General features: G+C 60.9%; 56 protein-coding genes and 1 pseudogene (1 of these 57 only partly in view). 32 read left to right on the top strand and 25 right to left on the bottom strand.

The features are described from left to right. The first annotated feature begins 22 nt into the window (after positions 1-22). The gene (locus tag ACP7E0_RS14985; RefSeq protein ID WP_426125867.1) at positions 23-571 is read left to right on the top strand and encodes a flavin reductase family protein; all 549 of its coding nucleotides are present in this window, start codon (positions 23-25) and stop codon (positions 569-571) included. A 75-nt stretch (positions 572-646) separates the two neighbouring features. Here ACP7E0_RS14985 and ACP7E0_RS14980 read toward each other — a convergent pair whose 3' ends face one another. The 5 genes from ACP7E0_RS14980 to ACP7E0_RS14960 form a co-directional block, all read right to left on the bottom strand. Continuing rightward, positions 647-1,150, bottom strand: coding sequence for a pyridoxamine 5'-phosphate oxidase family protein (locus ACP7E0_RS14980; protein ID WP_426125866.1), 504 nt, complete (start codon positions 1,148-1,150; stop codon positions 647-649). Between the two features lie 33 nt (positions 1,151-1,183). Then, entirely contained in the window at positions 1,184-1,744 is a 561-nt protein-coding gene (locus ACP7E0_RS14975) for a DJ-1/PfpI/YhbO family deglycase/protease (protein ID WP_426125820.1), read from the bottom strand. A gap of 76 nt (positions 1,745-1,820) precedes the next feature. After that, positions 1,821-2,969 carry an NAD(P)/FAD-dependent oxidoreductase gene (locus ACP7E0_RS14970; RefSeq protein ID WP_426125819.1) on the bottom strand — a complete coding sequence of 383 codons (1,149 nt, stop codon included), beginning with the start codon at positions 2,967-2,969 and terminating at the stop codon, positions 1,821-1,823. 63 nt (positions 2,970-3,032) lie between these two features. After that, entirely contained in the window at positions 3,033-4,022 is a 990-nt protein-coding gene (locus ACP7E0_RS14965) for a LysR family transcriptional regulator (RefSeq protein ID WP_426125818.1), read from the bottom strand. 12 nt (positions 4,023-4,034) lie between these two features. Beyond that, positions 4,035-5,276 carry a M24 family metallopeptidase gene (locus tag ACP7E0_RS14960; protein ID WP_426125817.1) on the bottom strand — a complete coding sequence of 414 codons (1,242 nt, stop codon included), beginning with the start codon at positions 5,274-5,276 and terminating at the stop codon, positions 4,035-4,037. A gap of 139 nt (positions 5,277-5,415) precedes the next feature. Here ACP7E0_RS14960 and ACP7E0_RS14955 point away from each other — a divergent pair, with 139 nt between their 5' ends. The 3 genes from ACP7E0_RS14955 to ACP7E0_RS14945 are packed head-to-tail and all read left to right on the top strand — an operon-like array spanning position 5,416 to position 8,053. After that, entirely contained in the window at positions 5,416-6,603 is a 1,188-nt protein-coding gene (locus ACP7E0_RS14955) for an acyl-CoA dehydrogenase (protein WP_426125816.1), read from the top strand. 8 nt (positions 6,604-6,611) lie between these two features. Beyond that, complete coding sequence (locus tag ACP7E0_RS14950) at positions 6,612-7,799, top strand: CaiB/BaiF CoA transferase family protein (protein WP_426125815.1); 1,188 nt, start codon at positions 6,612-6,614, stop codon at positions 7,797-7,799. Between the two features lie 44 nt (positions 7,800-7,843). Next, positions 7,844-8,053, top strand: a complete 210-nt coding sequence (locus ACP7E0_RS14945; protein ID WP_426125814.1) for a type II toxin-antitoxin system VapB family antitoxin — start codon at positions 7,844-7,846, stop codon at positions 8,051-8,053. Positions 8,054-8,061: 8 nt separating this feature from the next. Here ACP7E0_RS14945 and ACP7E0_RS14940 read toward each other — a convergent pair whose 3' ends face one another. Further along, the gene (locus ACP7E0_RS14940; protein WP_426125813.1) at positions 8,062-9,519 is read right to left on the bottom strand and encodes an NAD-dependent succinate-semialdehyde dehydrogenase; all 1,458 of its coding nucleotides are present in this window, start codon (positions 9,517-9,519) and stop codon (positions 8,062-8,064) included. A 150-nt stretch (positions 9,520-9,669) separates the two neighbouring features. Continuing rightward, positions 9,670-10,938 carry a 4-aminobutyrate--2-oxoglutarate transaminase gene (locus tag ACP7E0_RS14935; RefSeq protein ID WP_426125811.1) on the bottom strand — a complete coding sequence of 423 codons (1,269 nt, stop codon included), beginning with the start codon at positions 10,936-10,938 and terminating at the stop codon, positions 9,670-9,672. A gap of 235 nt (positions 10,939-11,173) precedes the next feature. On the opposite strand from ACP7E0_RS14935, the gene ACP7E0_RS14930 reads away from it, so the two are divergent. Next, on the top strand, positions 11,174-12,001 hold the full coding sequence (locus tag ACP7E0_RS14930) for a MerR family transcriptional regulator (RefSeq protein ID WP_426125809.1): 828 nt from the start codon (positions 11,174-11,176) through the stop codon (positions 11,999-12,001). Positions 12,002-12,146: 145 nt separating this feature from the next. Beyond that, on the top strand, positions 12,147-12,926 hold the full coding sequence (locus ACP7E0_RS14925) for an ABC transporter substrate-binding protein (protein ID WP_426125808.1): 780 nt from the start codon (positions 12,147-12,149) through the stop codon (positions 12,924-12,926). A gap of 75 nt (positions 12,927-13,001) precedes the next feature. On the opposite strand, the gene ACP7E0_RS14920 is transcribed toward ACP7E0_RS14925, so the two are convergent. After that, positions 13,002-13,436, bottom strand: a complete 435-nt coding sequence (locus tag ACP7E0_RS14920) for a DUF1801 domain-containing protein (RefSeq protein ID WP_426125807.1) — start codon at positions 13,434-13,436, stop codon at positions 13,002-13,004. A gap of 44 nt (positions 13,437-13,480) precedes the next feature. Next, a complete protein-coding gene (locus ACP7E0_RS14915; RefSeq protein ID WP_426125806.1) occupies positions 13,481-14,476 on the bottom strand; it encodes an MDR family oxidoreductase in 996 nt (331 codons plus the stop codon). Between the two features lie 377 nt (positions 14,477-14,853). Here ACP7E0_RS14915 and ACP7E0_RS14910 point away from each other — a divergent pair, with 377 nt between their 5' ends. After that, positions 14,854-14,976, top strand: coding sequence for a hypothetical protein (locus ACP7E0_RS14910; protein WP_274534236.1), 123 nt, complete (start codon positions 14,854-14,856; stop codon positions 14,974-14,976). Here ACP7E0_RS14910 and ACP7E0_RS14905 read toward each other — a convergent pair. After that, positions 14,973-16,385 carry a sensor histidine kinase gene (locus ACP7E0_RS14905; protein WP_426125804.1) on the bottom strand — a complete coding sequence of 471 codons (1,413 nt, stop codon included), beginning with the start codon at positions 16,383-16,385 and terminating at the stop codon, positions 14,973-14,975. The genes ACP7E0_RS14910 and ACP7E0_RS14905 overlap by 4 nt on opposite strands. Next, positions 16,382-17,056, bottom strand: coding sequence for a response regulator (locus tag ACP7E0_RS14900; protein WP_113313392.1), 675 nt, complete (start codon positions 17,054-17,056; stop codon positions 16,382-16,384). Before ACP7E0_RS14900 ends, ACP7E0_RS14905 begins: the two co-directional genes overlap by 4 nt. A 78-nt stretch (positions 17,057-17,134) precedes the next feature. On the opposite strand from ACP7E0_RS14900, the gene ACP7E0_RS14895 reads away from it, so the two are divergent. From ACP7E0_RS14895 to ACP7E0_RS14875, 5 genes are all read left to right on the top strand, one after another. Continuing rightward, positions 17,135-18,202: an ABC transporter substrate-binding protein gene (locus ACP7E0_RS14895; RefSeq protein ID WP_426125865.1), complete on the top strand. Its 1,068-nt coding sequence runs from the start codon at positions 17,135-17,137 to the stop codon at positions 18,200-18,202. Positions 18,203-18,464: 262 nt separating this feature from the next. Further along, the gene (locus ACP7E0_RS14890; protein WP_426125803.1) at positions 18,465-19,409 is read left to right on the top strand and encodes a Bug family tripartite tricarboxylate transporter substrate binding protein; all 945 of its coding nucleotides are present in this window, start codon (positions 18,465-18,467) and stop codon (positions 19,407-19,409) included. Next, the gene (locus tag ACP7E0_RS14885; RefSeq protein WP_426125802.1) at positions 19,406-19,897 is read left to right on the top strand and encodes a tripartite tricarboxylate transporter TctB family protein; all 492 of its coding nucleotides are present in this window, start codon (positions 19,406-19,408) and stop codon (positions 19,895-19,897) included. The genes ACP7E0_RS14890 and ACP7E0_RS14885 overlap by 4 nt, the downstream gene beginning before the upstream one ends. 9 nt (positions 19,898-19,906) lie before the next feature. Next, the gene (locus tag ACP7E0_RS14880) at positions 19,907-21,424 is read left to right on the top strand and encodes a tripartite tricarboxylate transporter permease (protein ID WP_426125801.1); all 1,518 of its coding nucleotides are present in this window, start codon (positions 19,907-19,909) and stop codon (positions 21,422-21,424) included. A 171-nt stretch (positions 21,425-21,595) separates the two neighbouring features. Continuing rightward, complete coding sequence (locus ACP7E0_RS14875; protein ID WP_318414815.1) at positions 21,596-21,763, top strand: hypothetical protein; 168 nt, start codon at positions 21,596-21,598, stop codon at positions 21,761-21,763. 223 nt (positions 21,764-21,986) lie between these two features. Here ACP7E0_RS14875 and ACP7E0_RS14870 read toward each other — a convergent pair whose 3' ends face one another. From ACP7E0_RS14870 to ACP7E0_RS14860, 3 genes and pseudogenes are all read right to left on the bottom strand, one after another. Next, positions 21,987-23,051, bottom strand: a complete 1,065-nt coding sequence (locus tag ACP7E0_RS14870; RefSeq protein WP_426125800.1) for a DUF475 domain-containing protein — start codon at positions 23,049-23,051, stop codon at positions 21,987-21,989. A 257-nt stretch (positions 23,052-23,308) separates the two neighbouring features. Continuing rightward, positions 23,309-23,608: a hypothetical protein gene (locus tag ACP7E0_RS14865; protein ID WP_426125799.1), complete on the bottom strand. Its 300-nt coding sequence runs from the start codon at positions 23,606-23,608 to the stop codon at positions 23,309-23,311. Then, positions 23,608-24,432, bottom strand: a pseudogene (locus tag ACP7E0_RS14860) (molybdopterin dinucleotide binding domain-containing protein); the annotation flags it as partial. The gene ACP7E0_RS14865 and the pseudogene ACP7E0_RS14860, both read right to left, overlap by 1 nt. 30 nt (positions 24,433-24,462) lie before the next feature. Here ACP7E0_RS14860 and ACP7E0_RS14855 point away from each other — a divergent pair. Then, a complete protein-coding gene (locus ACP7E0_RS14855; protein WP_426125798.1) occupies positions 24,463-25,377 on the top strand; it encodes a DMT family transporter in 915 nt (304 codons plus the stop codon). A gap of 6 nt (positions 25,378-25,383) precedes the next feature. On the opposite strand, the gene ACP7E0_RS14850 is transcribed toward ACP7E0_RS14855, so the two are convergent. The 5 genes from ACP7E0_RS14850 to ACP7E0_RS14830 all read right to left on the bottom strand — a co-directional run bounded on the left by ACP7E0_RS14850 (position 25,384) and on the right by ACP7E0_RS14830 (position 31,852). After that, positions 25,384-26,295: an SMP-30/gluconolactonase/LRE family protein gene (locus tag ACP7E0_RS14850; protein WP_426125797.1), complete on the bottom strand. Its 912-nt coding sequence runs from the start codon at positions 26,293-26,295 to the stop codon at positions 25,384-25,386. Between the two features lie 254 nt (positions 26,296-26,549). Next, on the bottom strand, positions 26,550-28,151 hold the full coding sequence (locus tag ACP7E0_RS14845; protein WP_426125796.1) for an ABC transporter ATP-binding protein: 1,602 nt from the start codon (positions 28,149-28,151) through the stop codon (positions 26,550-26,552). 1 nt (position 28,152) lies between these two features. Continuing rightward, positions 28,153-29,280 (bottom strand): ABC transporter permease, encoded by a 1,128-nt coding sequence (locus ACP7E0_RS14840; protein WP_426125795.1) that lies wholly within the window; start codon positions 29,278-29,280, stop codon positions 28,153-28,155. Beyond that, entirely contained in the window at positions 29,273-30,196 is a 924-nt protein-coding gene (gene oppB, locus ACP7E0_RS14835) for an oligopeptide ABC transporter permease OppB (protein WP_426125794.1), read from the bottom strand. Before oppB ends, ACP7E0_RS14840 begins: the two co-directional genes overlap by 8 nt. A 57-nt stretch (positions 30,197-30,253) precedes the next feature. Next, on the bottom strand, positions 30,254-31,852 hold the full coding sequence (locus tag ACP7E0_RS14830) for a peptide ABC transporter substrate-binding protein (protein WP_426125793.1): 1,599 nt from the start codon (positions 31,850-31,852) through the stop codon (positions 30,254-30,256). 646 nt (positions 31,853-32,498) lie between these two features. Here ACP7E0_RS14830 and fba point away from each other — a divergent pair. The 4 genes from fba (at position 32,499) to ACP7E0_RS14810 (ending at position 35,818) form a co-directional block, all read left to right on the top strand. After that, a complete protein-coding gene (fba, locus tag ACP7E0_RS14825) occupies positions 32,499-33,545 on the top strand; it encodes a class II fructose-bisphosphate aldolase (RefSeq protein ID WP_113313021.1) in 1,047 nt (348 codons plus the stop codon). Positions 33,546-33,599: 54 nt separating this feature from the next. After that, on the top strand, positions 33,600-34,367 hold the full coding sequence (locus tag ACP7E0_RS14820; protein ID WP_426125792.1) for an SDR family oxidoreductase: 768 nt from the start codon (positions 33,600-33,602) through the stop codon (positions 34,365-34,367). Beyond that, positions 34,342-34,887, top strand: coding sequence for a gluconokinase (locus ACP7E0_RS14815; protein ID WP_426125791.1), 546 nt, complete (start codon positions 34,342-34,344; stop codon positions 34,885-34,887). Before ACP7E0_RS14820 ends, ACP7E0_RS14815 begins: the two co-directional genes overlap by 26 nt. 91 nt (positions 34,888-34,978) lie before the next feature. Continuing rightward, a complete protein-coding gene (locus ACP7E0_RS14810; protein ID WP_426125790.1) occupies positions 34,979-35,818 on the top strand; it encodes a fumarylacetoacetate hydrolase family protein in 840 nt (279 codons plus the stop codon). 56 nt (positions 35,819-35,874) lie between these two features. Here the strand turns inward: ACP7E0_RS14810 and phnF are convergent, their stop codons facing one another. Next, entirely contained in the window at positions 35,875-36,612 is a 738-nt protein-coding gene (gene phnF / locus ACP7E0_RS14805; protein ID WP_426125789.1) for a phosphonate metabolism transcriptional regulator PhnF, read from the bottom strand. A gap of 85 nt (positions 36,613-36,697) precedes the next feature. On the opposite strand from phnF, the gene phnG reads away from it, so the two are divergent. The 15 genes from phnG (at position 36,698) to phnN (ending at position 49,390) form a co-directional block, all read left to right on the top strand. Continuing rightward, on the top strand, positions 36,698-37,165 hold the full coding sequence (phnG, locus tag ACP7E0_RS14800) for a phosphonate C-P lyase system protein PhnG (protein ID WP_426125788.1): 468 nt from the start codon (positions 36,698-36,700) through the stop codon (positions 37,163-37,165). After that, positions 37,165-37,785: a phosphonate C-P lyase system protein PhnH gene (gene phnH / locus ACP7E0_RS14795; RefSeq protein WP_426125787.1), complete on the top strand. Its 621-nt coding sequence runs from the start codon at positions 37,165-37,167 to the stop codon at positions 37,783-37,785. The genes phnG and phnH overlap by 1 nt, the downstream gene beginning before the upstream one ends. A 3-nt stretch (positions 37,786-37,788) precedes the next feature. Further along, on the top strand, positions 37,789-38,901 hold the full coding sequence (locus ACP7E0_RS14790; protein ID WP_426125786.1) for a carbon-phosphorus lyase complex subunit PhnI: 1,113 nt from the start codon (positions 37,789-37,791) through the stop codon (positions 38,899-38,901). Next, on the top strand, positions 38,898-39,317 hold the full coding sequence (gene fosX / locus ACP7E0_RS14785; protein ID WP_426125785.1) for a FosX/FosE/FosI family fosfomycin resistance hydrolase: 420 nt from the start codon (positions 38,898-38,900) through the stop codon (positions 39,315-39,317). The genes ACP7E0_RS14790 and fosX overlap by 4 nt, the downstream gene beginning before the upstream one ends. Then, positions 39,314-40,192, top strand: coding sequence for an alpha-D-ribose 1-methylphosphonate 5-phosphate C-P-lyase PhnJ (locus ACP7E0_RS14780; RefSeq protein ID WP_426125784.1), 879 nt, complete (start codon positions 39,314-39,316; stop codon positions 40,190-40,192). Before fosX ends, ACP7E0_RS14780 begins: the two co-directional genes overlap by 4 nt. Then, on the top strand, positions 40,189-40,965 hold the full coding sequence (phnK, locus tag ACP7E0_RS14775) for a phosphonate C-P lyase system protein PhnK (protein ID WP_426125783.1): 777 nt from the start codon (positions 40,189-40,191) through the stop codon (positions 40,963-40,965). The genes ACP7E0_RS14780 and phnK overlap by 4 nt, the downstream gene beginning before the upstream one ends. Before the next feature lie 2 nt (positions 40,966-40,967). After that, complete coding sequence (gene phnL, locus ACP7E0_RS14770) at positions 40,968-41,675, top strand: phosphonate C-P lyase system protein PhnL (protein WP_426125782.1); 708 nt, start codon at positions 40,968-40,970, stop codon at positions 41,673-41,675. After that, positions 41,672-42,289: a DapH/DapD/GlmU-related protein gene (locus ACP7E0_RS14765; RefSeq protein ID WP_426125781.1), complete on the top strand. Its 618-nt coding sequence runs from the start codon at positions 41,672-41,674 to the stop codon at positions 42,287-42,289. The genes phnL and ACP7E0_RS14765 overlap by 4 nt, the downstream gene beginning before the upstream one ends. Before the next feature lie 141 nt (positions 42,290-42,430). Next, positions 42,431-43,267, top strand: coding sequence for a phosphonate ABC transporter ATP-binding protein (gene phnC / locus ACP7E0_RS14760; RefSeq protein ID WP_426125780.1), 837 nt, complete (start codon positions 42,431-42,433; stop codon positions 43,265-43,267). A gap of 92 nt (positions 43,268-43,359) precedes the next feature. Next, complete coding sequence (gene phnD, locus ACP7E0_RS14755; protein WP_426125779.1) at positions 43,360-44,265, top strand: phosphonate ABC transporter substrate-binding protein; 906 nt, start codon at positions 43,360-43,362, stop codon at positions 44,263-44,265. Positions 44,266-44,371: 106 nt separating this feature from the next. After that, the gene (gene phnE, locus ACP7E0_RS14750) at positions 44,372-45,334 is read left to right on the top strand and encodes a phosphonate ABC transporter, permease protein PhnE (RefSeq protein WP_426125778.1); all 963 of its coding nucleotides are present in this window, start codon (positions 44,372-44,374) and stop codon (positions 45,332-45,334) included. A gap of 10 nt (positions 45,335-45,344) precedes the next feature. After that, positions 45,345-46,853 (top strand): phosphonate ABC transporter, permease protein PhnE, encoded by a 1,509-nt coding sequence (phnE, locus tag ACP7E0_RS14745; RefSeq protein WP_426125777.1) that lies wholly within the window; start codon positions 45,345-45,347, stop codon positions 46,851-46,853. 113 nt (positions 46,854-46,966) lie between these two features. Continuing rightward, positions 46,967-47,674, top strand: a complete 708-nt coding sequence (locus tag ACP7E0_RS14740; protein WP_426125776.1) for a DUF1045 domain-containing protein — start codon at positions 46,967-46,969, stop codon at positions 47,672-47,674. Between the two features lies 1 nt (position 47,675). Next, entirely contained in the window at positions 47,676-48,815 is a 1,140-nt protein-coding gene (locus tag ACP7E0_RS14735) for an alpha-D-ribose 1-methylphosphonate 5-triphosphate diphosphatase (RefSeq protein WP_426125775.1), read from the top strand. After that, positions 48,815-49,390 (top strand): phosphonate metabolism protein/1,5-bisphosphokinase (PRPP-forming) PhnN, encoded by a 576-nt coding sequence (gene phnN / locus ACP7E0_RS14730; RefSeq protein WP_426125774.1) that lies wholly within the window; start codon positions 48,815-48,817, stop codon positions 49,388-49,390. The genes ACP7E0_RS14735 and phnN overlap by 1 nt, the downstream gene beginning before the upstream one ends. 2 nt (positions 49,391-49,392) lie before the next feature. Here phnN and ACP7E0_RS14725 read toward each other — a convergent pair whose 3' ends face one another. The 5 genes from ACP7E0_RS14725 to ACP7E0_RS14705 form a co-directional block, all read right to left on the bottom strand. Continuing rightward, positions 49,393-50,382 (bottom strand): lysophospholipid acyltransferase family protein, encoded by a 990-nt coding sequence (locus ACP7E0_RS14725; RefSeq protein WP_426125773.1) that lies wholly within the window; start codon positions 50,380-50,382, stop codon positions 49,393-49,395. Positions 50,383-50,390: 8 nt separating this feature from the next. Then, on the bottom strand, positions 50,391-51,809 hold the full coding sequence (locus ACP7E0_RS14720; protein ID WP_426125772.1) for a cytochrome P450: 1,419 nt from the start codon (positions 51,807-51,809) through the stop codon (positions 50,391-50,393). A 171-nt stretch (positions 51,810-51,980) separates the two neighbouring features. Next, positions 51,981-53,213 (bottom strand): pyridoxal phosphate-dependent aminotransferase, encoded by a 1,233-nt coding sequence (locus tag ACP7E0_RS14715; RefSeq protein WP_426125771.1) that lies wholly within the window; start codon positions 53,211-53,213, stop codon positions 51,981-51,983. 15 nt (positions 53,214-53,228) lie between these two features. After that, positions 53,229-54,761 carry an aldehyde dehydrogenase family protein gene (locus ACP7E0_RS14710; protein ID WP_426125770.1) on the bottom strand — a complete coding sequence of 511 codons (1,533 nt, stop codon included), beginning with the start codon at positions 54,759-54,761 and terminating at the stop codon, positions 53,229-53,231. 33 nt (positions 54,762-54,794) lie between these two features. Continuing rightward, on the bottom strand, positions 54,795-55,051 hold the 3' end of the coding sequence (locus ACP7E0_RS14705; RefSeq protein WP_426125769.1) for an FAD-binding oxidoreductase. It continues 1,165 nt past the right edge of the window; 257 of the gene's 1,422 nt are visible here — the last part of the coding sequence; the start codon falls outside the window, past its right edge; it ends in the stop codon at positions 54,795-54,797.

Here is a 55,051-nt window from a genome sequence, read left to right as displayed (position 1 = left end):
GACGGCAAAAGAGTGGACCCGCATGAATGTCGCTTTGAGAAATTCGCTCGACCGGATCGCCCCGCGCCAAGAGCAGTCCTTTCCGCATGTGGCGGATGAGGATGCCTTGAAATCGGCCATGCGGCGGATGTCGGGCGGTGTCTCCGTGATCACCGCCGGCGTCGGCGACGAGCGCACCGGCGCGACCGTGACCTCGGCCACCGCGCTGTCCGTCGATCCGCCGACGATGATCGTCAGCATCAACCGCAGGTCTTCCAGCTGGCCGATCATCAGCCGCTACGGGCATTTCTGCGTCAACATCCTGGGTGCCGATCAGCAGGATGTGGCCGACCGGTTTGCCGGCAAGGGCGGACTGAAGGGCATCGAGCGTTATGACGGGGCCGAATGGTTTACGCTGGCGAGCGGCGCTTCGGTGCTACGCGGCGCGCTGGCCGGCATCGATTGCGAAGTCGATGAGGTGATTGAGCGGCACAGCCATGCGATCATTTTGGGCCGCGTCGTATCCATCGTCGCTGGCGACGGGCACTCGCTTGTCTATAGCAACGGCCGCTACGGCCGGGTTTCCCTATAGACGAAAAATGCCCCGCCCAGGGGACCCGGGCGAGGCAGTCAGTCCGCACCATTGAGGGGTCGGTGCGGGTGAAAGTCAATGCGGCAGAGAGATCTGCGTGTGATAGCCCAGCTCCGGCTCCTTGCCGGTCAGGTTGGCCTTGGCAATTTCCCAGCCGAATTTCAGCGTGCTGTTGGTCGAAGCCCAGATTGCCACATCGTCAAGCTTCAACTGCAACATCGTCAGCGACGGATCATCCTTGCCGCCTTCGAACCAGGCGGCCACCGGCGCCGACCAATATTTGTCGATATGGTCGCGGGATTTGACCTCGTCGATCGCACCGGCAAGGCACGCATGGTAATCGTGATCCTTGCTGATGACGCAGAAATGCGCCCGGTCTCCGGTCCGCGCAGCCTGGATCAGATCGCTGTCGGTGCGGGTGAAAAACCAGATCGAATTGCTTTCCTTCTCGACGAACGGCGCCATCGGTTGCATATGCTGACCGGATCCTTCGACGCCCAGCATGCCGGCATGGACATCGTCAAGCACATCCCACAGCTGCTGCAGCGGGTCGGTTTTTGTCTTCGATATATCAGCCATCATTGTTCCTTTTCGATCGATTGGGGCGCGGAATTAGGCAGCGCGGCGCTCGTGGCGGCCTTCTTCGATTTCTTCGACGATCTTTTTCACAAAGGCGTCGAGATCGCCCGGATTGCGGGAGGTGATGATGCCCTTATCAGTGACGACAGGCTCGTCTGACCAGATGGCACCGGCATTCTTCATGTCGGTCTTGATCGAGACATAGGAAGTCATCTTGCGGCCGCGCACGGCATCGGCCTCGATCAACAGCCAAGGCGCATGGCAGATGGCAGCAATGATCTTGCCGGATGCGACGAATTCCTTGACGACGCGCATAGCATCTTGGTCATGGCGCAGAATATCCGGGTTCATCTGACCGCCCGGCAGAACAAGGGCGTCGAAATCGTCGATTTTCACATCCTTGGCCAGAAGATCGACATCCACCGTGTCGCCCCAATTCTTCTTGTCCCAGCTTTTGATCGGGTCCTTGTCGATCGAGGCGACCTTGATGTCGGCGCCGCGCTTTTTCAGCTCGTCTAGCGGCACGCGCAGTTCCGAACGTTCGTAGCCATGGGTGGCAAGAATGAGGATTTTCGATTTGTCGATGAACGGCATCGCGCCATCTCCTTCTGAATCATAGGGGAGGGTTCGTGCGTACAACGGCCGCGATCGCCAATCGTTCCGATGTTTTTCAGGATGTGCGGAGCGCGCGCTCAACCCGGTATCTCAGCGGGCGGAATTTTTGCGAATCGAGTGCCTGCGCGTTGAACCCTTCCGGCTGTGGCACACCGGCCACCTGGCTGGCTGCCAGACTTCCAAGCGCCGGAGAGGTGAGAATACCAAAACCGCCCTGGCCCGCCAGCCAGAAGAAATCCGGGTGATCCGGTGCAAAGCCGATGACGGGTAATTTATCGGGCGAGAAGCTGCGCATGCCCGCCCAGCTCTTGGCAACGCGGCGGACCGGGATGGTCGTTGCCTCCTCGACATAATGCGCTGCCCAGGCAACATCGAGTTCTTCCGGCTGCACGTCGCCGGGTTCGCAGGGCGTGGCATCCGCCGGGCTGGCGAACAAGCGGCCGGCGTCCGGTTTCATGTAGAACTCCTCGTCGATCTCGTTGATCTCCGGCATTTCGGAGAGATCGATACCCTCCGGAAGATCAACCGTGATGGCCGTGCGGCGATGTGGAACGATGCCGAGCGGTTTGACGCCGAACATTTCCGCCGTTGGATCAGCCCAGCCGCCGCCGGCGTTGACGACGGTTTTGGCCCGGACGGAGCCGCTTAATGTTTCGATGGTCCAAGCCTGGCCATCATGGCTGGCAGAAAGAACAGCATGGCGCTCGCGGATCTCAGCGCCGTTGCGGCGTGCACCTTTTACGTACCCCTGCAGCAGGCTTTCGACTTCGATATCCCAGAAGTTGGGATCGTAGAATGCGGCAGCGGCATAGCCCGGCTTCAGGATCGGCACGCGCGCCAGCAGTTCCTCCTCGTCCAGCGGTTCAAGCTCCGGCGTGAAGGCAAGCTCGGTGCGGAAAACCAACTGCAAGCGCGCAGCCTTTTCGGCATTGGCAATCATCACGCCGCCGCGTTGTTTCAGGAGAGGAACATCCGAAAATCCGTCCGGCGGGCTATCGAAGAAATCCTTGGCGATCGCGGCAAGCTGGCATACCTCTGGCGCATTGTAACGCAGGACGAATTCAGCGGCGGAGCGGCCGGTGCTGTGATAGCCGAGCGCCGTTTCCCTTTCGAGCACGACGACAGAACGATAGGGGCTGAGGAAATAGGCAAGCGACAGGCCGGCGATGCCGCCGCCGATGATTGCCACGTCGAATGTCTGCATGTCAGTCCCGCCCTTTGCCGCTGCGATCTTCCACCGCACCGCCGGACCCTAGAGGCAGAGTATTCAATGTTCAAATTTATAGTCTCGAAGCGGACTATCAGGCAGATTGATGCTCTGGCTGTGATCCAGCGATTCCGTATCCGCGACATGGCGCAGGAAGGCGGCCTCGGCGGGATTGAGGATCGCATTGGGATTGGTGATGCGAAAAACATCCGTGGTCGGCAGAAGGTCATAGGGCGGCAATTGCCAGAACTCACCCGCGGTTAGGCCCAGTGCGGCCAGATGATCCGGAACCATGCCGATGCCGATATTGGCTGATATCAGGCGCAGCACCTCCTCGACATTGCACGAGACGGCCCTGACCTGCTGACCAAAGGAGCCCATGGCGCGCACGGCGGTGATGGCATTCATATGCTGGCCGCCGAGAACATCGGCGATGAAGGCGATGTAGGGATCGCCGCGCAGGTCGTTCAAGGCCGCAGTCTTTGCGCCGAACAGCCGATGGCCCCGGCCGCAATAGAGCCCGTATTGCTCGCGGATATGGAACGTCTTGGTCAGCGCTTCGGGAATATTGCCGTCGCAGAGGCCGATAGTGGCGATGTTGCGCTCGACCGCGCTGATGACGCTGACGGTGGTTTCCACCGTGATGCTGAGTGTCGCCTTCGGATAAAGCTGAAAGAAGCTTTGAAGCTTGCGGTCCCAGGCCGGATTATGCGCATGGCTAACAGAGTGGATGCTGACATGGCCAGTCACGTCGTCACCTGCTGTTTCCAGCGCATTCGGCAGGCGCACCACCGCCGCAAAGATATCGCGGCATTGCCGGTGCAACTTTTCGCCTGCTTCCGTTAGGTCGAAGCGGCCCGGGCGGCGGTCGATCAGCTTTTGACCGACAGTCTGTTCCAGCCGTTTCAGTGCCATACTGACGGCGGGTTGCTGCAAAAGCAGCCGGTTGGCCGCAGCTGTGATGCTGCCCTCCTCGACCACGACGACAAAAGTGCGCAGCAGGTTCCAGTCGAGATTATGGGCGAAGCGTTCGAGGCGATTGTCAGGCATGGGAAGCCGCGATCAGAGGGAGACGAGGCCGGAGGGTAGCCGGTTCATGATCTCGTGGCCATCCGCGGTGATCAGCAACTGGTTCTCGATGATCATGCCGCCGGCGCCATCGACATACCAGGGCGTCTCGAATGCCAGCACCATGCCGGGCTCGATGATCACATCGGATTGCCGCGACAGGAACGGCCATTCCTCGCTGCCAAGACCGGCACCCAGCCCATGGCCGAAATGACCGCGTGTATAGCCGGAAAAGCCCGCATTTCCCATCGCTACGGTCGTCGCCCGATGCACCTCGCTCATGGCGATGCCGGGTTTCAGCAGCGGCAGGCCCGCGTCATAGGCCGTTTGCAGGGCATCGAACAGCCGGGCCTGAAGGGCAGACGGCGCACCGCAGACGAAGGTGCGGCCGCTGTCGGATGTATAGCCGGCAATCAAACAGCCGACATCGACCTTGATCAGATCGCCGCGTTCCACCACACCGCCTTTGGTCCACGGGCTCTGCCCAACGGAAACATATTCCCAGAGCCCGGTGAGATTCTCAACGTTGCGCCTGGATGCTTCGGCCCTAACACCTTTTTCCCAGGCGCTTGCCAGTTCATCGCGGCTGATGCCGATATCGATGGTTTCGCGCAACGCGACGATTCCGGCCTCGGCCAGTTCGACGGCTGTACGCAGATAGCCAATCTCGGTTGGCGATTTGATCATCTTCAATCGCCGGACCAGATCGGAAGCGTCGACGAGCTCGGCATGCGGCAACGCCGCAGACAGCAACCGGAAATCGGTAACGGAAAGCCCATCGAACTCGATACCGATACGGCCTGTGCCCGGGCCCTTTTCGGCAATGAGGGTTCCGGCCAGCTGGAAACCAAGATTTGCGTCAAAAGTCTCCGGGCGCTGGAAGCCGGGTGCGCGCCCCTGTTTTGCCCAGGCGGCTTGTATCAATTCTTCCGGCGGCTGTGCTTCCATGCCCCTGATATCGCCGGTCTCGACCCAGATCGGATTGATGCGGATATCGGTGATCGCGCTCGAGGCGCGAAACGCCGCCTCGAACAGGTCGGTGACGACGGCTGCTTGCGGAAGTGCGGGATCTGCAGGGACAATGACCGCCACGGCGCCGGCGCGCCGCCACATTGTCGCGACACCGGCAGGTGCACCCGTTGCATAGGTAAAACTTTCCGGCGAAAGCAGAAGTAGCGCATCGATCCCGGCGGTTTCCATCACCTTTGATGCGCGTGTCCTGTCGAGGTGAGTCATGCCGTTTCCTTGTCCTGTATCTTCGAGGTCTTGCGTGCCGCCATTCCCGCAGCGCATGAGGCAGTGCGGCATTTTCGTTTGTATCGCCCTGCCCGGCTTGCCATAACGGGTACAAGAAGGAAAGTGACGGGAGGACGACATGGCTTCAAGACAGGAATTCCAGTGGGACGACGCATTTCTGCTGGAGGATCAACTTTCTGAAGATGAGCGGATGATCCGCGATACGGCCCGCGCCTATGCGCAGGACAAGCTGCAGCCGCGTGTCATCGACGCCTATCGCAACGAGACGACCGACCCCTCGATTTTCCGTGAAATGGGCGAACTCGGCCTGCTCGGCGTGACGGTGCCGGATACCTATGGCGGCGTCGGTGCATCCTATGTGGCCTATGGCCTGGTTGCCCGTGAGGTCGAGCGTGTCGATAGCGGCTACCGCTCGATGATGAGCGTCCAGTCTTCTCTCGTCATCTACCCGATCCATGCCTATGGCTCGGAAGAGCAGCGCCAGAAATACCTGCCGAAGCTGATCAGCGGCGAATGGATCGGCTGTTTCGGCCTGACCGAGCCGGATGCGGGATCCGATCCCGGCGGCATGAAGACACGGGCGGTGAAGACCGATGGCGGCTACCGGCTGACGGGGTCGAAAATGTGGATTTCCAACGCACCGATCGCCGACGTCTTCGTCGTCTGGGCGAAATCCGAGGCGCATGGCAATGCCATTCGCGGCTTCGTGCTGGAAAAGGGCATGCAAGGCCTGTCGGCTCCGAAGATCGGTGGCAAGCTGTCGCTGCGCGCCTCGATCACTGGCGAGATCGTCATGGACAATGTCGAGGTCGGCGAAGACGCATTGCTGCCGAATGTCGAGGGCCTGAAGGGTCCGTTCGGCTGCCTCAACCGCGCCCGCTATGGCATTTCCTGGGGCGTGCTCGGTTCGGCTGAATTCTGCTGGCATGCGGCCCGCCAATACGGGCTCGACCGCAAGCAGTTCGGCAAGCCCTTAGCCCAGACGCAGCTGTTCCAGAAGAAGCTTGCCGACATGCAGACGGAAATTACGCTTGGGCTGCAGGCGTCGCTGCGCGTCGGCCAGCTGATGGATGCCGGCCGGATGGCGCCGGAGATGATCTCGATCGTCAAGCGCAACAATTGCGGCAAGGCGCTGGATATTGCTCGCGCCGCCCGTGACATGCATGGTGGCAACGGCATTTCCGAGGATTATCAGGTGATGCGCCATATGGTGAATCTGGAAACGGTGAACACCTATGAGGGGACCCACGACGTGCACGCCCTGATCCTCGGCCGCGCCCAGACCGGGCTGCAGGCCTTCTTCTGAGCGCCGGCATGGAAACGCCGCTGAAGGGCCTGAAGGTTCTCGAACTTGCCCGCATCTTGGCGGGACCATGGATCGGCCAAACCCTGGCCGATCTTGGCGCGGATGTGATCAAAGTGGAAAGCCCGGCCGGAGACGACACCCGCACCTGGGGGCCTCCGTTTATCGAAAGCGAGACAGGCGGCCATCTGGATGCCGCCTATTTCCACGCCTGCAACCGGGGAAAGCGTTCCGTCATCCTCGATTTCACCACTGAAGAGGGGCAGGAAGCTGTGCGGCGGCTGGCGGCGCAGTCGGATGTGCTGTTGGAAAACTTCAAAGTTGGCGGGCTAGCGAAATACGGCCTGGACTATGAAAGCCTGAAGAAGGTCAATCCGCGGCTGATCTATTGCTCCGTTACCGGCTTCGGCCAAGACGGGCCTTATGCTCATCGCGCAGGCTATGACTATATCATCCAGGGCATGAGCGGCATCATGGACCTGACGGGCGATCCGGAAGGCGAGCCGCAGAAGATCGGCGTCGCCTTTGCCGATATCTTCACCGGCCTTTATGGTGTCATCGCCATCCAGGCAGCACTTCACATGCGCGAGCGGACCGGCGCCGGCCAGCAGGTCGATATGGCTTTGTTCGACAGCATGACCGGGGTGCTTGCCAATCAGGCGCTGAATTTCCTCGTTTCCGGACAATCGCCGCGTCGTCTCGGCAATGCGCATCCCAATATTGCGCCCTACCAGGTCTTTCCGGTTTCCGACGGCCATCTGATCGTCGCCATTGGCAATGACCGCCAGTTCGTCAAGTTCTGCACGCTGCTGGGGCTCGATAGCCTGGCGACAGATCCTCGTTACCTGACCAATGCGGGCCGGGTTAAACATCGCGACACGCTGACGCCGGAACTGACGGCGCGGACGGTGATTTATAGCCGGGATATGTTGCTTGCCATGCTGGAAGCAGCCGGCGTGCCCGGTGGGCCGATCAACACGGTGGCGGATGTGTTCTCGGACCCGCAGATCATTCACCGCGGCATGCGGGTCGATACGCCGCATGCTGGATCGGCATCGGGTACGGCGCCGGGGGTACGCACGCCCATTCAGTTTTCCGGCGCGGAACTGGCGCTTGAGCGCGGTGCGCCGAGGCTTGGAGAGCACACGCATGAGGTGCTGGCCGAGATTGGGATGAAGCCGGAAGCATTCAAACAGTGATCGTTTAGTGGTAATCTGGATCTTTCTTCAAGGAGATTGGATTAATGCGTGTCACTGTGGTTCTGGATGACGAAATGTTTGCGAGGGCGCAGATCTATAAAGGGCTGACGAAGAAGTCAGCCGTCATCCGGCACGCTTTGCAAGCACTCATACACCGCGAGGCCGGAAGACGGCTCGCGGAGCTTGGCGGGAGCCAGCCGGATTTGGAGGATATTCCCCGACGGCGCCCGTGGGATGATAACGATTCCGAATAGCCGCCGCCTCAGATATTCCCCATGCAGAGATATTTCATCTCCAGATAGTCCTCGGCGCCGTGGCGGGAGCCTTCGCGGCCGATGCCGGATTGTTTGAGGCCGCCGAAGGGGGCGGCTTCGGACGACATGCGGCCGGTATTGATGCCGATCATGCCGTATTCCAAGGCTTCTGCGACACGCCAGACCTTTTTCAGTTCGGTTGCGTAGAAATAGGCAGCAAGGCCATAGATCGTATCGTTCGCCTGCAGGATGACGTCTTCCATCGTTTCGAAACGGATGATCGGGGCAACGGGGCCGAAGGTTTCGTCGCAGGCGACCAGCATGCCCTTGCCGACATTGGAGAGCACGGTTGGTTCGAAGAAGGCGCCGGAGACACGCTTGCCGCCGCAGAGAAGCTTTGCACCCTTGCCGATCGCGTCGTTGACATGGGCTTCGACCTTCTCGATCGCCCGGCTATCGATCAGCGGACCGATGGTGACGCCCTTGGAAAAGCCGTCGCCCACCTTCAATTTGGCGACTTCGGCAGCCAGCTTGGTAGTGAATTCGTCATGGACCCGGCTCTGGACATAAATGCGGTTGGCCGAGGTGCAGGTCTGGCCGGCATTGCGGAATTTCGCCTGGATGGCGCCATCGACGGCGGCGTCGATATCGGCATCGTCAAAGACGATGAACGGTGCGCTGCCGCCGAGTTCGAGGCTGATTTTCTTGATCTGGTCGGAGCATTGCCGCATCAGGATGCGGCCGACTTCGGTGGAGCCGGTGAAGCTGATTTTTCGCACCCTCGAATTGGTGCAGAGTTCGCGACCGATCGCATCGCCTTCAGAAGCTAGTACGAGGTTGAAGACACCCTTGGGAAAGCCCGCCCGGATGGCCAGTGCGTGCATGGCCAAAGCCACCAGCGGCGTCTGTTCGGCAGGCTTGAGGATGATGGTGCAGCCTACCGCCAGCGCCGGTGCGATTTTTCGCGCGACCATCGATGCCGGGAAATTCCAGGGGGTGATGGTGCCGACAACCCCGACCGGCTGCTTGATCACCATCATGCGGCGATCCGTAGAGGGGGCGGGAATGGTCTCGCCGTAGACGCGCTTGGCCTCCTCCGCATACCATTCGATATAGGCGGCGGCATGCTGCACTTCGGAGCGGGCTTCGTTGAGCGGCTTGCCCATCTCGGCAGTCAGGATCGCGGCGAGATCGTCTATATGGGCAATGACCAGATCGTGCCAGCGGCGCAGGATGGTGCTGCGATCGCCGGCGGGGCGCTCGGCCCATGGAAATTGCGCCGCATAGGCATCATCGATCACCGTGCGGGTTTCCAACACTCCCATGTCCGGCAGGGTGGCGAGCAGGGCGCCGTTCGATGGGTTGTGGACGTCGAAGGTCTTGGCCGCAGGCGCCCACGGCGCATTCACCAGGCCGAGCAGATGCGGATCCCTGACATGGGCGATCAAGGTCTCGGTAAAGATCATCGGAGGATCCTTTCTGGCAGTCTGCGCAGCGACGCAGGGCGGCATGTTTCGTCGCGGGAACAATGCCGGTAGCCGATAACAGCAGCCGGGTCTATCGGGCAGCGTGGCGCTGCTGCCCGATAGGATATGTCGCGCCAGCGATGCCTGAAATCAGGCGCGGGCTTCCAGGATTGAGGCTTCCAGAATGTCCATCGCTTCGGCGAAGATATTGTCCTGAATGGTGATCGGCGCGAGGAAGCGGATGACGTTGCCGTGCACGCCGCAGGTGAGCAGGATCAGGCCCTTTTCAAGCGCGATCAGGCGGACGCGGTTGGCGAAATCGGCGCTTGGCAGATTGGTCTTCACGTCGTTGAACTCGACCGCGTTCATGAAGCCGGGGCCGCGGATATCGACGATTTCCGGGACCTGCTCGGCAATGGCAGCGAGGCGCTGCTTGAGGCGGCCGCCCAGCTGTTCGGCCCGCTCGCACAGCTTCTCGTCTTCGATGATGTCGAGAACGGCGTGGGCAGCGGCAACGCCTATCGGGTTACCGGCATAGGTGCCGCCGAGGCCACCGGGGCCCGGAGCGTCCATGACCTCGGCGCGGCCGGTCACGGCTGCGATCGGGAAGCCGCCGCCAAGCCCCTTGGCCATCGTCACGAGGTCGGCCGCAACACCATGGTGCTCCATGGCAAAGAGCTTGCCAGTACGGGCAAAGCCGGTCTGCACTTCGTCGGCGATGAGAAGGATGCCGTGCTGGTCGCAGATCTCGCGGATCGCCTTGATGAAGGAGGTCGGCACCGGATAGAAGCCGCCTTCGCCCTGCACGGGCTCGATGATGATGGCAGCGACGCGGTTCGGATCGACATCAGCTGCAAAAAGGCGCTTCAGGGCCGCCAACGACTGATCGGCGGATACGCCCTGCAGTTCGACAGGGAAGGGCACGTGGAAGACGTCGGCCGGCATGGCGCCGAAGCCGACCTTGTAAGGCACGACCTTGCCGGTCAATGCCATGCCCATGAAGGTGCGGCCGTGAAAGCCGCCGCCGAAGGCGACGACCGCCTGGCGGCCCGTTGCGGCACGGGCGATCTTCACTGCGTTCTCGACTGCTTCCGCACCGGTGGTGACGAAAATCGTCTTCTTGGCGAAGTCACCCGGAAGGATGGCATTCAATCGCTCGGCGAGCTCGACATAGTTTTCGTAAGGTACGACCTGATGGCAGGTGTGGGTGAAACGGTCGAGCTGCTTCTTGACAGCTTCAATGACGCGCGGATGGCGGTGGCCGGTGTTGACGACGGCGATACCGGCGGCAAAATCGATGTAACGATTGCCTTCCTTGTCCCAGATCTCGGAATTCTCGGCACGATCCGCATAGATCTGCGTGGTCATGCCGACACCACGGGAAATGGCTGCGTTCTTGCGATCGGTCAAACTGGTCACGGGTATCATCCTGATGTTGGCGTGGAGCATTTACGGTTGCAGATTTTGTGGAAATCCTATATTTTTTCTGTAGGTTTGCAAATCAAATTTTGTGATTTGAGAAGCAGCGCCGGGAATGGGTTTCCGGCCGGGCAAAGGTGTTATCCGGGCCGATTTTTCGCATCCGCACTGGTGCCTGCTGCGCCAGGGCAGAAACAGTGCGCATGGGCGGCTTGAAGATGTCACGGGACGGCTTATGAGTGATGCCATGAAGATACGCTACAAGGTCGCGGAAGCCGCACGGCTTGCCGGCGTCTCCGCATCGACCTTACGCTTGTGGGAGACGCAAGGGTTGGTCGTGCCGGGCCGGTCCGTCACCGGACACCGGCAATATAGCGAAGGTGACGTCGCCCAGCTGAAGCGGATTTCGTGGTTTCGGGCGGAGCGCGGGCTCAATCCGGCCGCGATCCGCGAAGCGCTGGAGGCGGAGGCCAGCGAACTCGATGACACTGGTCCGGCGTCCACAGGCGATGTCGTCCCGCAATCACAGATCGGGCGCAAGCTCAGAAGTATGCGTCACACGGCCGGCAAGACGCTGGAGCAGGTGGCCGGCGATGTCGGGATCGCGGCTTCGGTTCTTTCGACGCTGGAGCGGACCTCGCAGGGGGTTTCAGTCGCTGTCCTGCATAATCTTGCCGAATATTTTTCGACGACAGTTTCGAGCCTTTCCGGCGAGGACGAGCCGGATGTGCGGGCATTGGTGCGCTTCGGCGAATGGCGGACATGGCCGCGCACGACGCCGGGTGTGACGGTGCAGTTGCTCGCCGAGGGCCGCAACCAGATGGATTGCCATCGTTTCGTGCTGGAGCCGGGCGCCTCCAGCGAGGGGGCCTACAAGCATGAAGGCGAGGAATTCGTCTATGTGCTTTCGGGCCGGGTGGAATTCGTGCTGGATTCCGATCAGTTTCATGATTTGAGCCCCGGCGATTCCCTCTATTTCAACAGTCGCCGCCACCACGCCTGGTCGAACCGCCATGACGGCGAGACAGTGCTTCTGTGGATCAACACGCCACCAACGTTCTAGCGCTTTTCCATCACGGTTTTTCCAATTTAGTGATCAAGCGCGTTTATACCGGCTATTGTCTCTATCTATTTCGTTTATAGGCATTTCAGGCATAGAGTTTCCACCAAGCACCGGCAAACGGTGCGCTACAAGGGGAACTGAACGCATGAAAACACACATGATCGCATTGGCTCTGGCCTGTACCGCTGCCTTTTCCGTGACGCCTGCCAGTGCTGCCGAAAAGCTCAGAATCGGGACTGAAGGCGCCTATCCTCCCTTCAATTTCATCGATACCGCCGGAAAGATTGGTGGATTCGATGTCGAGATCGGCCTGGCACTGTGCGCCAAGATGCAGGTCGAATGCGAGGTCGTTGCGCAAGATTGGGATGGCATCATTCCCGGGTTGGTCGCCAAGAAATACGACATGATCATCGCCTCGATGTTCATCACCGACGAGCGCAGGAAGCAGGTTGCCTTCAGTGATCCCTATTATATGGCGGCCATGACCCATGTCGCGGCAAAGGGTGCCGGTATCACCGAATTCACCAACGAGGCGCTGAAGGGCAAGGTCATCGGGGCGCAGGCCGGCACGACACAGGCGGAATACATCGCCGCCGTCTATCCCGATGCGGAGATCAAGCTTTACCCGACGCAGGATGAGGCCAATCTCGACATGGCCAATGGCCGCCTCGACATGGAAGTCGGCGACATGCTGCCGATGCTCGATTGGGTCAACAAGAACAATGACGGCAAATGCTGCGAACTGATCGGCGAGCCGATCACCGACCGGAAATTCGTCGGCGACGGCGTTGGGATCGCCCTTCGCCAGGACGACAACGATCTTCGCGAAAAGCTGAACAAGGCGCTTGCCGATATTCGTGCAGACGGCACCTACAAGACGATCAACAATAAGTACTTCACCATCGACGTCTACACAATGAAGTAAGGCCCGAATCCGGCATTCCGGGTTACGGGAAAACATCGGCGTGATCGCGTCCTGCCACGCAAGTGGCGGGCGTTATCATGTCGGCTGGATTTTCCGTGTCGCCTTCTGCCGATGATACGTCAGCGCTGCGCCCAGGCAGAGCGCCAGCGGTTCCCGGGGCAAAAGGCCTGTGGCCGGAATGAGCAGCGCGCGCTGACCCTCGAAGGCAAAGTCATCGGCAAAGTGTGCACGAAAAGTTTGGATCAGCGTGGTCTGGCAGCTGACGAACACAGCGCAGTGATCAGGCGCCGACTTGGACACGCCCAGACGGAGGGTCGTGCCGCTTCTGCTAGCTTCGGTCAGATAGGCCGGTTCGCCCCATTTCAGCGTTTCGGTCAGCGGGCCGACGCCTTGGGTCTCTGCCGCCACAACAAGGATGAGATCACGGATCTGCAGCAGCCGTAGTCTGATCGGCTCGGGATACCGCTCGAGCGCTTCGGCGACGGCTTCGGGTACGGGCTGGCTGGTCATGACACGCTTCCTGGCTGCGCTGGACTTATCCCCTGAGCGCTGGCCTATTTCGTGACGTCGATAACGACGCGGCCACGGATTTTTCCAGCAACGATGTCTTCTGCAAGCTGCGGCAGACGCGACAGCGGCTCGACCGTCGTCATCGCCGCAAGGTGCTGGCGGTCGAGGCTTTCTGCCAGAATGGCCCAGGCCATGTCGCGTTCGGTGTGCGGTGCCGTCACCGAGTTGATGCCGAGCAATGCGACCCCGCGCAGGATGTGCGGCATGACTGTTGCAGGCAGATCGGCGCCGCCGGCGAGGCCACAGGCAGCAACCGCGCCGCTCTGGACAGTCTGCGCCAGAACGTTGGCGAGCGTGGTGGATCCGACGGAGTCGATGGTGCCTGCCCAGCGCTCCTTCTGAAGTGCTGCGCCCTTTGCGGCAAGTTCGGCCCGGTCGATGAAACCAGTCGCGCCGAGGGCCGACAGATAATCGTGGGTTTCCGGCCGGCCGGTGGATGCGGTGACCCTATAACCGCGCTTTGCCAGCAGCGTGATAGCGACAGAGCCGACGCCGCCGGCCGCACCAGTGACCAGGATTTCGCGCGCATCCGCTTTGATCTTGCCCCAGGCTTCCAGCGCTTCGATCGCAAGGGCGGCCGTGTAACCTGCGGTGCCGATCGCCATGCTCTCTTCAAGCGTGAACGCATCCGGCAGGCGCGTCAGCCATTCGGGTTTCAGGCGCTGGAACCGGGTGTAGCCACCCCATTCCATTTCCGACATGCCCCAGCCATTGACGACAACCTTGTCGCCGGTCTTCCAGTCCGGATTACGGGATTCGACGACGATGCCGGAAAGATCGACCCCGGCCACCATCGGCAGGCGGCGGGCGATGCGGCCCTTGCCGGAAACGGCAAGGCCATCCTTGTAATTCAGCGTCGAAAACATGACCTCGACCAGCACGTCGTGATCGGGCAGATCCGCAAGCGCCAAGTCCCGAAAGCCGGCCACCGGTTTGCCATCTCGGTCGTCGATCACGAGTGCCCTGAAATGTTCCGCCATGGTTTTCTCCCATCTGTTTGACGCAGCATGGCATGGGAAAAAACCAAAAGCCATTTCGACGAAAGACGCGAAAGCGACGCCGCTATTCCACAGGAGACGCGCGAAACCGGTTCTTTCGAGTCCTCAAAAGGCGCGAAGAAACCTGCCGACGGCGCTGTTTAATGGTTCGCAAGCAAACCATTGATTCATCAGGCAATTATCGGCGAAGGCGCAATTATATATTGAGTGGGTTTACTTGTAATATTATGTATTTCGCACGGACGAATTTCGAATGTATCTGCCATGCTTGCCGCGCAGGGCAGATTTGCTTTTCACCCTCTGGCGAAATACATGGCGGAGTGCTATCTCACCCTCGCAACAAACCAATGGAGCATACCATGTTTTCGCAGCGCAAGCTGTCGAGCCCGTCTGATCGCGGTTTTGTCCAGATGATCTGGAACGCGATCCTTCTCGTTCAGACCCGTGAAACGACCTCTCTCATGACAGGTCGCAACCGCTAGGCAGATGTAGCGGCCGGGCCAGCTATCGCGGCCGGGAATATTACCGAGGCTTTGAGCCCCCTGCCCTCCGGCCCTTCGCCCAGGTTAAGATGTCCGCCGAACAGTCCGGCGATTTCTTCGACGATCGGAAGACCCAAACCCATCCCCGGTGCTTGCCCGCGTCCGCCGCGGGCAAAACGCTGGCGCACGACCTGCCGGTTCTCCGGCGGGATACCGGGGCCGTTGTCTTCGACGTCGAGCCGGACGCCGTCTTTTTCCGTTTCGACCCGGACCGTGACCTCCGCCCCCTTGCCGGCATAGGCAATGGCGTTTTCAATCAGGTTGCGCAGCAGTTCGCCGATCAGCAGCGGTTCCGCCCGGATCAGCGCCTTGCCCTCGCCCTCAAAACCGAGATCGATGCCAGCCTCGCCGGCGCCGGGCACCCGGTCACCGGTGATCTGCTGTGCCAGCGCCATCAGGTCGATGATCTCGAGCGGCTGCGGCTCCTTCGAGCCGGCAGCGTCGATCTTTGCCATCAACAGCAATTGCGCCAGGATGCGTTCGGCATGGGCGACGGCCTCGTCACCCTTGCGGGCGGCGGCCTGCGCCTCCTCCAGCGTTGTGGCACGGGCCGACAGCGCCAGCTGGGTGCGGATGATCGCCAGCGGCGTGCGCAGCTGGTGGCTGGCATTGCCGGAGAAATGACGCAGCGCATCGAGTGCAGATTGCAGCCGCACCATGAAGGAATTGACCGTTTCAACCAGTCCCTCGACTTCGCTCGGCACCGATTGGTCGATCGGGTGCAGATCGTCAGGGCTGCGCTCGGCAATGGCATCGCCGAGGCGATAAAGCGGCCTCAGCGAAATTGTGACCGCGATCCAGACGATGATGGCAGCACCGGCGATCATCATCAGCAACCGGAATGCTGACCGCAAAAGGATCGCCTGCGTCAATTGCCGCCGGGCAATCGTCGTTTCTGCGACGGTGACGACGAAGGGAACGGAATTGATGCCGGTGGATGCCGACCGCTCCAGAGCTGCGACCCGGATCGGCTCGCCGCGAAACTGTGCATCGGTATAGACGGCCGATTGGCCATTGAGATCGGCGACTGATGGCAGGTTCTGGTAGCCAGTGATGAATTGGCCGGGTGGCCCGTCGACCCGGTAGAAGACGCGGTCCTGCGCTGCCGAGGTCAGCATTTCCAATGCCACATAGGGGATATCGACTTCCAGCGAACCGTCTTCGGCGACCACGACCCTTTCGGCAATCGCCAGTGCCGAACCGGCAAGCACCCGGTCGGAGACGATGTTCGCGGTCTTCACTGCCTCGCGATAGGTGTCGATCAGGGCAAGTGCTCCGATGACGACGGTCGAGATCAGCAGCCAGGCCAAAAGCCCCCGGCGCAGCGAATAGGCACGCCGTGCCATCATGCGTCCGCCATCTTGTCGAGATAATAGCCGATACCGCGCGCGGTACGCACCGTCAGCCCATGCGGCGCCAGGCGCTTGCGCAACCGGCTGACATATTGCTCGATGGCATTGGCGCTGAGATCGTCATCGAAAGCCGTCAGCGACTGGATGATCGCCTCCTTGGCGACCACCTTGCCTGCGCGCATGAACAGGATTTCCAAAAGGCCGAGTTCCCTTGCGGGAATATCGACCGTGATGCCATCGGCTGAAAAGGTGCGCGAATTGAGATCGAGCGAGATCTTTCCATAGCTGACAAGCGAAGAGCGCAGGCCGGCCTGCCGGCGCAGCAGAACGCGGACGCGGGCCTCGAACTCGCTGATGTCGAACGGCTTGATCATGTAGTCGTCGGCGCCGAGGTCGAGCCCCTTGATCTTTTCTTCCTGCGTGCCGCGCGCCGTCAGGATCAGCACCGCCGCCTTGTTCTGCCGTGCGCGCATCGAGCGCAAGACGTCGAGGCCATCCATTTCCGGCAGGTTGAGATCGAGGATGACGAGGTCGAAGGTTTCCGTAGCGGTGACCGCATTGGCCGAGGCGCCGTCGTGGACGACATCCACGGCATAGCCGCTGCCGCGCAGGATCGCGACAAGTCCTTCCGAAAGCGCCGTATTGTCCTCGACCAGTAGTATTCTCAAATGTGCTGTCTCCTTGCAGCCACTGTATCGGGCGTGCTGGCGCTTGTGAACGGGCCGATGCTGCGGCAATATCGTTTTATGCGTTTCCTTTCCCTTCTCTGTCTTCTCTGTGGATTTTCAACGACGGCCGCTGCCCAGCTGACGCTGTTTCCGGCGCGTTCGGGCGATGCGGCGGCTCCGACCGTCATTGTCTATTCCTCGCTCGACGAGCCCCTGGCGCGGCCGATGATCATCGGTTTCCAGACCGCCAATCCGGATGTGGCGGTGCGCTACGAGGATATGCTGACCGGCGAGATCTACGACCGGATTGTCAAGGAGACCGATGCCGGCGAAAAGACCGCGGATTTCGCCTTTTCCTCGGCGATGGACCTGCAGGTGAAGCTGAGCAACGACGGCTACGCCCAGCGCAGCGACATGCCGATGAGCGGCCGCTGGCCGGCCTGGGCCAATTGGCGCAACACGGCCTATGCGCTGACCTTCGAGCCGGCGGTGTTCGTCTATCACAAGCCGAGTTTCACCCGGGAAAAGCCGCCATCGACGCGAGCGGAGTTCGTCGATTATCTCAAGCGCCAAGGCAGCGCCGTGTTCGGCAAGATCGGCACCTACGATATCGAGCGATCCGGCGTCGGTTTCCTGTTCATGGCGCGCGATCAGGAGCAGTTCGGCGACATCTGGTCGGTGATCCAGGCCATGGGGGCTGCTGGGGTCAAGCTCTATTCCACCAGTTCGGCCATCCTTGAGCGCGTCTCGGACGGCCGCTTCGTGCTTGGCTATAATATTCTCGGCTCCTATGCCGCCGATTGGGCATCGCGGCATCCGGATGTCGGCATCGTGCTGCCGCGGGACTATACCGTTGTCATGTCCCGCATCGGGCTGGTGCCGCAGGCGGCGGCAACCCCGGATCTCGGCCGCCGCTATCTGGAATTCTTCATGTCGAAGGAGGGGCAGACGATCATGGCGCGCGAATTGCAGATCCCTGCCGTCAGCCCAGATGTGGCTGGGGTCAACACCGCCAACACGATGCGCGAGATGCTCGGCGGTCAATTGAAGCCGGTTCCGGTCAGCCCCGGACTGATGGTCTATCTCGATCAGGTCAAGCGGGCGCGGCTGATTGCCCGCTGGAACGAAGTTTTACGGCTGCAGTAGACGAAAACCAAAAATTAAGGGACATTAACAGCGCAAGGCCCCGCCCGATGTCAGGTAAATGTCAGCTTCATATGGTGCCTTGCAGTTCTTCATTATCCGTGGAGGCGGATGATCGAGGCGTATGGGAGGAGTTTCACCAGACCCGGCGTACCGGCGTGCCTCAAAGGCCGCTGCAGCTGATCGACAGTGAGCCGTCCCCCGTCCGCAAAGATGAACAATGTGCGCGCCAACTGAACGAGCGCGCCTGACGGAGGACTACCCTTTGAAACAGTTTTTTCTGGCATCCATTCTCGCTGGCGCTCTTGCCCTGCCGGCTGTTGCCGCTGACTACACCATCATCGCCCCAGCCAATCCGGGCGGCGGCTGGGACCAGACGGCCCGCTCGATCCAGTCGGTCATGCAAGCCGAAGGCATTTCCGGCAACGTTCAGGTTCAGAACGTACCGGGCGCCGGCGGCACGATCGGCCTCGCCCAGTTCGCCAGCCAGTCGTCTGGCAACGCCAATGCCCTGATCGTCGGCGGCTACGTCATGGTCGGCGCCATTCTCACCAACAAGTCGCCAGTGACGCTCAATGATGTCACCCCGATCGCGCGCCTGACCGGCGAATACGAAGCGATCGTCGTTCCGGCGGATTCGCCGCTAAAGACCATGGGTGATCTCGTCGAAGCGCTGAAGAAAGATCCGGGCGCAGTCTCCTGGGGCGGCGGTTCGGCGGGCGGTACGGACCATATCGCAGTCGGCCTGATTGCCAAGGCAGCCGGCGTTGACCCGACCAAGATCAACTACATCGCGTTTTCCGGCGGCGGCGAAGCCCTTGCGGCCATTCTCGGCAGCCAGGTAACGGCCGGCATTTCTGGCTACGGCGAATTCGAATCGCAGATCAAGGCCGGCACGCTTCGCCTGCTTGCCATGTCGAGCCCAGAGCGCCTGCCCGGCATCGACGCCCCGACCATCAAGGAAGGTGGACTCGATGTCGTGGTTCAGAACTGGCGCATGGTTGCTGCTGCTCCTGGCCTGACCGACGAGCAGAAGGCTGCTGTTTCGGCTGACGTCGAAAAGCTTGCCAAGTCGGCCGGCTGGCAGGAAACCTTGAAGACCAAGGGCTGGACGGATACCTACCTTGCTGGCGACGCCTTCAAGGAACAGTTGGCCAAGGACGTTTCGGCAACCGAAACCATCCTCAAGGACATTGGTCTGGTTAAATGAGCAAGGGCAACACCCCTTCGACGCAGACACGCCGCCCTGATAGGGCGGCGCTTGTCATTGCCGTCTTCCTGGCTGGTCTGGCCGGCCTGATCTTCTGGGATACGTCGCAGCTTGCCAAGATCACCAGCTATTCCGGTATCGGCCCGGCGACCATTCCCTTCGTGATCGCCAGCGTGCTTCTGCTTTTGGCTGCCTGGACGGTATTCGAGGCCCTGCGCGGAGATTTTCCGGCGCGCGAGCGTCAGGAATTCGGCCCGGTTATCTGGATCATCGGCGGTCTCGCTGCGCAGATGCTGACGCTGAAGCCGCTGGGCTTTTCTATCGCCACCGGCCTTTTGTTCGCCGCAACTGCAGCTGGGTTCGGAAAGCGGAAGCTCTGGTTCACGATCCCGATCGGCATTGTGCTCTGTCTTGGCGTCTGGCTGGTCTTTGCCGGGTTGCTGCAGCTCTCGTTGCCTGCCGGTCCGCTCGAACACCTGTTTTGGTAAGGCACTGACATGACCACATTCGATTTCCTGATGCAGGGCATGCTCGTCGCCGCCCAGCCGATGAATCTATTCTACGCATTGATCGGCGTGACGCTTGGGACTGCCGTCGGCGTCTTGCCGGGCATCGGCCCGGCCCTGACCGTGGCGCTGCTGCTGCCGGTGACCTACCGGCTGGATCCGGGCGGTTCGCTGATCATGTTCGCCGGCATTTATTACGGCGGCATGTATGGCGGTTCGACGACCTCAATCCTTCTCAACACACCCGGCGAAAGCGCCTCGATCGTCACGGCACTTGAGGGCAACAAGATGGCCCGCAAGGGGCGCGGTGGGCCAGCACTGGCAACGGCCGCCATCGGCTCGTTCGTCGCAGGCCTGATCGCGACGCTTGGCCTTGCCTTCATCGCTCCGTTCGTCGTCAAGCTGGCGCTTGTTTTCGGTCCGCGTGAATACTTCGCTCTGATGGTTCTCGCCTTCGTCACCGTGTCTTCGGCCTTCGGCGATTCGACGCTGCGCGGTCTGACCTCGCTGTTCATCGGCTTTGCACTCGCCATCATCGGCATCGACCAGCTGACCGGCCAGGCCCGCATGAGCTTCGGCGTTCCCGACCTTCTCGACGGCATCGAAGTGACGACGCTGGCCGTCGCGATGTTTGCCATCGGTGAATCGCTTTATATCGCCGCTCAGGGCAATCAGGGGCCAGACAAGATCGAGGCGGTCAAGGGTTCTGTCTGGATGACCGGTCAGGACTGGGCTCGCTCATGGAAGGCATGGCTGCGTGGAACGGCAATCGGCTTCCCGATCGGCGCGATGCCGGCCGGCGGCGCCGAAATCGGCACGTTCCTCTCTTATGCAACTGAAAAGCGGCTGTCCAAGCATCCGGAAGAATTCGGCCATGGCGCCATCGAAGGCGTAGCCGGGCCGGAAGCGGCCAACAATGCCTCGGCGGCCGGAACACTGGTGCCCCTGCTGACGCTTGGCCTGCCGACCACTGCGACTGCTGCGATCATGCTGGCCGGATTCCAGCAATACGGCCTGCAGCCCGGTCCGCTGTTGTTTGCCACCAATCCGCAGCTCGTCTGGGGCCTGATTGCATCCCTGCTGATCGCCAACTTCATGCTGCTGGTTCTCAACCTGCCGCTGGTCGGCCTGTGGGTGAAGCTCCTGACGATCCCGAAGCCGTGGCTCTATGCCGGTATCCTGTTGTTTGCGACGCTCGGCACCATCGGCGCCAATCCGTCGGTGTTCGAACTCGGCATGCTTCTGGCGTTCGGTGTTCTCGGCTACGGCATGCGCATCTTTGGTTATCCGATCGCGCCTGTCGTCGTCGGCCTGATCCTCGGACCATTGGCCGAGCAGCAGCTCCGCCGTGCGCTGGCGATCAGCCAGGGCGATGTGACGGTGCTTTTCACCTCCCCGGTCGCAGCCGTGCTGCTGGTGATTGCTGCTGCGGCGCTGATCGTACCGTTGATCCTGCGGGCACGCGGCCGTGGCCAGGTGCTTTCGCAGCTTGCTGCCAACGAAGACTGACGGTTCCTCCCAAGGTCGTCACAGCAAGGGCCCGGTTGACTGATGTTAACCGGGCCCTTGCTATTTGCATGGCTGGGATGAATTCCTGTGCATTGTAAACGGAGGTTGCAGACCGCATATTCATCTCGTCAACAAGACACAACAACAACTTAGGAAAGTGAGTTAAAAGAGATGAGTGCCCGTAAATCTGCCCGAGGCTTTTTCGGTAATGCCATTGCCATCTTTGGCGCGGCCACGGCCGCTGCCGCAGCAGTAGAGGGCAACCGCCGTCCGCTGGACCGCGACCTCTATACGCTCGGTATCAACCCGGCGAACTTCCATTCCGTCAAGCGCGGCTAATTCAACCGCTGCATGAAATCTGAAAAACCCGCCAGGCAACTGGCGGTTTTTTTGCGTTTCAGGGCCACGATTGCTTCAACGGGAATGCCGACGAGGCGGTTGAATCGCCGGCGATGTCAAGCGCGAGAAGTTTCGGGGTTCGAATGATGCAAGCATGCAGACATGAAAATGCCGCCCGCTTGTGGCGGACGGCAATTGTTTTTACGCGGAGTGTTCTTGTTATTTAGTGCGCGCCGCTCAGTTGTTCGCGACGGTTGTGCTTGATGGACGACCAGAGCGAGATGCCGATCAGTGCCGCACCGCCGAGGCCGGTAATGACTTCCGGGATATGGAAGAGCGTCTGGACATACATGATCACCGACAGGATAAGGATTGCGTAGAAGGCGCCGTGTTCCAGGTAGCGGTATTCGGCAAGCGTACCCTTTTCCACCAGCATGATGGTCATCGAGCGCACATACATGGCGCCGATGCCAAGGCCGATGGCAATGACGAAGAGGTTCTGCGTCAAGGCGAAGGCGCCGATGACGCCATCGAAGGAGAAGCTGGCGTCCAGCACTTCGAGATAGATGAAGGCGCCGAGACCACCCTTTGCCGCCGCGTTCATCGTCTGCTGCGACGCATCGAGCAGGCCGCCGACAACTTCGACTGCAAGGAAGGTCAAGAGGCCGTAGATGGCGCAATAGACGAATGTGGTTGATTCTTCGCCTTCAAGCAGCGACGAGAAGATCAGGATCACAGCCAATACGAAGGCGATCTCAACGCCCTTGATCGAGGCGAACCGGGACATGTTGCGTTCCAGCACCTGGATCCAGTGCACGTCCTTCTCATGATCGAAGAAAAATTTCAGGCCGACCATCATCAGGAAGGTACCACCGAACGCGGCGATCGGCAGATGCGCCTCGTTCATAATGCGGGCATATTCTTCCGGACGTGCGGCAGCCAGAACCAGCGCTTCGATCGGTCCGATCTTTGCGGCGATGACGACGATGAGCAGCGGAAAGACGATCCGCATGCCGAAAACGGCGATGAGGATGCCCCAGGTCAGGAACCGTTGTTGCCAGACCGGCGTCATTTCCTTGAGCTTGTTGGCGTTGACGATGGCGTTGTCGAAGGAGAGCGAGATTTCCAGCACGGCGAGAACCGTACAGATGAAGAAGACCGTGGCCATGCCACCGATCGTTCCCGTGGTCGTCCAGCCGAGCCAGGCGCCGAGTGCAAGACCGACGGCGGTGACGATGAAGGACCATTTGAAATAGCTAAGCGTCGAAGTCTGGGGAGCTGTGGTCATGGCCGCACCTCCGACCCGATGAGGCCGAGAGCTGAATAGTTGGAAAAATCCCACATGCCCTGAACGGCATGCGAAGAACGCATGATATGGAGTGTCATTTGCTTACAATCCGCCGGCTTATTTGCGGGGTAATACCGACATCACGAGAGCGCCGTAAATTCTCGCCAGAGGGGCCCGGTATCAGGTTTGCTCAGCAGGCGTGTTGAAATGCCCTGCGCTGCGGAGTCCATGATTACTTAGCAAGCCTTTGGCCAAGGTCAAGGGAGTGGGCGGCAAAGTGGCTCGCCTTTTACCGTAAGTTTGAAATGCGTTCGCTGCGTGCGGGCATCCCGGCGGGTGATTTCGATCGGTGCATCCGGCCCGGCGATCTGGTTGATCTCGCGCAGAACAAGAGCATGGGCGATGCCGAACAGCTTTGCGAAGCTGCGGCTATCGGAGGCGATCCCTTGGCTAACGGCGGCAACGATGCCTGCCGCCAACGGCGAAAGCGCCGGGTCCCGCGCGCGGATCGCCTCGACGCGGGCGAGAAAGTCCACCTCGGATGGGTGTTCCGACATCAGGCGGCTTTTGCCGCCATGTCCTTGGTACGGAAGGAGACGAGGACCGATTTCGATGTTGGCGTATCGCTCTGGTCGCCAGCACTTGATAGCGGCACAAGGACGTTGAGTTCGGGATAATAGCCGGCAACGCAGCCGCGCGGGATGTCGTAGGGCACCAGCCGGAAATCGCTGGCGATGCGGGAAACGCCGTCGTCATACGGGCCGATAACGTCGACCCTGTCGCCGGCTTCTGCGCCGAGTTCAGCTAGATCGGCGGGGTTGATGAAGACGACGCTGCGTTCGCCGTAGACACCGCGATAGCGATCGTCCATGCCGTAGATGGTGGTGTTGTACTGGTCGTGCGAGCGGAAAGTCTGGAGCACGAAGACGCCGTCCTGGCCCCGGGCAACCTGATGCTCGACGGCTGTGGGCAGCGGGCCGGTCCAGAAGGTGGCGCGGCCACCCGGCGTCTCCCATTCGCGATGGGAAGCGGCATTGCGCAAGTGGAAGCCGCGTGGCTTGCGGACGCGCGTGTTGTAGTCTTCGAAGCCGGGAATGAGATTGGCGATATGGTCACGGATCAGATCGTAATCGTCGGCGAGCGCCGCCCAATCGACCTTGGCCGAGCCGACGGTCGCAGCAGCGATACCGGCGATGATGGCGACTTCGGAACGCAGTTCGGGTGAAGCCGGTTTGTTGATGCCGCCGGAGCCGTGCACCATGCTCATGGAATCCTCGACGGTAACGATCTGGCTGACGCCCTTCGAGTTGCGGTCGATCTCGGTGCGGCCAAGGCACGGCAGGATGAATTCGCGACTGGATCGCCCGGCTGGAATGTGCGACTGGCACGCATCTTTGCCGGAAACGATGCCATGACAGTCGAAACAGTCCCCCTCGCCCACTCACCCAATGCCGCCCGCACAGGGGTGCTGATTATGCTGCTCGGCATGTTGATGTTTTCGCTCAACGACGTCATGGGGAAATGGCTGGTCTCGACCTATTCAGTTCCCCAGTTGATGACGATACGCAGCATCGCGGCGCTGGTCGTGCTGACGCCGTTTTTCATCAAGCGCGGCTGGCGCAGCCTGATCCAGGTCGATCGGCCATGGCTGCATGCGCTGCGCTCGCTGCTGTTCGCCGTCGATGCGTCGGCCTTCTATTATGCCGTCGCCTATATGCCGCTCGCCGACGCGATGACCTATTGGCTGGCAGCGCCAATCTATGTCGCGGCGGCCTCGCCGTTCCTTCTGGGCGAGAAAGTCGGCTGGCGGCGGTGGACGGCGATCTTGATCGGCTTTGCCGGGGTGATTGTCGCGCTGGAGCCATCCGCCAAGAGCTTTTCGCTGCCGGCGCTGATTGCGCTGGTCGGCAGCGCCGCCTTTGCCTTCGCCCTGCTTCTCGGACGGACCTTGCGCTCGACGCCGGATACGACGCTGATCTTCTGGCAGCTGAGCGGCGCGCTGATCTTTTCGTTGGTCGGCGTCGGTGCCAATACCGCCGGCTGGGCACCGATGGATATGCAGGCGCTCTTTGCGTTATGCCTGCTGGGCATCGTCGCCATGCTTGCGCATATTCTCGTCAGCCGCTCGCTCAAGCTTGCGGATGCGGCAACGGTCGTGCCGCTGCAATATACGCTTCTTTTCTGGGCGGTGGTGTTCGGCTGGATGTTCTTCGGCGATACGCCGCGCTGGACCGTGGTCGTCGGCGCAGCGCTGATCATCGCCTCCGGCCTGTTCATCTTTTTCCGCGAGCAGCAGCTGAAGCACCGGAGCGAGATCAAGGAATAGCAGCAGTTACGGCCGCTGAACGCCGGTCGCCGTCACATAGATCGAATAGACCGACTGCGTCGCGGTGATGAACAGCCGGTTGCGGCGCGGGCCGCCGAAGGTGAGGTTGGAGACGCCCTGCGGGATGCGGATCTTGCCGAGAAGCGTGCCATCCGGGGCAAAACAATGTACCGCATGGCCGCCGCTGGTCCAGAGGTTGCCGTTGGTATCGAGGCGAAATCCGTCCGGGCGGCCTTCATCGAGATGGCAGAAGACACCGGAATTGGTCAGGCGCGTGCCTTCCACATCGTAGACCCGGATATGGGCCGGTGCCGTATCGTCCGGATTGGTGCCGCTGTCGGCGACGTAGAGCTTGGTTTCACCCGGCGAGAAGGCAAGGCCGTTCGGCTGGAGAAAATCGCTGGCGGCCGCCGTCAGTGCGCCTGTCACCGGATCGAGCCGGTAGATGCTGCGCTTGTCCTGCTCGGGAGCGGACTTGTAACCCTCATAGTCCGACAGGATGCCGTAGGTCGGATCGCTGAACCAGATGCTGCCATCGGAGCGCACGACGACGTCGTTGGGCGAATTCAACCGCTTGCCTTCAAAGCTGTCGGCAAGCACCGTGATCGAACCATCGGCCTCGGTGCGGGTGACACGGCGGGTGCCGTGCTCGCAGGAGACCAGCCGCCCCTGCCGGTCGCGCGTGTGGCCATTGGCAAAATTCGAGGGATAACGATAGACCGAGACGCCGCCATCCGGCACCCAGCGCAGCATGCGCTGGTTGGGGATATCGCTCCACAACAACTGCTGCGCGTCATCGAACCAGACCGGCCCTTCGGCCCAGCGGCAGCCGGAATACAGTTCCTCAAGGATAGCGCTGCCGACAATCAGCGAGCGAAAGCGAGGATCGTGAATCTCGTAAAGCGATGGGCTGGTCACGATCGTGCTCCGGCTATGCTGTTTGCTCGGCGCTTGCGCGTCCGGCTTTGTGGGAGAATATCGTATAAATGTCGGAACCGAAATTGGTTGGTGGAGAAAATTATCCCGCGTTTCATGGCTTAGGGATCGGTGCGCCGCCCATTTTTTCGATACACGACCGTTTCCAATTCCTGGTTGGCTTTGCCCCTCACCCTAGCCCTCTCCCCGCAAGCGAGGCGAGGGCTAGGGTGAGGGGCAGCATGTGGTGGCCACGTTCACGCCGTGAATGCAGCGCTCATCAAGGTCTGGGTATAGTTTTCGCGCGGCGCTTCGAAGATCGCGTCGGTATCGCCTTCCTCGACGATCTTGCCGTTCTTCATGACCACCACATAGTCCGACATCGCCTTGATCACCGAGAGATCGTGGCTGATGAAGATGTAGGAGAGCCCATGCGCCTTCTGCAGATCGCGCAGAAGGTCAATGACCTGTCCCTGTACCGAGCGATCGAGCGCCGAGGTCGGCTCATCGAGAATGACGACCTTTGGCTTCAGGATGATAGCGCGGGCGATGGCGATGCGCTGGCGCTGGCCGCCGGAGAACTCGTGCGGATAGCGGTTGCGGGCCGCCGGATCGAGACGAACTTCCTTGAGCGCCTCGATGGCCCGTTTGTCGCGGTCAGCCCGGCTGAGCTGCGGCTCGTGAACATAGAGCCCCTCGGTGATGATTTCCCCGACCGTCTGGCGCGGCGACAGGGAACCGTAGGGATCCTGGAAGACTAGCTGTAATTGCCGGCGCAGCGGCCGCATGGCCGAGCGGCCGAATTCAGAAATATTGGTCGTTCCGAACTGATAGCGGCCGGAGCTTGGTACCAGCCGCAGAAGGGCGCGCCCGAGCGTCGATTTGCCTGAACCCGATTCGCCGACGATGCCGATGGTCTGGCCTTCCCTCAGCCGGATAGTGACGCCATCGACGGCGCGGAAGACACCGGCCGAACTGCCGAACAGACCGCCGCCGGTGGCATAATCGACGGCGATATTCTTGCCTTCGAGAATGACCGGTGCTGTCTCGCCGGGTGAAGCCTTGCGGCCATGCGGCTCGGCTGCGAGCAGCATCTTAGTGTAATCGGCCTGCGGGCGTTCGAAGATATCGGCCGTCGTTCCGGTTTCCACCACCTCGCCGCGGCGCATGACCGCAACCCGGCTGGCAAAATGCTTGACGATGCCGAGATCGTGGGTGATGAGCACCACCGCCATGCCGAACTTCGCCTGCAGCGAATTGAGTAGGTCGAGGATCTGCGCCTGGATGGTCACGTCGAGCGCTGTCGTCGGTTCGTCGGCGATCAGGATGTCGGGATCGTTGGCGAGCGCCATGGCGATCATGACGCGCTGGCGCTGGCCGCCAGACATTTCGTGCGGATAGCTGTCGATGCGGCGCTTGGCGTCGGGAATGCCGACCAGTTCAAGCAGTTCCAGCACGCGGGCTCTCGCCTGTTTGAACGTGCCGCCGCGATGGTGGACGATCGGTTCGGCGATCTGCCGGCCGATCGTGTAGAGCGGATCGAGCGAGGTCATCGGCTCCTGGAAGATCATGGTGATCTTGGCGCCGCGCACCTTGTTGAGCGCCTTCAACGGCAGGCCGACCAGTTCCTCGCCGCGATACTTTGCCGAGCCGGTGACCTGGCCGTTGCCGGCCAGCAGGCCCATGATGCCCATCATCGTCTGGCTCTTGCCGGAGCCGCTCTCGCCCACCACGGCAAGTGTTTCGCCGGCCTTGATGTCGAGATCGATGCCCTTGACCGCCTGCACGTCGCCATCCGGCGTCGTGAACGTGACCTTGAGGTCGCGGACCGCAAGAATTGTTTCCTGTTTATCATTCATGTCAGCGGTCCTTCGGGTCGAGCGCATCGCGCAGGCCGTCGCCGGCAAAATTGAGCGAGAACAGGGTGAGGACGAAGAAGATCGCCGGGAAGATCAAAAGCCATGGTGCCGACTGGATGTTGTTGGCACCTTCGGCAATCAGCGCGCCCCAACTCGTCAGCGGCGCTTGAACGCCAAGGCCGAGGAAGGACAGGAAGCTTTCGAGCAGGATGACCTTCGGCACCACGACAGTAACGAAGACCACCACAGGGCCGATCGTGTTCGGGATGATGTGGCGGCGGATGATCTGCCAGTCCGTCAACCCCAATGCCTGTGCCGCACCGATGAATTCACGCCGCTTCAAGGCCAGCGTCTGGCCGCGCACGATGCGGGCCATGTCCAGCCATTCCACCGCGCCGATGACGAGGAAGATCAGGATGAACGAGCGTCCGAAGAAGACGACGAGCACGACGACGAGGAAGACGAAGGGCAGCGAATAGAGGATTTCGACGAACCGCATCATGACATTGTCGACGCGGCCACCGATATAGCCCGAGGTCGCACCATAGAGCACGCCGATGCTCAGAGAAACAAGGCTGGCGAGCAGGCCGACGGCGATCGAGATCTGGCCGCCGAGCATGACGCGGGCCATCAGATCTCGGCCGTTGGAGTCCGTGCCGAACAGGAAATATTCCCGCGAGACGCTACCCGTGAGCTTCAGCGTCTTGCCATCGTCTTCGGTGGCGACCACTTGCGTGCTGTCGAATTCGTTGGCCCGGTCGAAATAGCGTGTGGTGCGCGGATCGATCGGCGCGTCGGAGGTCACGGTGGCGGTGAAGGTCTGGCCTTCGACGGCAAACTCCTTCAGATCGACACGCGCCCGTCCGGCAACGCCCTCCATTACCGCCTGCAGGCTGGACGCATCCGGCCGGGGCTCGAAGCTTGGCGGGATCGAGACGTAGGACGGAAACACCTGGTCATAGGTATGGCTGATGAAATAGGGGCCGAGGAAGGAAAACAGGGTGATCAGCAACAGCGTCACGCAGCCAGCCATGGCGGCGCGGTTGCGGCGAAAACGCATGGTGGCTAGCTGAAACAGGCTTCTGCTGGCTGTTTCCGGCGGCAGTTCCGTGGTGACGATATCAGTCATGGCGAACCCTCGGATCGAGAAGGCCGTAGAGAATGTCGACCAGAAGATTGAAAACGATGACGAAGATGGCGATCAGCACCACGGTTCCCATCACCAGCGTATAGTCGCGGTTGATCGCACCCAGCACGAAATAGCGGCCGACGCCGGGGATGGTGAAGATCGTCTCGACGACGGCCGAGCCGGTGAGCAGGGCTGCCGCGGCCGGTGCCAGATAGGAAACCACCGGCAGCATGGCTGCGCGCATCGCATGAGTGATGACGACGGTGCGTGACGGCAGGCCGTAGGCGCGGGCCGTGCGGATATGGTCGGTGTGCAGCGCCTCGATCATCGAGCCGCGCGTCAGCCGGGCAAAGACTGCCAGCTGCGGCAGCGCAAGCGCGATCATCGGCAGGATCAGGAAGCGCAGCGAGCCATCGCCCCAACTGCCGGCAGGAAGCCAGGCGAGCGTGATGGCGAAGATGAGCGTGAGGACCGGGCCGACGACGAAGTTCGGCACGGTGACGCCGACGGTCGAGACCGACATGATCAGGAAATCAAGGAAACTGTTTTGCCGCAGCGCCGCGATCGTGCCGGCAAGAACGCCGCCGACCAGGGCCAGAAGCAGCGCGTAGAAACCGAGTTCCATCGAATAGGGCAGGCCCTTGCCGATCAGTTCGGCGACGGTGTTGTCCTTGTAGATGTAGCTGGGTCCGAAATCACCGGTGACGGCATTGCCGATGTAGGTGAGGTACTGGTTCCAGAGCGGCTGGTCCAGATGATACGTCGCCATCAGATTTGCCATTGTTTGCGGTGGCAGCGGACGTTCGAGATTGAATGGGCCGCCAGGAGCGAACCGCATCAGGAAGAAGGAAATCGTGACGACGATAAATAGCGTCGGCACGGCGCTCGCAAGGCGGCGCAGGACAAAGGAGATCATGGCTTTACTCTCTGACCGTGACGCGCGGCAGCAAGGGCCGCCGCGCGTCAGAATCCGTTATTCGGAAACGCTCAGGAAGCGGCTCAGGTGCGCGTTAACCGCGTTATCCTGCCAACCCTTCACCCTGTCGGACACCAGCCAGAGATCGGCCTGGGTCAGGAACGGCGCGATCGGCTGTTCCTTCATCAGCAACGCTTCGGCTTCATGAAGCGACTTGGACCGGACAGTCGGATCGATCTCTTCGTAGGACTTCTTCATCAGAGCGTCGAACTCGGGGTTCTCGAAATGCCCGTAGTTGAACGTCTTGTTCGAGGAGAGGCTGAGCGCCAGGAAGTTTTCGGCGTCGGCATAGTCGGCCACCCAGCCGGCGCGGGCGACGTTGAACTTGCCGCCCTCCTGCAGGTAGGCGTAGTGCGAGGATACGTCGAGATTGACCAGCGACACCTTGGCGCCGAACGTGTTCTTCCACATGTCGGCAACGGCAGTTGCCACGCGTTCATGGTTCGGGTTGGTGTTGTAGCGGATCTCGATATCCAGCGGCTTGCCACCCTCGCCGTAACCGGCTTCCTTCATCAGCTTGAGCGCTTCGTCTTCGCGGTCAAGCTGCGATTTGTCGGCAAAATCAGCCTTTGATGGATCGCCGTAGCTTGCCATGCCCGGAGGTACCATCGAGTAAGACGGCAGCTGCGAGCCCGAGTAGATTTCCTTGGCGAGGAAGTCGCGGTCGACGGCCATGGAGAGAGCACGGCGAACGCGCACGTCGCTATAGGGCTCCTGGCGGGTGTCGAAAGCGTAGTAGTAGGTCGCCAGCGTCGGCGAAACACGGACCTGCTCGCCGTAGGATTTGCGCAGGCGTTCCAGCTGGTCGGCCGAGAAGTTGTAGGCGAGGTCCATTTCCTTGGCTTCGAAGCGGCGGACGGAGGCTGCCTGGTCGTCGATCGGGTAGAAGATCACCTTGTCGATCTTGACGTTGGCCGCATCCCAGTAGGAAGGGTTCTTTTCGGTCGTCAGGCTATCGTTCGGCGTATGGGCGACGAGCTTGTAGGCTCCGTTCGAGACCATCACGCCGGGCTTGACGAAATCGGCGCCGTTCTTCTCGACGCTTGCCTTGGAAACCGGCAGGGCGGTCTGGTGCGCGAGAAGCTCTAGGAAGAAGGGGGTCGGGCGCTCAAGGGTGATTTCCAGCGTCTTATCGTCGATGGCCTTCAGGCCGAGTTGATCGACGGGCACTTCGCCCTTGTTGACCTTTTCGGCGTTCTTGATCGGGAAAAGGATGTTGGCGTAACCGGCAGCAGTCTTTGGATCCTCAACGCGCTGGAGGGAGAAGACGAAGTCCTCGGCCGTGACCGGAGAGCCATCCGACCACTTGGCGTCGGCGCGAAGCTTGAAGGTGTAGACGAGACCATCGTCTGACAGATCCCAGGTTTCGGCAGCACCAGGAACGACCTTGCCGGCCGCATCATAGATCGTCAGGCCTTCATAGAGGTCCTTCAGAATGAACTCTTCGATGTTGATCGAGGTGTGGGCCTGGTCGAGCGTCTGTGGCTCGCCGGCATTGCCCCGGTGCAGAACGGTTTCTGCGAGCGCGGGGCTCGCGCCAATGAGTATAGATCCAAGCAGCATTGCTGTACGGAGGTTGATTTTTGCTAGTGTCATTTTGTTCTCCTTCCCCTCTTTTAGGTTGTGAAGCGGCGATACAATGCCAAATCTTTTCCAGAGGCAAGGCTCTTTATGTCGCCCTAAACGCCGCCATGTCGCTGACGGATGGGTATCTGTAGCGCCTCGGTTGCATTTCAATCGCGTCGTTTTCAGGCAGATTTGCGTCACCTGAGATGCGATGCCCCGCCCTCTTCGGCAACGCCAACGCAAGTTCGAGTATTATTTGTGGCAGTTTACGTAATATGTATTCGCGGGTTGCCATTCTATGGACATGATCGTGCATCTGCCTTTCTCGCCGCTGCGCGGCGGCCACAACAGCGTGTCCCGGAACGTAACGAGTACGATAATTCAACAATCAACTTTTGGTTGCGTATGGCGATTTGATAAAAAATCCAGGATAATTTGTTCACAACGCCCCACCTGTAACGTTTCCGCTCGCCCAGCAACCGCATTTCCGCCGCTGCGGCGGTTGCCAAACCCGGATCATCAATTATGGTGCCCTGGAAAATCCGCTCACATTCGCCAGGAGGCCTGGTCGCGATACCAGTTGGTTTTTGTGGGGAGCACTTCTGCTCACGTGGAGAATAAGGTGCGCACATCGTCATCAGGAACGATGCGCTGAGACAACGGGAGACTTCTGACTATGGCATTGATAACCTTGCGGCAGCTTTTGGACCACGCCGCTGAAAACAATTACGCGCTGCCGGCGTTCAATGTGAACAATCTGGAATATATTCAGGCTGTGATGCGCGCGGCCGATGCCACGGATTCTCCGGTCATCCTGCAGGCAAGCCGCGGTGCGCGCGCCTATGCCGGCGATGCCTTCCTGCGTCATCTGATCCTCGGCGCTACCGAAGAATATCCGCACATCCCGGTCTGCCTGCATCTCGACCATGGCGACCAGCCCTCGACCTGCATTTCGGCGATCACCAACGGCTTTACCTCCGTGATGATGGACGGTTCGCTTCTGGCCGACGGCAAGTCGATAGCCTCTTATGAATACAATGTCGGCGTCACCGCCGAAGTCGTGAAGATCGCCCATGCTGCCGGCGTCTCGGTCGAAGGCGAGCTTGGCTGTCTCGGCAATCTGGAAACCGGCGCCGGCGAGAAAGAAGACGGCCATGGCTTCGAAGGCAAGCTGTCGCGCGAGGAACTGCTGACCGATCCGGAACAGGCTTTCGATTTCGTCGAAAAGACCGGCGTCGATGCGCTCGCGGTTGCCATTGGCACTAGCCACGGCGCCTACAAGTTTACCCGTGCACCAGACGGCGAAATCCTGTCGATCGACACCATCGCCAGGATTCACAAGCGCCTGCCGAACACCCATATGGTGATGCACGGTTCGTCCACCGTTCCGCAGGACCTGCAGGACCTGTTCAACGAGTTCGGCGGCCAGATGAAGCAGACCTGGGGCGTTCCGCTCGCCGAAATCCAGAAGGCCATTCCGCTCGGCGTCCGCAAGGTCAATATCGATACCGACCTGCGCCTCGCCTTCACCGGCGAAATCCGCAAGCATCACCTGCAGAACCCGGACAATTTCGACCCGCGCAATTACCTGAAGCCGGCGACGGCCCGCATGGTCGAAGTCTGCAAGGAGCGCTTCATTGCCTTCAATACAGCCGGCCAGGCATCGAAAATTCGCGTCAAGCGTCTGCCCGATATGGCAAAGGCCTATTCAAAGGTCGCCTGAAGACGCATTGTGGCGGAAGCTTCTTCCGCCACATCCCGCTTCGAGGGCAATCGCATGAGCTTTCCGTTGTTTGATCTGGCCGGCCGGCGTGCACTGATCACCGGTTCCAGCCAGGGTATCGGCTTCGCATTGGCTGAGGGCCTTGCGGCCCATGGCGCCGAGATCGTCGTCAACGGCCGTGATATCGACAAGGTCGAAGCGGCAGTCTCTGCTCTCAGGAACAACGGCCACGTGGCTAATGCTGCCGCCTTCGACGTGACCAGCAGGGACGCTTCAGCCGAGGCCGTCGATATCATCGAAAGCGAAATCGGCGCGATCGACATCCTGATCAACAATGCCGGCATGCAGTTCCGTTCGCCGCTGGAAGATTTTCCCGCAGACAAGTGGGAGCAGCTGCTGGCAACCAATATATCCAGCGTCTTCTATGTCAGCCAGGCCGTTGCCCGCTTCATGATCGCGCGCGGCCGGGGCAAGATCGTCAATATCGCCTCGGTCCAGAGCGAACTCGCCCGGCCCGGCATCGCGCCTTACACCGCAACCAAGGGCGCGGTACGCAACCTGACGCGCGGCATGTGTGCCGACTGGGCACGGCACGGATTGCAGATCAACGCGATCGCGCCCGGCTATTTCAGGACGCCGCTCAATCAGGCGCTGATCGATAATCCGGAGTTTTCAGACTGGCTGGAAAAGCGTACACCCGCAGCGCGCTGGGGAAATGTCGAAGAGCTGGTCGGCTCGGCCGTTTTCCTGGCGAGTAACGCATCTTCCTTCGTGAACGGACACACGCTCTATGTCGATGGCGGCATTACAACCTCTCTCTGAAAACCCGAGCCTGCCGGTGATCGTCATGGGCGTCAGCGGCTGCGGCAAGACCTCGGTCGGCGAACGGCTGGCGGACGCATTGAACTGCCGGTTCATCGAGGGCGACAGCCTGCATCCTGCTGCCAATATCGAGAAAATGTCCGCGGGCATCCCGCTTGGAGACGACGACAGGTGGCCGTGGCTCGACATCATTGGCGGCCTGATCGGCGACAGTTTCGCGCGTGGCGAGCGGGTCATCGTGTCGTGTTCGGCGCTGAAGAAAATCTATCGCGACCGGCTGCGGTCTGCTGCCGGCGGCCGTCTGGCCTTCGTTTTCCTGGAGGGATCACGCGCTGTATTCGAGAAGCGGATGAAGGCCCGCGCCGGTCATTTCATGCCGGCATCGCTGCTCGACAGTCAGTTCGCGACGCTGGAGCCGCCGACAGGCGAGCCCGGCGTTGTGACCGTCGATGTTGATCTGACCGTTGACGAGATCGTCCGGAAGGCCCTGGCCGGACTGCAAGATTTACCGACGCGCTGAGGCGCCAGCGCGGCCAAAAGCGCTTTACAATACTGCCTCCCTTTGATCTGTCAGACGCCAAGATTGTCTGGATTTCAAGGGAAGAGGAAAGATGAAACTTTTGCGCTACGGGCCGCTTGGCTCTGAAAAGCCGGGCGTTCTCGACAGGGACGGCCAGATCCGAGACCTCAGCGGCATCATCGCCGATGTCGGCGGCGATGCGATCAGCGACATGGATTGGGCGAAGGGGCTTGATATCGATAGCCTGCCGGTGGTTGGCGGCAGTCCGCGTCTTGGCGCCTGCGTTGCCGGGACCGGAAAATTCATCTGCATAGGCCTGAACTACGCCGACCATGCCGCCGAAACGGGTGCCGCGGTTCCGCCCGAGCCGGTGATCTTCATGAAGGCGACCTCGGCGATTGCCGGTCCGAACGATGACGTTCTCATCCCGCGCGGATCGGAAGCGACTGACTGGGAAGTCGAACTCGGTGTGGTCATCGGCAAAAAAGCCAAATACGTATCGGAAGCGGATGCGCTGCAGCATGTCGCCGGCTATTGCGTCATCAACGACGTCTCAGAACGCGACTTCCAGACCAAGCGTTCCGGCCAGTGGACCAAGGGCAAATCCTGCGACACCTTTGGCCCGACAGGCCCGTGGCTGGTGACGCGGGACGAAGTTTCCGAACCGCAGAACCTGAAGATGTGGTTGACCGTCAATGGCGTCAGCAAGCAGAACGGATCGTCGAAGACCATGGTCTACGGCGTTGCGCATGTGGTCAGCTATCTGAGCCAGTTCATGACACTGCACCCCGGCGATATCATCTCGACGGGAACGCCGCCCGGCGTCGGCATGGGCTTCAAGCCGCCACAATATCTGAAAGCCGGCGATGTCGTGGAACTCGGGATCGAGGGCCTCGGCACACAGAGGCAGACCTTCGTCGCCGACGTTTGATTGCCGCATTAAATTAACGAGGGCGCGTGCTTCGGCATCGCGCCCTTTTAATATCCTCAGGTTTCGATCTTCAGCTTGACGCGATCGGCGGCAAAGCGGGTGCGGGAAAACTGCACCGGCACGCCCTCCGGATCGGCATTGATGGCCGTCGCCTCGATGACGATGGCACCGGGCGAAAGGCGAAGCAGCGCCAGTTCTGAAGCATCCGCATGGCGTGCGACAAGCTCGGTCGAGACACGAACGTAATCCGCCAGGCCCTGTGCCGCGAAGGCCTTGGTGATCGAGTGCAACTGTTCGAACTGTTCGGCCATGGCCGGAAACCGGCTTTGCGGGAAAAAGCTGGTGGAACAGGACACCGGCCGCCCATCGGCGCTGCTCACCAGATCCAGCTGGATACAAGGGGCGCCGGGATCGATTTTCAATCCCTTCGCGACGTCGCCTGCCGCCGGCAATGTCCCCTTGGCAAGCAGTTTTGCCTCTGTCTCGCGGGCTTGATCGCCGAGCCCTTGCGAAAAGCGGGTACGCCGCGAGATCGGGAAACTCAGCCGCTCCTTGCGCTGGATCATCGTGCCCCGGCCCTGGATTGCCTGGACCAGGCCTTCATCCGCCAGCGCCGCCAGCGCGCTGCGCACGGTATGACGGTTGACGCCGAATTGTCCGGCAAGCACAGTCTCCGGCGGCACCATGCCGGTCTGATCATAGTCGCCATTACTGATCGACAGCCGGATAAGATCGGCGATCTGGCGCCAGAGGGCCACGCCGGTTTGGCGCTCGACCGCTTTTTTCGCATTCATGTCACAAGCCCGTCATGTGAGGGTTCTAAAAGCAGGATATCAGATGTATAGTTGTCTATATTAATAGACATTTCGGACGGAAGCAATGGACGCGATCAAACAAAATACCGGCGCGGCGGTGAACGGGCGCAAACGGATCATGGGCCTTCTGGCCCGAGCCTCCGGCGAGGAACTGCAGGTCAGCTGGTTGGCCATCGAGCCCAAGCCCGAGGTACATCCCGTACGCGGCCCGGAAACCGGACTGGTCATGGTGCGCGGCCGTGTCGGCGGCGGTGGCGACCCGTTCAATCTCGGAGAGGCCACAGTGAGCCGGGCAACCGTGCGGCTTGCCTCCGGCGAAATCGGCCATGGCCAACTGCTTGGTAATGACCGGGAGAAGGCGCGTCTCGCCGCCATCTTCGATGCGCTTCACCAGCGGCCGGAACATCGGAGCGCTGTCGATCAACTGATCGATGCGGTGGAAAGCCGCATCGAAGCGGATGACCGCAAACATGCCGAACAGACCGCAGCAACACGGGTCGATTTCTTCACAATGGTCCGGGGAGACAACTGATGGGCGCTCACACCGAAATCCACGCCAGCGCCTATGCCGGGGCGTTCACCGATCCGGTTTTCCAGTCGCAGTCGGTTTTCCGCGCACTGATGGATGCCATGGCCCGGCCGGGCACGATCATGCCGCTCGGCGCCTCTGCCACGCCGCCTGCACCGCTTGGGGCCGGTGCTGGTGCGATTGCCCTCACGCTCTGCGATGACGGTACGCCCGTATGGCTGACGAGTGCACTCACTCAATCCTCCGTTTCTGCCTGGCTGTCGTTCCACACCAGCGCACCGGTGACCGATATCAAGCCGGAAGCCCGTTTCGTTTTCATCGAGGCTGGCGGCATTGTCCCAGGTTTCGACCAGTTCGCACTCGGTACCCAGGAATATCCAGACCGCTCGTCCACGCTGGTCATCGAGATTGCGTCACTGACCGGCGGAGCCGAATTTGTCGCTGCAGGTCCGGGCATCAAGGATGAAACCACCATAGCGCCCAAAGGCCTGCCGGACATCTTCCTGACACTCTGGGCCGAAAACCGCGGCCTGTTTCCCCGCGGCGTCGATCTGATCCTCGTTGCCGGCACGGATGTCCTGTGCCTGCCGCGCACCACAAAACTTCGCCGCCGGGAGGTCTGATCCATGTATGTTGCTGTCAAGGGCGGCGAAGCCGCTATAGCCAATGCGCACCAGCTCCTCGCCGACCGCCGCCGCGGCGACCGGTCGCTGCCGGCCATCTCGATCGACCAGATCGTCGCCCAGCTCGGCCTCGCGGTCGACCGCGTCATGGCGGAAGCCTCGCTCTACGATCGTGAGCTGGCAGCTCTCGCCGTTCGCCAGGCGCGCGGCGACATGATCGAGGCGATCTTCATCCTGCGCGCTTACCGCACCACGCTGCCGCGTTTCGGCATGTCGGTGCCGGTCGATACTGTGAAGATGAAGATCGAGCGCCGTATTTCGGCGACCTACAAGGATCTGCCGGGCGGCCAGCTGCTCGGCCCGACATTCGACTACACCCACCGCCTGCTCGATCCGTCGCTGCTGACCGACGAGCCGGTTGCCGAGCCGCTGCGCCGGACGGCAGACGAGGGCTCGATGATGCGGGTCTCGGACATCCTCGCCGGCGAAGGCCTGATCGAGGGTGACGGTCAGATGCCGGAGGATCATGTGCCGGGCGACCTGACCCGTGAGCCGCTGGAATTTCCGCTGAACCGCGACCTGCGCCTGCAAGCTTTGGCGCGCGGTGATGAGGGCTTTCTGCTGGCGCTCGCCTACTCCACCCAACGCGGCTATGCCCGCACCCATCCTTTCGTCGGCGAAGTGCGCATCGGCGAGGTCGAGGTCGAACTCGACATTCCCGAGCTTGGTTTCGCCGTGTCGCTTGGCCCGATTCAAGTGACCGAATGCCAGATGGTCAACCAGTTCCAGGGCTCCGCCAAGAACCCGCCGCAGTTTACCCGCGGTTATGGCCTGGTGTTCGGCCAGAGCGAGCGCAAGGCGATGGCGATGTCGCTGGTCGACCGGGCGCTGCGTGCCGAGGAATTCGGCGAGGACATCGTCGCCCCGGCTCAGGACGAGGAATTCGTCATTTCCCATTCCGACAACGTCCAGGCGACCGGCTTCGTCGAGCACCTGAAGCTGCCGCACTATGTCGACTTCCAGGCCGAGCTCGATCTCGTCCGCCGCATGCGCGCCGAATATGATGCACGCAACGGCGTGGAGAAAAACGACACTATCCGGGACGCGGCCGAATGATCGAGGACCTGTCCCACATCACCTTCGTCGTCAGCGATCTCGAGCGCATGACCGACATTCTGCAGACGGTCTTCGGCGCGAAGCAGGTCTACGCCAGTGATGAGATGCAGTTTTCGCGTTCAGCGGAAAAGTTCTTCACGATCGGTGATCTCTGGATCGCCATCATGCAAGGTGAGAGCCTGAGCGACCGCACCTATAACCACGTCGCGTTTAAGATTCGCGACGAGGATATCGATATCTATCTGGAGCGCATCCAGTCGCTGGGCCTTGACCTGATGCCGCCACGGCCGCGTGTCGAAGGCGAGGGCCGCTCGATCTATTTCCACGATGCTGACAACCACCTGTTCGAGCTTCACACCGGCACCCTCGCCGAGCGGCTCAAAACCTATTCCCGTTTGAAGGAGGCAGCCGAATGACGGACCTTGCCACATACAACTTCGCTTATCTCGACGAACAAACCAAGCGGATGATCCGCCGGGCAATCCTCAAGGCCATTTCGATACCCGGCTATCAGGTTCCGTTCGCATCGCGCGAAATGCCGATGCCCTACGGCTGGGGCACCGGCGGTGTTCAGGTGACGGCGGCGATCCTTGGACCCAAGGATGTGCTGAAGGTTATCGACCAGGGGGCTGACGACACCACCAACGCGGTGTCGATCCGCGCCTTCTTCCAGAAGGTCGCTAATGTCGCGGTGACGACCAAGACCCGCGAAGCGACGATCATCCAGACGCGACACCGCATTCCCGAGGAAGCGCTGACGGCCGGTCAGACGCTGGTCTATCAGGTGCCGATCCCCGAACCCCTGCGCTTCCTCGAACCGCGCGAGACCGAAACCCGCAAGATGCATGCGCTGGAAGAATACGGCCTGATGCAGGTGAAGCTCTACGAGGATATCGCTCGCAACGGCCATATCGCTACGACCTATGCCTATCCGGTCAAGGTCGAGGGCCGCTACGTCATGGACCCGTCGCCGACCCCAAAATTCGACAATCCGAAAATGCACATGTCGGAAGCGCTGCAGCTGTTTGGCGCTGGCCGCGAGAAGCGCATCTACGCAGTTCCGCCCTATACCGACGTCGTCAGCCTCGATTTCGAGGATCATCCGTTCGAGATCCAGCATTTCGACAAGCCTTGCGCGCTGTGTGGTGCTGAGCAGGTCTATCTCGACGAAGTCGTTCTGGACGACAAGGGCGGACGCATGTTCGTCTGCTCGGACACCGACCATTGCGAGGATCGTCGCGAGCATGGTCATGCCGGTCATCTTCTCGCCCAACAGGAGGCCGCAGAATGAGCGCCGTCCCGCTTCTCAAAGTCAACGACGTGTCGAAATTCTACGGCAGCCGCATCGGATGCCGCAACGTCTCCTTCGAGCTTTGGCCTGGTGAAGTTCTTGCTATCGTTGGTGAATCCGGCTCCGGCAAGACGACGTTGCTGTCCTGTCTCTCCACTCGGTTGATGCCCAGTTCGGGCATTGTCGAATACCACATGCGCGACGGCCAGTACCGCGATCTGGCCCGCATGGGTGAAGCCGAGCGTCGCTTCCTGATGCGCACCGACTGGGGTTTCGTGCATCAGAACCCGGCCGATGGCCTGCGTATGACGGTGTCGGCCGGCGCCAATGTCGGTGAGCGGCTGATGGCGGTCGGCGACCGGCATTATGGCAATATCCGCGCCACGGCAGCCGACTGGTTGCGCCGTGTCGAGATCGAGGAAGACCGCATCGACGATCAGCCGCGCGCCTTTTCCGGCGGGATGCGCCAGCGCCTGCAGATCGCCCGCAATCTCGTCACCTCCCCGCGTCTCGTGTTCATGGACGAGCCGACCGGCGGTCTCGATGTGTCGGTTCAGGCCCGTCTGCTCGATCTGGTGCGCGGCCTTGTTCATGACCTCGGTCTCTCGGCGATCATCGTTACCCACGATCTTGCCGTCGCCCGGCTTCTCTCGCACCGGATGATGGTGATGAAGGACGGGCTAGTGATCGAGCAGGGTCTGACCGACCGGGTGCTTGACGATCCGCACGAGCCCTACACCCAGCTTCTCGTTTCCTCCATTCTGCAGGTGTGACCATGCCGACGCCCCTCGTTGTTTCCGAAGTCGCCAAGAGCTTCACCATGCACTTACGCGACGGCATCCGGTTGCCCGTCGTCAATGGCGTGTCGTTCTCCGTGAAGAAAGGCGAATGCGTCGTGCTCGGCGGTCCGTCCGGCGTCGGCAAGAGTTCGATCCTGAAGATGCTTTATGGCAATTACGCCGTCGATGCCGGACAGATCCTGATCGAACACCAGGGACATCTGGTCGATCTCGCCCAGGCTGCACCGCGCGCGGTGCTGGAAGTCCGGCGCGATACGCTGGGTTATGTCAGCCAGTTCCTGCGCGTCGTTCCGCGCGTGTCGGCACTGGATGTCGTCGCCGAACCGCTTCTGGCGCGCGGGGTCGATCAGGCTGTCGCGCGTGAAAAGGCAGCTGAGCTGCTGGCAAAGCTCAATCTGCCGCACGAACTCTGGCAGTTGCCTCCTGCGACTTTTTCCGGCGGCGAGCAGCAGCGCGTCAACATCGCCCGTGGCTTCATCACCGATCATGCGATCCTTCTGCTCGATGAGCCGACGGCTTCGCTGGACGCGACGAACCGCCGTGTCGTCGTCGAGATGATTGCCGCTAAGAAGGCTGAGGGCGTTGCCCTCCTTGGGATCTTCCATGACGAGGAAGTGCGCGATGCCGTCGCCGACCGCATCCTCGACGTCTCCGCCTTTTCGCCGCGAAAGGCCGCCGCATGAGCCAGAAACTGAGTGAAGAGCCGACGATCCATCCAACCGCCACCGTCAACCAGTCGACCCTTGGGCGGTACACGGAAGTGGGTGATCGTTGCCGCATCGATGAGGTGGAGTTCGGCGACTACTCCTATATTGAGCGCGACGGAATGATCTGGTGCGCAACGATTGGAAAGTTTGCCAACCTAGCGGCATCCGTTCGCATCAACGCCACCAACCATCCGACCTGGCGGGCAACGCTTCACCATTTCACCTACCGCGCCTCGAACTACTGGCCGGATGCGGACATGGAACAGGACTTCTTTGCCTGGCGCCGCGAAAACCGCGTCGTCATCGGTCACGATGTCTGGATCGGCCATGGGGCGACGGTGCTACCCGGTGTCACGATCGGAAACGGTGCGGTCGTCGGTTCGGGGGCCGTGGTCTCCAAGGATGTGGCGCCCTACACCATCGTCGGAGGCGTTCCGGCCAAGCTGATCCGCGAACGTTTCGGCAAGGACATCGCCGAGCGTTTTGAGAAACTAGCCTGGTGGGATTGGGATCACGCCAAGCTGCGCGATGCCCTCAACGACTTCAGAATGCTCGATGCGGATGCATTCCTTACCCGTCACAATGCCTGAGTTTTGGCACGCCAATCCCCGCCTTTGCGGGGATTGTGGACTGTAACAAAAACAACATCAATCTGACATTCGCCCTTCATCAACCGCCGTTATGGCAGGGGCATACCGATGACCGGTGCCACTGCCAAAGGATGCGTACCCATGTTTCAGCTGAAGAATGTAACCCGTCAGTTCGGCAAGAAGATTGCCGTGAACTCGGTTACTTTCGACATCCCGCAGGGCCAGATGGTCGGCATCATCGGCCGGTCCGGTGCGGGCAAGTCAACGCTTCTGAGGATGATCAATCGTCTCAATGACGTCTCGTCCGGCTCCATCCATTTCGGTGATCTCGAAGTGTCGTCGCTGCGCGGTGCAGCCCTTCGCAACTGGCAGCGCGATTGCGCCATGATCTTCCAGCAGTTCAATCTTGTGCCGCGTCTCGACGTTTTGACCAACGTGCTGCTCGGCCGCCTCAATCATCGCTCGACGGTTCTCAGCATCCTCAACATGTTCACCCGCGAAGAGCGCATCATGGCGATCGGCGCACTGGAACGGCTCGGCATCGAACAGACGGCGCTGCAACCGGCCGGCACCCTGTCCGGTGGTCAGCAGCAGCGTGTTGCCATTGCCCGTGCGCTGATGCAGCAACCGAAGATGCTGCTCGCCGACGAGCCGATCGCTTCGCTCGATCCGCTGAATGCCAAGATCGTCATGGATGCGCTACGCGACATCAACGAGCGCGACGGAATTACCGTCGTCACCAACCTGCACACGCTGGATACGGCGCGCAATTACTGCGAGCGCATCATCGGCATGGCGCATGGACAGGTCGTTTTCGATGGCCAGCCACACGAGCTGACGGCAGCGGCTGTCGCCGAAATCTACGGCTCGGGCGCCGAGCTCGATGAATCGATGACCTCGACCAGCATCAATATTCCTGCCGCTCAGGACAACACGAAATCCGCCGGCGTTAAGCCGCTGGCACTGGCCGGGCTCTAAAGAGCGAGCCGGGATCGCAAGCCCGCGTCAAGGGCAGAAGCTTTGCAACCGAATGTGAACCGGCGCCGCCGGGATAACAGGAGAAGACCCTTATGTTGAAGAAAGCACTTCTGAGCGCTGTTGCGCTTTTTGCCCTCGTTGGCCACGTTCAGGCTGAAGACCTCAAGGAATTCCGCGTCGGCATCATCGGTGGCGAAAACGAAGCCGACCGCCTGCGCAACTACCAGTGCCTCGGCGATCACCTGAAGACGGCGCTGAATGTCGAGAAGGTCTCCTTCTTCCCGGCTGCCGACTATGACGGCGTTATCCAGGGCCTGCTCGGCGGCACGCTCGATTATGCAGAACTCGGCGCGTCCGGTTATGCCAAGATCTTCCTCGCCAAGGCTGATGCCGTCGAGCCAATCCTGACGACCGAACAGTCCGACGGCTCGACCGGCTACTACTCGATCATGGTTGCCCGCAAGGACAAGGGTTACGCCAGCGTTGCCGATCTCAAGGGCAAGAAGCTCGGTTTTGCTGATCCGGATTCGACATCGGGTTACCTGATCCCGAGCGTGACCCTGCCGGAAACGATCGGCATGCCGGTCAAGGAATTCTTCGCTGAAACCGGTTTCGGCGGCGGCCATGAAAACCTCGTTCTCGAAGTGCTCAAGGGCACCTTCGATGCCGGCACGACCTTCGGTTCGGGCATCGGCGAGTTCAAGGACGGCTACACGTCCGGCAACCTGCACAAGATGGTCGAAAAGGGCGTTCTCGATATGAACGATCTGGTCGAACTGTGGCGCTCGCCGCTGATCCCGAACGGCCCGATCGTCGTTCGCACCTCGATGAACAATGACATGAAGGCGAAGTTCAAGCAGTTCATGCTCGATCTGCCGAAGACCGATGCGGCCTGCTTTGCCGGCGTCATGGGCGGCGATTTCAAGGGCTTCGTCGAAGTCAATTCCGACTTTTACAAGCCGATCATCGACGCCCGCAAGTCCACCATCGGCGGCTGATACCGTCAAAATCCAAGCGCTGGCCGGCCATCCCGGCCAGCGTTTCCTTGTTTAAGCAGTCTCGGGGCATGACGCCCTTCGAGGCCTCGTGTTTGCCGGAGACTTCATGGCCACGTCAGCGCTTCCCACGACCTTGAGCGACAATGGCGCCGTGGTCGAACGCCACTGGCAGGAGCTTAATCTCCGCCGCCGTACCTATACGTTTCTGGGTCTTGCGCTCTTGGCCGTGGCTCTGTCCGGATCTTTGTGGTTTGCCAATGCGACCAATGCCGGCAAGTTTTTCGACCGCCTGCCCTATTTCTTCGATTTCGTCGGCGATCTCGTGCCACGCGATGGTGCCGAAATCGGCCGGGCGATGTTCGATCTGCCCTCGCCCTATGACGACGGCAGCCTGAAATACAATTATCCCGAAGGCCGGATGTATCTGACGGACAGCATCTATGTGCCCGAATATTTCTACAAGATGCTGGAAACGCTGAATATCGCGATCTTCTCGACGATCTTCGGCATGTTTTTCGGCTTCATTCTCTGCTTCTTTGCGGCGCGAAACCTGATGCCAAATCCGTGGGTGCGCGGTGTTGCACGGCGCGTCATGGAGATACTGCGGGCCTTTCCGGAAGTGGTGATCGCCGGCTTCTTTCTGGCCATCCTGTCTTTGGGCCCTATCCCGGCGATGATTGCGGTTTCGATCCATACGGTTGGCGCACTCGGCAAGCTGTTCTTCGAAGTCGTCGAAAATGCGGACATGAAGCCGGATGAAGGCCTGCGGGCTGCCGGCGGCAACTGGTTCGAGCGGGTCTGGTTCGGCATCGTGCCGCAGGTTCTGCCCAACTTCATGAGCTATTTCCTGCTGCGTCTCGAAATCAACGTGCGTGCATCGACCATCATCGGTGCCGTCGGCGGCGGCGGTATCGGCGAGCCGTTGCGGCTTTCTATCAGCCAGGGCCATGAGGCAAAGACTTTGGCGATCATCATCCTGTTGTTTTCGACGATCATTGCCGTCGATCAGTTTTCCGCATGGCTGCGCCGCCGTCTCGTCGGCGACCAAGCCTTCCAGCTGGCGCAATAGGAGGCGGACCATGACTGTAACCACGATGATGAACACCGCGCAGATGGACGCGATCGCTGCCCGTCACCCGCATTTGCTGCAGGGCTCGGCCAGCAAGCGCATCCGGTCCATCCTGATCTTCGCCGGCATCGCCCTCTATATGATCTACAGCTGGTGGTTTTTCTCGATCGGCCAGGTTCTGGTCAATGCCAATTGGGGCATTGCCGGCACCTATCTGGCCGACTGGGTGTCCTACGAGGTCCGGCCCGACATCAAGATCGCCACCGACGGCACGATGCAGGTCGTCTATCCGCGTTACTCGCCGCTCGGTCCCGATGCCAAACCGGAATGGGTCAAGATCGAGACGAAGATGGTCGATCGCACCATCGATGTCCCGGCCGTGACGCAGCAGGCGGCTCCGAAAAAGAGTTCGAGCTTCAGCTTCATGGCGCCGAATTCGGCTGTCGGCAGCGGCGCCGAGGCGGGTGCCCGGACGGAAACCCGCACCGAAGAAGTCGTCAGCCGCGCCACCGTCAATTTCAACAGCACGACCAGCATCGCTGTCGCCGACGGCAAGGTCGCGGCCACCCATGCGGGCGAAACCTTGCTGATCGATCTCGAACATTCCGCCGGTGTTACGCCGGAAGGTGCCTTGCCGGAATGGGCGACGCAGAAGCGGCCGGGCGAAAAGATCACGCTCGCCTTCGGCATGACCGGCTGGGCCGATGTCGACAAGGAAAAGGTCAGCATCCACAACCGTTTTCCCGGCTGGGCCAACTTCATCTTCGATACAAATTCGCCCTTCTTCAACAAGTCGGTCAGTCAGGTCACGAACCTGATCGTCAGTGGTGACCGTCTCGACCCCACCCGTTCCAACCTGTCGCTCGCCTGGAACAACATCCTCTACAATGCCGAATGGCAGCATCTCGATGTCTGGACCAAGCTGCTGCAGACCATCGTTATGGCCTTCGTCGGCACGCTGTTTGCCTCGATCATCGCCTTCCCGCTGTGCTTCCTTGCCGCGCGCAACATCACCCGCAATGGTGTACTCAACCAGGTCATAAAGCGGTTCTTCGACTTCCTGCGATCGGTCGATATGCTGATCTGGGCGCTGTTCTTTACCCGCGCCTTCGGCCCCGGACCGCTCGCCGGCATGTCGGCGATCTTCTTTACCGATACCGGTACGCTCGGAAAGCTCTATGCCGAAGCGCTGGAGAATATCGACGACAAGCAGCGCGAAGGCGTCAAATCGGTCGGTGCCGCGCCGCTTGCCGTGCAACGCTTCGGCGTGCTGCCGCAGGTCCTGCCGGTGTTTGCCAGCCAGGCACTGTATTTCTGGGAATCCAACACCCGCTCGGCGACCATTATCGGCGCTGTGGGTGCGGGCGGTATCGGCTTGAAACTCTGGGAAGCGATGCGGACGAATTCCGATTGGGAAAACGTCTGCTATATGGTTATCCTGATCCTCATCGTCGTCTTCATTTTCGACAGTGCCTCCAATTTTCTGCGCTCGCGTCTGATGGGCCAGAAAACACACTGAACTATGGTGGCGGATCACCGTCACGATCACGATAATGTCACGAAGAGCGCGTAGCGACAGCGTCAGTTCGGCTGTCCCAACCGCTCCAGCGGCATTTCTGCAGGGAATGACCAGTGCGCTACGCATTTTATATTTCGCCCGATGAAGACGATCCGCTGACGGCTGCTGCGGAGCGGTGGCTCGGAGCGAACCCGTTTACCGGCGGAACCCGCGACCTTAAGCCAGCCGGTGATTTCAGTGCTGCGGACCTGACCGCCCTGACGGCAGACCCGCGCCGCTACGGCTTTCATGGAACGCTGAAAGCGCCCTTCACGCTTGCCCCCGGTGTCAGCGAATCGCAGCTTCTCGATGCGTTCACCACCTTTGCCGAAGAGCGTGTTTCGTTCGACATCCCAAGAATGGTCCTTGGTCAGCTGGGGCCGTTCTTCGCACTGGTGCCGGCTGCCGATTGTCCGCAATTGCAGGACTTGGCTGATCAAACGGTACGGCGCTTCTCAGCCTTCCGGGCGCCGTTGTCCGACGCCGATATCGCCCGCCGCAAACCTGAAACGCTCGGCTCCGTGATGCGAAACAACCTGCTGGAATGGGGATATCCCTATGTCTTCGAGAGCTTCCGTTTTCACATGACGCTTACGGGTGCTGTGCCGGTGGACCGTCAGCCTGCCATGAAGGCTCTGCTGGAGCAGGCTTTTGCGCCGTTTATCGGCAAGCCGTTTCCGGTGACATCGCTGGCGCTGTTCACCGAGCCAGAACGCGGCGCGCCCTTTGCAATTCACTCGCTTTTGCCGCTCGGCGGCACGTCCAAACGAAAGATGGCATGACATGACCGTTGAAACCGTTCTCTCAAACGCCCGAGTCGTCCTTGAGGACCAAATTCTTCACGGCTCGGTCCTCATCCGCGACGGCAAGATCGCCGACATTTCGGAAGGTGCCAGCCGTACCGGCGAGGATTTCGAAGGCGATTACCTGATCCCCGGCCTAGTCGAGTTGCACACCGACCATCTGGAAGCCCATTACTCACCACGCCCTGGTGTCCGCTGGTTGAAGATGGCGGCGATCCAGGCGCATGACGCACAGATCGTCACGTCGGGCATCACCACCGTCTTCGACTGCCTGCGCATGGGCTCGGACGAGGATGGCGGTTTCGAGCAGGGCGAGATGCGCGACATGGCAAATGCTCTGGCGCAGGCCGCAAAGGAAAATCGCCTTCGCGCCGACCACCGCATCCATCTGCGCTGCGAGGTCTCGACCGACAATGTGATGGCACACTTCGTGGAATTCGAGAACGATCCGCAGGTCGGCCTCGTTTCGCTGATGGATCATGCGCCGGGTCAGCGCCAGTTCCAGACGATGGAGCAATACACGCTCTACTACAAGAAAAAGCGTGGCCTTTCCGACGAGGCTTTTGCCGCATTCTGCGCCCGTCAGCAGGCGTTGTCGGCCAAATATGCCGGACCGCATCGTACCGAGATCGCCAGGGCCTGTGCCGAGCGCGGCATCGCAATTGCCAGCCATGACGACGCCACTTTGGCCCATGTCGAGGAATCGGTTGGTTTTGGCATTCGTCTTGCGGAATTCCCGACCAGCTTCGAGGCGGCCGAAGCCTCGCATGCGGCTGGCTTGAGCGTGCTCATGGGCGCGCCCAACATCGTCCGCGGCAAGTCGCATTCCGGCAATATCGCCGCGAAGGACCTCGCAGAACGTGGCGTCCTCGACGTGCTGTCGTCCGATTATGTTCCGTTCAGCCTGATCCAGGCGCCGTTCGTTCTGTCCGATGAGCTGGAGAGCGTTAGCCTGCCCCAGGCGCTCGCCATGGTCACCGCGACTCCGGCCCGCACCGTCGGTCTTAACGATCGCGGCCGCATTGCCACCGGCCTGCGTGCGGACATCGTCCGGGTTCAGCGCCAGGAAGGTATCCCGATCGTTCGCTCGGTCTGGCGCGAAGGCAGGCGGGTCGCCTGATGCACGGACAGGGCCAGACGGGCGCGATCATCGTGGTGGTCGGCCCCAGCGGTGCAGGCAAGGACAGCGTCATCGGTTTCGTGGCGCAGCACTTTGCCGATCGCGCGGATATCGATTTCGTCCGCCGGGTCATCACCCGGCCGTCCGATGCCGGCGGTGAGGATCATGAAAGCATTTCCGGCGATGTTTTCGATAGCCGGCTATCAGCCGGGGAGTTCGCGGTTGCCTGGCAGGCCCATGGGTTGAAATACGGAATTCCCAAGGATGCGCTTGAGAAGGTGCGGGCTGGGAGGATTTTGATCGCCAATGGCAGCCGGGCGGTGCTCGGCCAGTTCCGGCAGGCCTTTCCCAGGGTCGCCATCGTCAACATCACCGCCTCGCCGCAGGTATTGGCAAGCCGCCTTGTCGCACGCGGCCGGGAAAGCGAGCAGGATATCCTCAACCGGCTCAAACGGCAGGTGCCGGATATTTTCGACGAACCGGATGTGACGACCATCGACAACAGTGGTCCGCTTGAGATTGCGGGGGCGCGATTTGCAGCGCTTGTCACTGAGCTGCATGGTTCTGTGAGCTGACCTCAGAGCGCGTTGTCGAGAAAATACCATTGGTCGAGATGGGCACGGATGACCGGTTCGATGACCGAGTTGAGCAGCAGTACGTCGTCGATCAGGCGCTCCCCGGGGGTGTTCTCCGGTGGCAGGATGACCGGTTCAAGCGCAAAACCCTCAAGCGAGATGCCGCCGTGCCGCACTGCATAACACGGGCAAATCGTCGCTCCGGTCAAACGGGCGAGCCGGGCGACGACAGCAAGATTGCCTTCGAGATGTGGCGGGCGGCCGAAGAAAGGGCCGCGAATTTTTCCCGCGAATCCTTCGTCACAGAAGACCGAGATCGCGCCGCCTTCTTTCAAAATGTTTAGCGCCGGCCGTATGCCGTCCTTGCCGGGTGGTAACAGGCCATATCCGAGTTTCAAGCGCACGCGCCGGGCGATCCATGCGCGTGCCCTGCCCGCGGGCGGCGTGTAGTTGGCGGACGGGGAGAGCCCCAGTTCCACCAGTTTGGGTGCGAATATCTCCCAGTTTCCGAGGTGCATGCCGACAACGATCACTGGACCTTTTGCATAGGCATCGGTGAAATGATGCAGATCGTGCCAGGTCGCGCGGCGCGCCAGACGCCCGATGATCGAAAATTCCGTCATGATGCGGCCCTGGTTTTGCCAGCACCGCTTGAGAAGCCTATCGCGCTCTTCTTCGGTTGCGTCCGGGAGAAGGCGCATCAGGTTCTTCTGCGTTTTCTTAACGGATGACATGTGCCAGCGCGGGATGGCGAACGTGCCAAGCCGGGCGCCTGCCGCCGAACAGATGCTGGCTGGAACGGCTTTCAATCCGAAGTGAACGGCAAGGTCGAGAACGTTCTGGATATTGCCGGTCACGTGATAGCGAAAGGCCGCCTTGCGCCGGTCACCACTCTTGAGCAAGTCTACCAACGGTGGTGCGGCGGGAGCGCGGTAAACCCAGGCAGCTCGTTTCGCAGGACCGCCTCTGGCGTCGTTTTCTGGCCGGGTCATTTGGACTACTAAACCCTTTCGCGCCGGTGAAGCGTTACCGGCAGGCCACCCCGTGGCCGCAGCGTCAGGCGGCATTGCGGCTCAACCTTGGTCTCGTCCGCCACCCGAACGTGAAAACGCTGGGCAAGGATCGCCAGGCACAGGATCGCTTCCTGAAGACCGAATTGCAGGCCGGGGCAGACACGTGGCCCGCTGGCGAAGGGGATGTAGCTATAGGGTATGGCCTTGCCACCATTCATGAAACGCTCGGGCTTGAAGAGGTGGGCGTCCTTGAAGAAGGCTTCCGTCCGGTGCAGAAGCCAAGGCACGATCAGGACGAGTGACGCCGGCTTGACGTCGATATCGCCGATCCGGTCGGCTTCCTTCGCCTGGCGGGCAAGGATCGGCACCGGCGGATAGAGACGCAGCGTCTCCTCGATCACAGCACGACACCAGTCCAACTGCGGAATATCATCGAGCGTCGGGACGCGATTGCCGCAAACCCGGGTGATTTCCTCATGCAGCGATTTTTCCACCCATTGCGCTTTGGACAGGAGATACCAGGCCCAGGTCAATGTCGCAGCCGTCGTCTCGTGGCCGGCCATGAAGATGGTGGCGGCTTCGTTGCGGAGCGCCACCACGTCGAGCTTCAGTTCCGGATTGCGCTTCTGGCGGCGCACCAGAAGCTCGACCATCGAATTGTCGTCGCCGCGCCCGGCCAGATGGTCTTCGACCACCTTGTCGATGATCCGGTGAATGCGTGAAACCGACCGGCGCAGCTTAGGTGTCCGCAGCACCGGCAGCCCCTCGTCAAAGCCGAGGAAGTAGCCGATATTGACGGAGTCGATCAGCGACTGGTAGCTCTCGAAGCCTTCGCTGACCGCCTTTGCACCCTCTTCGCCAAGATCGTTGCCGAATACGGCGCGGGAGATGATTTCCGCCGTCAGGCCGGCCATTTCGAACAAAGCGTTGACCGGCGCGCCGTCGGGAAGGGATTCCCAGCGGTGCACCAATTCGCTCGTCGTGTTTTCCATGATCTTGCCGAAAGCCGGCACGCGGTTCTTGTGGACAATATCGTTGACCAGCGGCCGCCGCTGCTTCCAGGTCTCTCCATCGGAGATGAACAGCCCATCGCCGAGCAAGAATTCCAGCGCGCGTCGCATCTGCGGCGTCTTGCGTTCGAAATTCTCGTGGCGCTTGGCAACGACGTAGCGGATTGCATCCGGCGAATTGACCACGACGATCTGGCGACCGAAGATCTTCATCGCGGTCACGCGATCTGTATAGTCCCCTTTGCGCCAGACCGAGAGAAAGTCTTGGCGGGCTTTCAGAATGAGATTGAGCGGGCGGCCGGGCTTGCCCTGGTAATAGTCGGCATGGGCGGGTTCGAATGAATTCTTCCGCAGCTTTTCAATGATATCCGTCGATTGCCGTAAACTGGAGAACATGCTCCGGCTGCCCCTGTCTGTGTCCGGTGACGGCACTGTGAGTCCTGATGGTTGCAATTACCGGATAGCAGCAATTTCGGGCGGCGCAAAATTCTTTCGACAGACAAAACCCTGCCGTCGGAAACGGCAGGGTTGAACTTCTTCGTGACTGTAGCAGAGGGGTCGGGGGTCTTATCGCAAAGCGGCGCAGGCCTTGGCAATCCGCTCCAGCGCTTCGCGCAGTTCCGCTTCCGAGGTCGCATAGGAGATGCGGAAAAACGGCGACAGGCCGAAGGCCGAGCCCGGTACGACGGCGACGTGGACATCGTCGAGCAGGTAGGCGCAGAAGTCCGTATCCGTCTCGATCAACTTGCCGCCGGGCGTGGACTTGCCGAGCATACCGGCGCAGCCGGAGAAGGTGTAGAAGGCGCCCTCGGGCGTGCGGCAATCGAGACCGTCGATGGCATTAAGCGCCGAGACGACCAGATCGCGGCGGCGTTGGAAGCTGGCGGTGCGTTCCATCAGGAAATCCTGCGGGCCGTTCAGCGCGGCAACCGAGGCGGCCTGGCTGATCGAGGACGGGCAGGAGGTCGCCTGGCTCTGAACCACGGCCATCGCCTTGATCAGATCCCGCGGGCCACCGGCATAACCGATGCGCCAACCGGTCATGGCATAGGCCTTGGAGACGCCGTTGACGGTCAACGTCCGGCTCTTCAGGGCCGGTTCAAGGGCCGCCGGAGTGACGAACTTGAAGCCGTCATAAACGATGTGCTCGTACATGTCATCGACCAGCAGCCAGACATGCGGATGCTTCAAAAGCACGTCGAGTAGCGGGCGGTAATCATCAGCGCTATAGGCGGCACCTGACGGGTTCGACGGCGAGTTCAGCATCACCCAGCGGGTCTTCGGGGTGATTGCCGCTTCCAGCTGCGCGGCCTTCAAGCGAAAACCGGCTTCTGCAACGCAGGCGATCAGGACCGGATTGCCTTCTGCGATTTCGACGATATCGGAATAGGAGGTCCAGTAGGGCGTCGGGATGATTACTTCGTCGCCGGGATTCAGCGTCGCCATCATGGCGTTGAAGAGGATCTGCTTGGCGCCGGTCGCCACCGTGATTTCGTCAAGCTCATAGGAAACGCCGTTTTCGCGGGAAAACTTGTCCCGGATCGCCTGCTTCAGCTCAGGCGTGCCGTCGAGCGCGGTGTATTTGGTCTTGCCGCTCTGGATGGCCTCGCAGGCGGCCTGCTTGACGTGATCGGGCGTGTCGAAATCCGGCTCGCCGGCGCCCAGAATGATCACTGGCTTGCCGTCGCGCTTCATCGCTTGAGCCCGGGCGCCGATCTTTAGGATCTGCGAGACGCCGATCGTGGAGATCCGCGAGGCGGGCGCAAAGCCCGCCTCCTCAACCTTGGTATTGATGGTCATGACCGATCCTATCAATTATTCGATGTCGAACGAGACGCCCTGAGCCAGCGGCAGGGCCTTCGAATAGTTGATCGTGTTGGTGGCGCGGCGCATGTAGGCGCGCCATGCGTCCGAGCCGGATTCGCGGCCGCCGCCGGTTTCCTTTTCACCACCGAACGCGCCGCCGATTTCAGCGCCGGATGTACCGATATTGACATTGGCGATGCCGCAGTCGGAGCCGTCAGGCGAGAGGAAGCGCTCTGCTTCCTGCAGGTCGAGCGTGAAGATCGACGAGGAGAGGCCGGCACCAACCGCGTTGTGATCGGCAACGGCGGCGTCGAAGTCGCTGTACTTCATGACGTAAAGGATCGGCGCGAAGGTTTCTTCGGTGACCGGACCGTCCTGCTTCGGCATTTCGACCAGAGCCGGCTTCACATAGTAGCTGTTGGCATGGCCGAGATCGACGCGTTCGCCACCGGTGACCGAGCCGCCGTGGGCTTTCGCCTCGCCAAGCGCCTTCTGCATGTTGTCGAAGGCCGGCTTGTCGACCAGCGGGCCGACGAGGGCGGCCGATTCCAGCGGGTTGCCGACGGAAACGCTCGAATAGGCCTTCTTGAGGCGCGGAACCAGCTGGTCGTAAACGCTTTCATGGACGAACAGGCGGCGCAACGTCGTGCAACGCTGGCCGGCCGTGCCCATGGCACCGAAGGCGATGGCGCGCAGCGCCATGTCGAGATCGGCCGAGGGGCAGACGATGCCGCCATTGTTGCCGCCGAGTTCGAGGATGGCGCGGGCAAAACGCTTGGCAAGGCGCGGACCGACATCGCGGCCCATACGGGTGGAACCGGTCGCAGAAACCAGCGGCACCTTGGGGTGATCGACCATCACTTCGCCGATGGTGCGGTCGCCGATCAGGACGTGTGTCAGGCCTTCCGGCGCGTCGCCGAAGCGGGCAATGGCGCGGTCAAGGATGGCCTGGCTTGCAAGGGCGGTGAGCGGGGTCTTTTCCGACGGCTTCCAGACGACGGCGTTGCCGCAGACGATGGCAAGTGCCGCGTTCCACGCCCAGACGGCAACCGGGAAGTTGAAGGCGGAGATGACGCCGATGACGCCGAGCGGATGCCAGGTTTCCATCATGCGGTGGCCGGGACGCTCGGTGGCAATGGTCAGACCGTAGAGCTGGCGGGAGAGACCGACGGCGAAATCGCAGATGTCGATCATTTCCTGAACTTCGCCGAGGCCTTCCGAAGTGATCTTGCCGGCTTCGATCGACACCAGACGGCCGAGATCGGCCTTGCTGGCGCGCAGTTCTTCGCCGAGCAGGCGGATCAGTTCGCCGCGCTTCGGTGCCGGTACCAGACGCCAGACGCGAAATGCCGCGTCGGCCTTTTCGATCTTGGCGGCGGCTTCAGCAGCCGTTACCGTTTTCAGGCTGGCAATCTGCTCTCCCGTGACCGGCGAGAAGGAGGCCATGTCGCCGCCCGTGTAGAGATCCTTGGAGACGCCGAGCTTCTCCAGAAGGGCGGCCGTTTCCTGAACGACATTCACCGACTTCGTTGCAATGTTCATGATGAGCAAACTCCCGTTTTCTTGGTCGAAGGACTATCCAAAGTGCACCGCACCGAGTTCTCCCGGCGAGGTGATGGCTTTGAGGCCTTGGGCCATGTCCTTGATCTTCTGTTGCGTATAAAGGTCGTAATAGGCCTGGTTCTTGCGGCCGATGGCATGTTCGGCACTGAAGCTGCCGTTGAAATCCTGCACGGCGATGGCAAACACCCAGTCGCGCAGCCGCCGCTCGAAATCCGCGTCCGACGCCGAAGCGCTGTCCTTCGGCACGACGAGATTGAAATGCACGCCGC

The organism is Pararhizobium sp. PWRC1-1, assembly GCF_049897905.1.
GTDB lineage: Bacteria > Pseudomonadota > Alphaproteobacteria > Rhizobiales > Rhizobiaceae > Pararhizobium.
Note: the sequence above shows the minus strand (reverse complement) of the source record. Positions and strands in the feature narration are given on the sequence as shown.

Excerpts from the sequence above, each read along its gene's own strand:
- ACP7E0_RS14715 (WP_426125771.1), bottom strand. The coding sequence starts at position 53,213 with ATGACCATCAATACCAAGGTTGAGGAGGCGGGCTTTGCGCCCGCCTCG.
- ACP7E0_RS14960 (WP_426125817.1), bottom strand. The coding sequence starts at position 5,276 with ATGACTCACCTCGACAGGACACGCGCATCAAAGGTGATGGAAACCGCC.
- ACP7E0_RS14875 (WP_318414815.1), top strand. The coding sequence starts at position 21,596 with ATGAGTGCCCGTAAATCTGCCCGAGGCTTTTTCGGTAATGCCATTGCC.
- ACP7E0_RS14920 (WP_426125807.1), bottom strand. The coding sequence starts at position 13,436 with ATGACCAGCCAGCCCGTACCCGAAGCCGTCGCCGAAGCGCTCGAGCGG.
- ACP7E0_RS14815 (WP_426125791.1), top strand. The coding sequence starts at position 34,342 with ATGGCGGCATTACAACCTCTCTCTGAAAACCCGAGCCTGCCGGTGATC.
- ACP7E0_RS14830 (WP_426125793.1), bottom strand. The coding sequence starts at position 31,852 with ATGACACTAGCAAAAATCAACCTCCGTACAGCAATGCTGCTTGGATCT.
- ACP7E0_RS14945 (WP_426125814.1), top strand. The coding sequence starts at position 7,844 with ATGCGTGTCACTGTGGTTCTGGATGACGAAATGTTTGCGAGGGCGCAG.
- ACP7E0_RS14765 (WP_426125781.1), top strand. The coding sequence starts at position 41,672 with ATGAGCCAGAAACTGAGTGAAGAGCCGACGATCCATCCAACCGCCACC.
- ACP7E0_RS14975 (WP_426125820.1), bottom strand. The coding sequence starts at position 1,744 with ATGCCGTTCATCGACAAATCGAAAATCCTCATTCTTGCCACCCATGGC.
- phnC (WP_426125780.1), top strand. The coding sequence starts at position 42,431 with ATGTTTCAGCTGAAGAATGTAACCCGTCAGTTCGGCAAGAAGATTGCC.
- phnL (WP_426125782.1), top strand. The coding sequence starts at position 40,968 with ATGCCGACGCCCCTCGTTGTTTCCGAAGTCGCCAAGAGCTTCACCATG.
- ACP7E0_RS14950 (WP_426125815.1), top strand. The coding sequence starts at position 6,612 with ATGGAAACGCCGCTGAAGGGCCTGAAGGTTCTCGAACTTGCCCGCATC.
- phnD (WP_426125779.1), top strand. The coding sequence starts at position 43,360 with ATGTTGAAGAAAGCACTTCTGAGCGCTGTTGCGCTTTTTGCCCTCGTT.
- ACP7E0_RS14965 (WP_426125818.1), bottom strand. The coding sequence starts at position 4,022 with ATGCCTGACAATCGCCTCGAACGCTTCGCCCATAATCTCGACTGGAAC.
- ACP7E0_RS14820 (WP_426125792.1), top strand. The coding sequence starts at position 33,600 with ATGAGCTTTCCGTTGTTTGATCTGGCCGGCCGGCGTGCACTGATCACC.
- ACP7E0_RS14915 (WP_426125806.1), bottom strand. The coding sequence starts at position 14,476 with ATGGCGGAACATTTCAGGGCACTCGTGATCGACGACCGAGATGGCAAA.
- ACP7E0_RS14980 (WP_426125866.1), bottom strand. The coding sequence starts at position 1,150 with ATGGCTGATATATCGAAGACAAAAACCGACCCGCTGCAGCAGCTGTGG.
- phnK (WP_426125783.1), top strand. The coding sequence starts at position 40,189 with ATGAGCGCCGTCCCGCTTCTCAAAGTCAACGACGTGTCGAAATTCTAC.
- ACP7E0_RS14905 (WP_426125804.1), bottom strand. The coding sequence starts at position 16,385 with ATGATGGCACGGCGTGCCTATTCGCTGCGCCGGGGGCTTTTGGCCTGG.
- ACP7E0_RS14845 (WP_426125796.1), bottom strand. The coding sequence starts at position 28,151 with ATGAATGATAAACAGGAAACAATTCTTGCGGTCCGCGACCTCAAGGTC.
- phnH (WP_426125787.1), top strand. The coding sequence starts at position 37,165 with ATGGGCGCTCACACCGAAATCCACGCCAGCGCCTATGCCGGGGCGTTC.
- ACP7E0_RS14985 (WP_426125867.1), top strand. The coding sequence starts at position 23 with ATGAATGTCGCTTTGAGAAATTCGCTCGACCGGATCGCCCCGCGCCAA.
- ACP7E0_RS14840 (WP_426125795.1), bottom strand. The coding sequence starts at position 29,280 with ATGACTGATATCGTCACCACGGAACTGCCGCCGGAAACAGCCAGCAGA.
- oppB (WP_426125794.1), bottom strand. The coding sequence starts at position 30,196 with ATGATCTCCTTTGTCCTGCGCCGCCTTGCGAGCGCCGTGCCGACGCTA.
- ACP7E0_RS14735 (WP_426125775.1), top strand. The coding sequence starts at position 47,676 with ATGACCGTTGAAACCGTTCTCTCAAACGCCCGAGTCGTCCTTGAGGAC.
- ACP7E0_RS14930 (WP_426125809.1), top strand. The coding sequence starts at position 11,174 with ATGAGTGATGCCATGAAGATACGCTACAAGGTCGCGGAAGCCGCACGG.
- ACP7E0_RS14940 (WP_426125813.1), bottom strand. The coding sequence starts at position 9,519 with ATGATCTTTACCGAGACCTTGATCGCCCATGTCAGGGATCCGCATCTG.
- phnN (WP_426125774.1), top strand. The coding sequence starts at position 48,815 with ATGCACGGACAGGGCCAGACGGGCGCGATCATCGTGGTGGTCGGCCCC.
- ACP7E0_RS14720 (WP_426125772.1), bottom strand. The coding sequence starts at position 51,809 with ATGTTCTCCAGTTTACGGCAATCGACGGATATCATTGAAAAGCTGCGG.
- ACP7E0_RS14780 (WP_426125784.1), top strand. The coding sequence starts at position 39,314 with ATGACGGACCTTGCCACATACAACTTCGCTTATCTCGACGAACAAACC.
- ACP7E0_RS14870 (WP_426125800.1), bottom strand. The coding sequence starts at position 23,051 with ATGACCACAGCTCCCCAGACTTCGACGCTTAGCTATTTCAAATGGTCC.
- ACP7E0_RS14855 (WP_426125798.1), top strand. The coding sequence starts at position 24,463 with ATGACAGTCGAAACAGTCCCCCTCGCCCACTCACCCAATGCCGCCCGC.
- ACP7E0_RS14895 (WP_426125865.1), top strand. The coding sequence starts at position 17,135 with ATGCGTTTCCTTTCCCTTCTCTGTCTTCTCTGTGGATTTTCAACGACG.
- fosX (WP_426125785.1), top strand. The coding sequence starts at position 38,898 with ATGATCGAGGACCTGTCCCACATCACCTTCGTCGTCAGCGATCTCGAG.
- ACP7E0_RS14885 (WP_426125802.1), top strand. The coding sequence starts at position 19,406 with ATGAGCAAGGGCAACACCCCTTCGACGCAGACACGCCGCCCTGATAGG.
- ACP7E0_RS14880 (WP_426125801.1), top strand. The coding sequence starts at position 19,907 with ATGACCACATTCGATTTCCTGATGCAGGGCATGCTCGTCGCCGCCCAG.
- fba (WP_113313021.1), top strand. The coding sequence starts at position 32,499 with ATGGCATTGATAACCTTGCGGCAGCTTTTGGACCACGCCGCTGAAAAC.
- phnF (WP_426125789.1), bottom strand. The coding sequence starts at position 36,612 with ATGAATGCGAAAAAAGCGGTCGAGCGCCAAACCGGCGTGGCCCTCTGG.
- ACP7E0_RS14810 (WP_426125790.1), top strand. The coding sequence starts at position 34,979 with ATGAAACTTTTGCGCTACGGGCCGCTTGGCTCTGAAAAGCCGGGCGTT.
- ACP7E0_RS14955 (WP_426125816.1), top strand. The coding sequence starts at position 5,416 with ATGGCTTCAAGACAGGAATTCCAGTGGGACGACGCATTTCTGCTGGAG.
- phnG (WP_426125788.1), top strand. The coding sequence starts at position 36,698 with ATGGACGCGATCAAACAAAATACCGGCGCGGCGGTGAACGGGCGCAAA.
- phnE (WP_426125777.1), top strand. The coding sequence starts at position 45,345 with ATGACTGTAACCACGATGATGAACACCGCGCAGATGGACGCGATCGCT.
- ACP7E0_RS14970 (WP_426125819.1), bottom strand. The coding sequence starts at position 2,969 with ATGCAGACATTCGACGTGGCAATCATCGGCGGCGGCATCGCCGGCCTG.
- ACP7E0_RS14710 (WP_426125770.1), bottom strand. The coding sequence starts at position 54,761 with ATGAACATTGCAACGAAGTCGGTGAATGTCGTTCAGGAAACGGCCGCC.
- ACP7E0_RS14725 (WP_426125773.1), bottom strand. The coding sequence starts at position 50,382 with ATGACCCGGCCAGAAAACGACGCCAGAGGCGGTCCTGCGAAACGAGCT.
- ACP7E0_RS14925 (WP_426125808.1), top strand. The coding sequence starts at position 12,147 with ATGAAAACACACATGATCGCATTGGCTCTGGCCTGTACCGCTGCCTTT.
- ACP7E0_RS14790 (WP_426125786.1), top strand. The coding sequence starts at position 37,789 with ATGTATGTTGCTGTCAAGGGCGGCGAAGCCGCTATAGCCAATGCGCAC.
- ACP7E0_RS14910 (WP_274534236.1), top strand. The coding sequence starts at position 14,854 with ATGTTTTCGCAGCGCAAGCTGTCGAGCCCGTCTGATCGCGGTTTTGTC.
- phnE (WP_426125778.1), top strand. The coding sequence starts at position 44,372 with ATGGCCACGTCAGCGCTTCCCACGACCTTGAGCGACAATGGCGCCGTG.
- ACP7E0_RS14865 (WP_426125799.1), bottom strand. The coding sequence starts at position 23,608 with ATGTCGGAACACCCATCCGAGGTGGACTTTCTCGCCCGCGTCGAGGCG.